This window comes from Streptomyces sp. NPDC102462, assembly GCF_044765425.1.
Lineage (GTDB): Bacteria > Actinomycetota > Actinomycetes > Streptomycetales > Streptomycetaceae > Streptomyces.
In genome coordinates this window covers 1-40,436 of sequence record NZ_JBIWKB010000075.1, presented here as the reverse complement: position 1 = coordinate 40,436, position 40,436 = coordinate 1, and the positions used below count along the sequence as shown (strand labels likewise).

Genomic DNA, 40,436 nt, shown 5'->3' with positions numbered 1-40,436 from the left:
CCCCGCGCACCGAGGACCTGGACGGCGTGTGGGCCTCCGCGGCCGGCTGCATGCGCAACTACCTCATCCTCAAGGACCGCTCCGCCGCCTTCCGCGCCGACCCCGAGGTCCAGGACGCCCTCAAGGCATCCCGCCTCGACCAGCTCGCCCGGCCCACCGCCGCCGACGGCCTCAGCGCCCTCCTCGAAGACCGCACCGCCTACGAGGACTTCGACGTCGAGGCCGCCGCCGCCCGCGGCATGGCCTTCGAACACCTCGACCAACTCGCCATGGACCACCTCCTCGGCGTCCGGGGCTGAACGCACGCGCGCGTGCCGATGACCGGCCGGTACCGCCGGGTGTTCCCCCGTGCGGGACGTCAGATGCCGCGCGGCAGCCGGACGTAGGTCACGGTCGTCTCGATGCCGCTGTCGACGAGCCGGCCCTGCGCGTCGAAGGCGCCCGGGCCGTCCGTCATCCCGAAGTCGTTGTCGTTGATGAGGGCGAGCGTGTCGTGGTCCACGCGCGCGATGCCCTCGATCTTGCCCGGCACCCCCTTCACCGTGCCGAGGTCGACCACGAGGCGCTTGGCGAGCACCGGCACGCCCGCGGCGGCCGGGTCGTCCAGCTGCTCGAGCGAGGGCGACGTCGTGTCGTCGTCCCAGGCGCCGCCGAGGATGTCGGCCTTGTGGCTCAGCTTCACCACCTGGAGGCGGGCCGCCTTGTCGGTGCGCTCCTCGACCAGCAGCCGGTCACCGCCGAGCGCCACCACCGAGGAGATCTTCAGCTCGGACGTGTCGTCCTCGCTCGGGTCGACCACGTCGACCGGGTCGAACCGGTAGGCGTACTCGGCGGTGACCGCGTGCTTCTTCGGCGAGAAGCGCAGCAGCCGGGTCGTGCGCGAGGCGTTCCCGGCGTCCGCGTCGGGCAGCGAGAGCGGGCTCTGCACGGCCATCACGAGGTCGCCGCCGGGCAGCAGGGCCAGCCCCTCGAAACCGCGGTTCCCCTTGCGGTGCAGCAGTACGGACGGCAGCGCCTCCACCACCGGGTAGTCGGCACCGGTCAGGTTCAGCCCCTCGGGCACGTACCGGGCGAGCACCCTGCCGCGCGCGGACACGTGGACCAGCGACGGCCCGTACTCGTCGACCAGCCAGAACGTCCCGTCCGCGGCCCGCACGATGCCCTCGGTGTCCAGGCCGTTCGGGTTGTACGCCAGCGGCGCCTTGGCGTCGTAGCCGTACGGGGCCTCGTCGCGCGACTTCTGGTTGGACAGCCCGGTGACGGCCTTCCCGGAGGACGTGGTCAGGGGGATCGCGTCGATCACCTTGACGCTGTCCGCGGACACCCGGATCTTCACGATCGCCGGGTCGAAGCCCGGTACGGGGAACGTGCGGCGCTTTTGGCCGTCCACTTTGATCTGGCCGTTCGGCCCACGGTCGGTCACCGTCCAGAACTCGTTCTTGCGGCCCGTGGGGTAGATGTCACTGCCGATGCCGCCGAGGTCCACCCCCCGGTCGTCGGCGACGCTGCCGGGCAGCAGGGCGTTGCTGAACGTGCCCAGCGGGATGTCCGCGAGCGTGGCCGTGCCAACGACATGGGCCTTCGCCGCACCGGACGGCGTCGCCGCGGCCGTGCCGGCCGCCACGAGTGCGGCCGCCAGGGCCAGCGGAAGCCCCGTGACGACGGAACGGTGGGCTCGGCGACGGCCGGTGGTGTGCGAGGACATCGGGCCTCCAGGAGTCAAGTTCTTCGGCAGTGGCCAGATTTGGGTCCCGGAGGGAAATCGGCGCTACCGCCGGGTGAACACAGGACGTCGTCCACTCGTCCAGTCGACGGGACTTCGGGCCCGGTCGGCGTTTCGTCAGCAGGACCCGGTCCGGGACGCTTCCTTCAGCGGCGCCCGGGGTACGGCCGAGGTGCCGACAGTCCGTCACTCCCGCCCGGGCGTGGGACCGTCGGGGCCCACGGACCGCTCTTCCTCAAGGGCGAGCCGGGCCGCCGCGAGAGCCGTCGCCGGGTCCCGTGCCGCATGCCCCGCGGGGATCCAGTGGCCGCCCAGCAGGTAGGGCCACCAGCGGCCGTCCCGCCCCAGCCGCACCTGCACGTCCGCGCCGTGGACGGTCCACCGGTTGCCGGTCCGCCGCAGCGCCGGTCGGTCGTCCTCGTCCCAGGCGGCGTCCAGCGCGGCACGCGCGCGTGCCAGGGCGCCGTCCTCCACCGCCCATTCCTCGTCGAGCACGGCCAGCGCCTCGGCACCGCCGTGGCGCCAGGCCCGCACCGCCGTCGCCAGCCCTTGCGCGTCGCGGCCCGATCCGTCGGCCAGCCGCGCGAGAGCCCCCGCCGGGGCGCCCGCGGCGAGCCGCACGGCGTCCTGTCCCACCCTCGACTCCGGTTCCTCTTCGGCCTGTCCCGGCTCGCCGTGGAGCGCCGCGGTCAGCAGCCGGTACGCCTCCTCGGCGGTGCGCGCGGCCAGGTGGGCGAGGGCCTGCGGGTCGATCCCGGGCGCGGGTGCCGCCTCGGCGTCGAGCAACGGCGGCCGGCCCGGCTCGTCCGGAAGCGGGGGCGGGGCGGGCAGGGGCGGCAGGATGTCGCCGGCCGCCCAGGCTTCGGCGGCGTCCACCGTGTCCGGCTCCTCGGCCGGGTCCTGGGGCGCCGCGGTGCGCGCCTGCAGGGCGTCCAGCAGGGCGCGCCTGCCCCGTCCCCGCAACAGCAGCAGCACGAACGGATCCTCGTCCAGCAGCCGCGCCACCTGGTGGCACAGTGCCGCCGTGTGCCCGCAGTGGTCCCAGGCGCCGCAGTCGCACTCCGGCTCCAGGTCGCCGAGGCCCGGCAGCAGTTCGATCCCCGCGACCGCCGCGTCCTCCACCAGATCGGGCGGCATCTCGCGGTCGAGCAGCGCCGCCATGTGCCCGGCCCGCTCGGCGACCAGGTCGAGCAGCCGGTCCCACTGTTCGTCCGGCAGCTCCGGCAGCAGCACGTCGGCCCGGTGTGCGGCGCGTCCGGGGTCCCGGACTACGGCCGTGACCCGGCCGGGCCGCACCGAGACCGCACCCACCGCGCCCGAGCGCGCGAGCCTGCGTCCCGCCTTCACCTGAGCCCCGTCCAGCGCGGTGTCCTCCAGGGCGCGCAGCCACGCCCGGCCCCACCACGTCTGTGCGAACCCCCGCCCGCGCGCGGGCGGCAGCGCGGGGAACGTGCGCCCCACCGTCTCGTCGTACCGGGTCATCGCGCCTCCCCGCGCAGTTGCACCAGTTCGGCCAGTTCCGTGTCCGTCAGTTCCGTGAGCGCCGTCTCGCCGGAGCCGAGCACGGCGTCGGCCAGGTCCCGTTTGCGGCTCAGCAGCTCCGCGATGCGGTCCTCGACGGTTCCCTCGGCGATCAGCCGGTGCACCTGCACGGGCCGGCTCTGGCCGATGCGGTACGCGCGGTCGGTGGCCTGTGCCTCCACCGCGGGATTCCACCAGCGGTCGTAGTGCACGACGTGCTCGGCCCTGGTCAGGTTCAGGCCCGTGCCGGCCGCCTTCAACGAGAGCAGGAACACGGGCACCTCGCCCTCCTGGAAGCGCTGCACCAGCGCCTCGCGCTCGGTCACGGGTGTGCCGCCGTGCAGCAGCTGCGCCGGCACACCACGGTCCGCCAGATGCCGTTCCAACAGGCGTGCCATCCGCACGTACTGGGTGAAGACGAGCACGCACGCCCCCTCGGAGAGGATCGTGTCGAGGAGTTCGTCCAGCGACTCCAGCTTCCCCGACCGTCCGGCGATCCGGGCGGCGTCCTCCTTGAGGAACTGCGCCGGGTGATTGCAGATCTGCTTCAGCCCCGTCAGCAGCCTGACGACCAGCCCCCGGCGCGCCATCCCGTCGGCCGCCGCGATCGCCTCCAGGGTCTCCCTGACCAGGGCCTCGTACAGACCCGCTTGTTCCCCGGTCAGCGGTACCGGGTGATCGGTCTCGGTCTTCGGCGGCAGCTCGGGCGCGATGCCCGGATCCGACTTGCGGCGCCGCAGCAGGAACGGTCCGACCAGCCGGGCGAGGCGCTGCGCGGCGGCGGGGTCCCGGCCGCCCTCGACGGCCTGCGCGTACCGGGCGCGGAAGGTGCCGTGGCCTCCCAGCAGCCCGGGTGTCGTCCAGTCGAGGATCGCCCACAGCTCCGACAGGTTGTTCTCCACCGGGGTGCCGGTGAGCGCCACGCGTGCGCGTGCCCCGACGGAGCGCAGCGCCCGCGCCGTCGCCGAGTACGGGTTCTTCACGTGCTGTGCCTCGTCGGCGACGACCATGCCCCAGGGGACCTCGCCGAGCCGCTCGGCGTGCGGGCGGAGCGTGCCGTACGTCGTGAGGACGAACTCGCCGTCGGTGAGCGCCTCCAGACTTCGCCGCGGGCCGTGGAAGCGGCGCACCGGTGTGCCGGGCGCGAACTTCTCGATCTCCCGCTGCCAGTTGCCCAGCAGGGACGCCGGACAGACCACGAGCGTGGGGCCGGCCGCGGCGGGGTCGGTCTGGCGGTGCAGATGCAGGGCGATCAGCGTGACGGTCTTGCCGAGGCCCATGTCGTCGGCCAGGCAGCAGCCGAGCCCCAGGGAGGTCATCCGGGCCAGCCAGGTGAAACCCCGCAGTTGGTAGTCCCGCAGCGTGGCGGCGAGCGCCGGTGGCGGACCGACCGGTTCCTGTCCCTCCGGGTTCGCGAGCCGCTCCCGCAGCTGTGCCGGCCACCCCGTGGGCCGCACGTCGACGCGGCGTCCGTCGACCTCCGTCGAGCCGGTCAGCACGGCGCCCAGCGCCTCGACGGGGGTGACCTCGCGGTCCTGCCGCGCACGGACGCGGCGCGCCTCCTGAGGGTCGATCAGCACCCACTGGTCGCGCAGCCGCACCAGAGGGCGGCCGGCCTCGGCCAGCCGGTCCAGTTCCGCACGGGACAGGTCCCGGCCGTCCAACGCGAACGACCAGGTGAACGCGAGCCGGGCGTCGGCCGACAGGAACGACGGCACCTGTGCCCCGGCGGTGCCCCGTGTGTTCCCGTCGGCCGGCGGGCCGATGTCCACCCGGGCGGACAGCTCGCGCGACAGCTCCTTGGGCCAGTGCACCTCGACGCCCGCCGCGGCCAGGGTGCGGGCGCCCGCTCCGAGCAGTTCGGTGATCTCGTCGTCGGCGAGTTCGACGCGGTCCGGCACGGTCGCCGAGAGCAGGGCCGTGAGCGGCGGCCAGGCACGGGCTGCGCGGCGCAGGGCCAGCAGGGTGTCCAGCCGCGCGCGGGGGCCGAAGGCCGAACCCGCAGCACCGGATCCGGACCACACCTCGGCCGCGTCCGCGACGGCCGCCGGGCCGCCGACGGTGTGCACCTGGAGGACGGCGGCGAACCGCTGCGGGGCGTCGTCGTGCAACGCGTCGTCGAGACCAGGCACCTCGATCCGCAGCGAGAGCCGTACCCCGGCGTCGTGCCCCGCGGCGATGTCGTCGGCCCAGGCCCGCTGCTCGGGCAGATGCCGCGGCTGCGCCGCCGCGTACGCCGGGCCGCCCGTGACCAGCGGGGCGGCGGGGGAGCGGGGGAGCGTGTCGGCGACCGCGTCCAGGAAGTCGCGCAGCAGTCGCTCCGGGGCGGGCAGCCGAGGCGGCTCTGCGTCGCCGACCGGGACGGCGTGGGCCTCCGGCGGCATGGTGGCGGCCAGTTCGCGCACGAGTTCCGTCTCCCGGGCGGTCAGGGGGCCGGCCCGCCAGGCGTCGTGTTCGCTCGCGGAGAGCCCGGGCAGCAGCAGGCCCCGGGCGAGGAAGTGCAGGGCCAGCACACCGGCCGAGCCCCAGAACGCGGTGGCCCGGTGGGCGAGCGGTTCGGCACGCGCGCGTGTGAGCAGCGGGAGGGCGGCGCGCACCGGCAACAGCACCGCGGGCACGCGCACCCGCTCGACCCCGTGCTCGCCGGGCACCGCCACGACCAGGTCGGCGACGGTTCCCGGGCCCGGAGGGGCGGGAGGGGTGCCGTCAGGCCGCCAGAAGGCGAAGCGGCCGGCACGCGCGGGGTCGGCCGGGACGAACACGGCGGGGCAGCGGGCCAGTTCGGACGGCTGGGAAGATGGCGCCGCGGTGATGCTGTGCACAGCTCTGCCCGACTCCTCAAATTTGATTACCAGGGCAAGGTCGCCGAGGGTACCCGACGTCCGCGGCCGACCCCGAACGGCTCAGCTGTGAGCTGAGTCACTTCACCTGGTGTTCGATGCGGGGCAGGGATGTCCGGTCTCGGGGTGCTTCAGGGTCGCGTATCAGGGACGTCTCAGGGTCGCGGTCCGGAACCGTGGGAAGCACGGGCCCGTTTTCACAGCAGAGAGCGGCAGCGGCCGCGAAGGAGGCGACGCACATGTCGAAGAACGCGAAGATCGCCACAGGGGGTGTGGCGGTCGGGCTCATCCTGCTGATATGGCTGCCCTGGTGGGTGGCGTTCCTGATCGTGGTGGGCGTTCCCGCCGCCGCGTATCTCACGCTGGACCCCTCGCAGCGGCGCAGGCTGCGCCGGGTGGCCCGCAAGGAACTCGGCCGCTGAGGCGGTGACTCCGCGGCGCGTCGGGCTCCGCGGGCAAGCAGGCCACGTCGCCGCCCGCGGACCGGCCGACGGCACGGTTCGGGGCGGCGCCGGCCCAGCTCGGCACGGCCGGGCGTCGGCTCCGGGCCACGCGCGGTGCTGCCGCGGGGCCGGTGCGTCGCATCCCGGCTGCTACGGCCCGGCTGCTGCCGCGCCCCGGCCTCCGTCCCACCGCCGCCGCACGACTGCTGCCGGCGGCTCAAGTGCCGCCGCCGGCTCACCTGCCCGCCGCCGGCTCAACTGGGGCGCACGGCCAGCTTGTCGAGCGCTTCCAGCAGCCCCGGCAGTTCCGGTCCACGGCCCACCGGCAGCACTTCGCCGGGCTCTTCGTCCAGCAGCACGAACGCGATGTCGTCGGTGCGGGCCACCATCGACCAGCCCGGCCCGTCGGCGCGCAGGGTCCGGGCGTCGCCGGGGGCGAACGACGAGCGGACCCGGCCGAGCGGCGGCGGCGTGTCCACGTAGGCGTGGGCCTCGGCCAGGACCCGCCGGATGCCGCGATGGCCCTTGGCCGGCCGCACCGTGCCCTCCGGGGCCGCCTCCGCGGCCCCGGAGGGCCCCGAGGTGGGCCCGGAGAAGTCCGCGTCGTCGATCTGTTCCCGCCACATCGCCCACTGCAGCGCGATCTCGTCGGCGCCCAGCCGCCGCTGGGCCGGGCCCCAGACGCTGGTGTCCGGCGGGGCCAGCGGCGGGCCGTCCGCCACGTCGGGTGCCGGATCGTGCGGCGCCGGCACGCCCGGTGCGGCGACGGCGACCGCGAGCGGCCAGCCCGGCAGGGCCGCCACCACCGTGCGCTCGTCCGGCGACAGGTCGTACTCCATACCGCAGTCCCAGGAGGCGATCGCGACGGCGACCAGCGAGACGTCGTCGATGGCGACCGTCCAGCGGGCGCCCTCGCCGTCCTGGCCGAGCACCAGGCCGTACCCGTCGGCCAGCGGCGCGAGTCCGAGCGCCGCGCAGGCCTGTGGGTAGTCGTCGCCCAGCACGCTCGGAAACTGCGCCGGCGTCAGCAGTACCGCCGTGAGCACGTACAGCGCGTCGTCCGCGGCGGCGACGACCTCCTCGTCCGTCCCGGCCATTCCAGCCTCCCCAGTGGTTCGTCCAACGGCGCGCACCCTAGTGCCGGCGCAAGCCGGTTGTCACGACTCCCCTTCCCACCCGGAGCTGCAGTTTTCCGCCTGGACAGGGGCGAAACGACCGTGCGGCGCCGGCCGGGCGCTCAGACCGCCGGCAGCCCCAGGAGGTCACGGGCCACCGCGCGCGGCGACGTGCCCCGCTCCTGGGCCAGCGCGACGACGGCCCGGCACGCGAGTTCGCTCACGCCGAACGACAGGGCCTCCGGCGACACCCAGGCCGCCGCCTCGTCGGTCCCGTCCTGGTCGTCCTCCGCGCGGGCCGACACATAGGCGGCCGCCGCTTCGAACAAGTTGTGAGAGCGGCGTTCACGAGTCCCGGCGTCCTGCGCGCGTGCGGAACCGCGGAATCCGGCGGCGTACGTGCGGATCCTGTCGAACATGCGGACCACCTTCCCTTGTGCCCTCTCACCGCGGGCCGTTCAACTGGTCCCGTCAACGTAGGGTCGCGAGCGCGGCGGCAGAAGGGGGCGGCCCGGTGGCGGAGGAGCACGCCTGTGCGGTCCGGGCCCGCACGGGGCGTGCGCGGCGCGGCGCTCAGCCCTCCCGGACGGCCAGGGCGAGGAAGCGGGCGTCCTCGTCGGCGTACGACGTCATCCGCCACCCCGAACCGGCCAGCAGCGGCCGGAGGTTGGCTTCGGCGCGCAGGTCGTCCGGGGTGATCCGGCGCCCCTGGCGGGCCGCCAGCGCCGCGCGGCCGATCGGATGGAACAGGGCCAGCGTGCCGCCCGGGCACACCACCCGTGCCAGCTCCCGCAGATTCTCGGCGGGGTCGGGGAGATGCGCGATCAGACCCGCCGCGAACGCGGCGTCGAAGACCCCCGGCCGCAGCGGCAGCGCGGCCACGTCGGCGAGCAGCAGCCGCCCGTCCGCGTTCCGGCCCGCGCGTACCGCCTCGGCGAGCATCGCCGGGGTCAGGTCGACGCCGACGACCAGCCCCGAGGGGCCCACGGCGGCGCGCAGCGGGGGCAGGGCGCGGCCGGTGCCGCAGCCCGCGTCGAGCACACGGTCACCGGGCCGCAGCCCGAGATCGGCGACGGCGGCCGCGTAGGCGGGACCGTCGTCCGGGAACCTCTTGTCCCAGTCGGCCGCGCGGGCGGTGAAGAACTCCTGCACATGTGTGTGGTCGTCGCTCATGCCTGGCATGATCCCGCAGGGCGCGAAGGAAGTCTCAGTGCGCACGTTCGAGCCTGACGCGATCGTTCCATCCCATCTCTGTGTCATATTCCAACAGCTTTCGAAATGCGCCCCCGTTGTGCGCCCCTGCTCCGGCTAGCGTCCCGGGGCCATGGGACACCTGGACCACGCCGCCTTCGGCTGGCTGACCCCCGTGCTGTCGTACACGATGGCCTGCATCGGATCCGCGCTCGGGCTGCGCTGCACCGTGCGCGCGCTCGCCGCCACCGGCCCCTCGCGCCGCAACTGGCTGGTCACCGCCGCCACCGCGATCGGCACCGGCATCTGGACCATGCACTTCGTGGCCATGCTCGGCTTCCGCGTCAGCGGCACCGACATCCGCTACGACGTGCCGCTGACCGTCCTCAGCCTCCTCGTCGCCATGCTCGTCGTCTGCGCCGGGGTGTTCGCCGTCGGCTACGGCCGCCACCGCGGCCGGGCCCTCGCCCTCGGCGGGCTCACCACCGGAGTCGGCGTCGCCAGCATGCACTATCTGGGCATGGCGGCGATGCGCCTGCACGGTGGCGTCGACTACGACCCGGTCCTCGTCGCGCTCTCCGTGCTGATCGCCGTGGTCGCGGCCACCGTGGCCCTGTGGGCGGGGCTGAACATCAAGTCGCCCGTCGCGGTCACCGTCGCCTCGCTCGTCATGGGGGCGGCCGTCAGCAGCATGCACTACACGGGCATGTTCGCGGTGAGCGTCCATGTCACCCCGTCCGACGCGGTCCTGCCCGGGGCCACGGCGATGCAGTTCATCTTCCCCCTCGCCGTCGGCCTCGGGTCCTATCTGTTCCTCACCTCGGCCTTCGTCGCCCTCTCGCCCACGGCAGGGGAGCGCGAGGCGTCCGCCTCGGCCCAGCGGCCCGTCGAGGGCGCCGCCGCCCGCTGACCGGACCCGGCACGAGCGCGCCCCGACCCACCACCGAACGAGGAGCCCATGCGCACACCCCGGAGGACCCCAGAGGGTGGCAACCCGGCGCCGTCCCCACCGCCCGTCCGCGGTCGCCGCGCGCACGCCGGACCACCAGCCGACGAAGGCACGGACGAGCACATGGGCACCGTGCCGGAACCCGCGCCCCGGCGCGCCGGGCGCTGGCGGACACGGCCGCGCACCGTGCGGGCCAAGGTCGTCTGCCTCCTGATGGTTCCCGTCGTCTCCCTGCTCGCGCTGTGGGCCTACGCCACCGTCAGCACCGCGCAGGACGTCTCCCGGCTGCGCCAGTCGCAGCACGTCGACGCCGCGTTGCGGGCCCCGGTCGCGGCAGCCGTGGCCGCCCTGCAGGCCGAGCGCGCTGCGGCGGTCCGGTACGCGAGCGACCCGCCGGCCGGGCGGGGCGGCGGCCTCAAGACACTCGGCGCGCGGACGGACCGGGCCGTGGCCGCACTCCGGCTCGGCGACGAGCACACCGTCGCCGACAGCGGAGAACTGCCCGCCGACGTCGCACGGCGCCTCGCGGCCTTCGTCACCGGAGCCGAGCGCCTGCGCACGCTGCGGCCGGCGGTCCTCGACGGCCGCGTCGACTGGGGCGAGGCGTACGGGCAGTACACCACGACCATCGCCACCGCCTTCGGCGTGGGCGGAGCCCTCGCCGGCATCCAGAGCGACGATGTCGGCGCCGACGCGCGCGTGCTGCTCGAATTCGCCCGCGCCGGCGAGGGCCTGGCACAGGAGAACGCACTGCTCGGCGCGCGTCAGACCGGACGGCTCGACGGCGAGCAACTGCGGCTGTTCGCCGCGGCGGTCGGCACCCGCCGCGCCTTCACCGAGACGGCCGTCGCGGACCTGCCCGGCGCACAGCACGCCGCCTGGCTCGGCCTCGCCGACAGCAGCGCCTACCGGACGGTCACGGCCGCCGAGGACCGGGTCCTGGCGAGCCGTCCGGGCGCCCGGACCGCAGAGGCGGCCCCCGACACCTGGGAAGCCGCGCACGCGCGCGTGCAAGACGGTATGCGGTCGATCGAGACGGACACGGGCCGGGCCGTCGCGGGCCGCGCCGACCCGTTCGCGCGCGGTGTGCTCACCCCGGCCGGCGCGGCGGTCCTCTTCGGCCTGCTCGCGGTCGCCGCCTCGCTCGTCATCTCCGTGCGCATCGGGCGGGGAATCGTCGTGGAACTGGTGAGCCTGCGCAACGACGCCCTGGAGATCGCCCGCCGCAAACTCCCCGAGGCCATGCGCAGGCTGCGCGCCGGGGAGGAGATCGACATCCGGGCCGAGGCGCCACCCGGTCCGCCCGCGCAGGACGAGACAGGACAGGTCGCCGAGGCGCTGGCCACCGTGCACCGGGCCGCCCTGAGCGCCGCCGTGGAGCGCGCCGAACTCGCCAGCGGCATCTCCGGTGTGTTCGTCAACCTCGCCCGCCGCAGCCAGATCCTGGTGCACCGCCAGCTGAGCCTGCTGGACAGCATGGAACGCCGGTCCGATGACCCGAACGAACTGGGCGACCTCTTCCAACTCGACCACCTCACCACCCGTATGCGGCGCCACGCGGAGAGCCTGATCATCCTGTCCGGGGCCGCTCCCGGACGCGCCTGGCGGATGCCGGTGTCCCTCACGAACGTGGTGCGGGCGGCCGTCTCCGAGATCGAGGACTACGCGCGCGTGGAGGTGCGCAGGCTCCCCGAGACGTCGGTCGTCGGCGCGGCCGTCGCCGACCTGACCCATCTGCTCGCCGAACTGATCGAGAACGCCGCCCAGTTCTCCCCGCCGCACACGCGCGTGCGCATCACCGGCGAGCCCGTCGGCAACGGCTACGCCGTCGAGATCGAGGACCGCGGCCTCGGCATGGGCAAGGACACCCGCGACGAGGCGAACCGGCGCATCGAGCAGTCCGAGGCGCTTGATCTGTTCGACAGCGACCGGCTCGGCCTCTTCGTCGTCAGCAGGCTCGCGGCACGCCAGGGCGTCAAAGTCCATCTGCGGCCCTCTCCCTATGGCGGCACCACCGCGGTGGTCCTGCTCCCGACCGGCCTCCTGCACAGCGGCCCGGCAGACGGCACCGCCGGCCTCACCGCACCGCCGCGGCACCCGGCGGAACACGCGTACGCGCGCGTGCCCGGTGCCGCCCCGCCCCAGGAAGCCGTCGCCGCCGCCGGGGACCGGCCCGCTCTCGTCGCCGCCGGCCGCACACAGCGCCGACCGGCACCCGAAGACCCGCCGCACAGAGCCGGACCGGCGCCCGAGGACGCGCCCCGCGGAGCCGGTTCCTCACACGAGAACGCGCCTCCCGGAGCCGGGCCGGCGCCCGACCTCACGCCCCCCGGAGTCACGGCCTTGCGACCGCACCGCACGACGGAAACCTCCGAACCCGCCGAAGACCTCCCGCGCCGGGTGCGGCAGGCCAGCCTCGTCCCGCAACTGCGCGGACAGCGGCCCGAGGAACCGGCCGGGGCATCCGGGCCCGCCGACGACGAGCGGCGCACCCCCGAACTCGTACGGGACCGCATGGCCGCCTACCGCTCCGGATGGGCGCGCGGCGGCGGTCGGCCACCCGGCCGCGGCACAGGACCGGCCCGAGGAGCCGGCCGAGACAGCAGCGAAGGAGATCCCGCATGATCCAGGACCCCGACACCGGGGCCGTCCGGCGCTCCGGCGCACTCGACTGGCTGCTGGACGACCTGGTGGCACGCGTCGGCGAGGTACGCCACGCCGTGGTGCTCTCGAACGACGGCCTCGCCATCGGCGCCTCGACAGGCCTGGCCCGGGAGGACGCCGAGCACCTGGCCGCCGTGGCATCGGGCTTCAACAGCCTCGCCAAGGGCGCGGGCCGGCACTTCGGTGCGGGCGGGGTGCGCCAGACCATGGTGGAGATGGACGACGCGTTCCTGTTCGTCGCCGCGGCCGGAGACGGCTCGTGCCTCGCCGTCCTCACCGCCGTGACCGCGGACATCGGACTGATCGCCTACGAGATGGCACGGCTCGTCAGGCGGGTCGGCGAGCACCTTTACACGCCGCCGCGCGCCGCCGGCCGGCCGCCGGCCGCCGGATGAGCGGGAAAGACGAGCCGGAGGGGCGAACGGCACAGATGAGCGAAGACACGACGGGCGCCGCGCCTGAGCCGGGCAGTCAGTGGTACGACGGCGAGGCCGGTCCGCTGGTCCGCCCGTACGCCATGACCGGCGGTCGCACCGAGCCCGGCCCCAGCGGAGTGCGGTTCGACCTGATCGCCCTCGTCACACTCGACCCCGGCGCGTCCGCGGCCGACGACGACACACTCGGCCCCGAGCACCGGGCACTGATCGACCTGTGCCGCACGGAGACGCAGTCGGTCGCCGAACTCGCCGCGGGCACCGACCTTCCCGTGGCGGTGGTACGGGTGCTGCTCGGCGACCTCCTGGAGCTGGGCCGGGTGTCGGTCAGCCGCCCGGTGCCGCCGGCCCAACTGCCCGACGAACGGATTCTGCGCGAGGTCATCGCCGGATTGCGAGCACTGTAGATGAAGCGGGACGGCGGGCACCGCAGATGAAGACGCGGAACCGGGCGTGAGCCGACCACGACGCTCGCCGTCATGTCTAAGACACCGGAACGGAGTTGTGGTCGTCATGACGCGCACCAGGCACACGGACGCCGGTCGTCATCGGCGCTCCGGAAGGAAGTGATCATGCTCTCCGAGCACTCCACCACGGTCGACGACGAGGCCGCGCTGGCGCTGAAGATACTCGTCGCCGGCGGATTCGGCGTCGGCAAGACGACGCTGGTCGGCGCGGTCAGCGAGATCCGGCCGCTGCGCACCGAGGAACTGCTGAGCGAAGCCGGCCAGTGGGTGGACGACACCGGCGGTGTGGACCACAAGGTCACCACGACCGTCGCCATGGACTTCGGACGCATCACCATCCGCTCCGGACTCTCCCTCTACCTCTTCGGCACACCGGGCCAGGACCGCTTCTGGTTTCTGTGGGACGAACTGGCGCAGGGCGCCCTCGGCGCCGTGGTCCTCGCGGACACCCGGCGGCTGCCCGACTGCTTCCCGGCGGTCGACTACTTCGAGCACCGGCGCATCCCGTTCGTGGTGGCCGTCAACTGCTTCGCCGGGGCGCGCGGCCACGCCGTCGAGGACGTGTCCCGCGCCCTCGACCTCGACTCGGGCACGCCGGTGGTGCTGTGCGACGCCCGGGACCGGGACTCCGGCAAGGAAGTGCTGATCCGCCTGGTCGAGTACGCCGGGCGGATGCACACCGCCCGGCTCCTCGACTCCACGGGCTGAAGAGCCGTCGGGCTGAAGGACCGCCGGGGGAAGGGCCCGGGTTGAAGGCCCGTCGGATTGAAGGGCGGACCGTCGGGCCGAGAGGTGTGCCGTCGGCTCGAAGGGCCGTCAGTCCGCCATGTCCCGGACCGCCACCACCTTGTCCACGGCCATGCGGACCAGCAGTTCGCCGGGGACCCCGTTGCGGGCGCCGAACTCCTCCGCCCGGTCCTCGCCCATGTACCTGGCCCCGATCCTGGTCGCCCACTGCCGGATCTCGTCCAGATCCTCCGACAGCCGGGCCCGTCCGCTCAGCACGACGAAGTGGAACGGCGGCCGGTCGTCGTCCACGCACAGGGCGACCCGCCCGTCACGGGCCAGATTGCGCCCCTTCACGGTCTCCTTCCCGGTGTTGAAGACCACCTCGTCCCCGTCCAGCACGAACCAGACCGGGGCCACATGCGGGCTCCCGTCGGCGCGTACCGTCGACAGCTTGCCGGTGCGGGTGCCGTACGAGACGAACGCCCGCCATTCCTCATCGGTCATCTTCTGTGCCATGCCCCCATCCTCCTTGCCGGGACGACGGTCGTGGGGAAGGCTGGCTGAGGGATCCTCCGGCCAGGGGGGAGACATCACACGGGGAGACCGGACATGGCGCAGAAGCAGGGACTCGGCTGGTTGCTCGACGACCTGACCGAGCGCGTGGAGCACGTACGACATGCACTGGTCCTGTCGAACGACGGGCTGGTGACGGGGGCGAGCACGGGACTGCGGCGCGAGGACGCGGAACACCTCGCGGCGATAGCCTCCGGGCTGCACAGCCTCGCCAAGGGATCGGGGCGCCACTTCGGCGCGGGCAACGTACGCCAGACCATGGTCGAATACGACGACGCGGTGCTCTTCGTCACCGCCGCGGGCTCCGGCAGCTGCCTGTGCGTGCTCAGCGGCGCCGAGACGGACATCGGGCAGATCGCCTACGAGATGACCCTGCTCGTCAACCGGGTCGGCGAGCACCTGGGCGTGGACGTCCGGCAGCCCGACCGCGCTCCGACATCAGAGCGCTGACCTGCGCGTTTCTCGTGCCCCGTGGAGTTATCCACAGGCTCGCCACGGCATCCGCCCAAGCGGCTAACGTCGTGGGTCACGGCGCACGCACCCAGCGTGAGCACTGACTCCACGGGGGAGTACCACCATGCCGGTCGGCACTGACGCACCATCTCACCACCTCACCGTTGCCCCGAGCCGCGCCGCACGCGAACTGGGCCTCAAACGGGGCGAGTTCCAGCTCGCCGTGCACCTCGGACGCATCCGGACCGTGCCGGACCCGGGCGGCGCGGGCCGACGCGTCCCACGAGCGGAGATCGACCGGCTGCGCGCGACGGAGGGCTTCCCCGAGGCCCTTCGCCAGAGCGTCGCGACCGTGGGCACCACGGCGGGCGCGGCCCTCGTCGACGTGCCGGCCGGCCGGTTCACCCGTCTCGCACGCCTGGGCCTGATGACGCCCGTGAAGTTCTACGTCAACCGCTATCGTGCGGTGGTCTGGCTCTATCTGGCCGACGAAGTACGGGAGTTCGCGGCAGACGGCAAGAGCGCGGCGCTGCTGACCGGCCGGATGCCCGAGGGGCTGCGCGACCAGCTCGCGGCGGGCCTTGACCTGCGGGCCCGCAACTGGCGCGGACGCCATCTGGGACACCTGCTGCGGCAGGCCGACGATCCGTGGGAGCGCGCCGGGGCCGTGGCCGCCTTCCTCGACCCCGCCCACCTCACAGACCTCGTCCCGGACCCCTACGAGCGCTCCCATCTGCACCGCTTCCGCCCCGGGCCGCCCGCCCACGGCACGCCGGAATCGCCCGCCGCCCACCTCGCGGAGAAGATCATGACGGCGGAACACCCCGACGAGATCGGTTGGCTGAGGAACGACCTGGCGCGCGCGGTGGCCGAGGCCCGCGCCCACCGGCCCGCACCCCGACCTGCGGCACCGCTCGTCCGGCACCCGCCCCGTCCCCTCGCTCCGACGGCCCGCCGCAGGGCCTCCGCTGTCCGCTGCGACCCGCCCGCCGCCCGGGCAGCCGAGCGGCCCCGTGGACTGCTGGGCCGGCTGCGCGGCAGAGGACCCCGGCCCGCGCGGGCGTGAGCGCTTTCGCCCGCCGCTGCTACAAGGCCCTGAACAGCCCCTCCTGGACGACCGACACGAGCAGTCGCCCCTCCAGGTCGTAGATGCGGCCGCGGGCGAGCCCCCGGCCACCGGTCGCGATCGGCGACTCCTGGTCGTACAGGAACCACTCGTCCGCGCGGAAGGGACGGTGGAACCACATGGCGTGGTCGAGGGAGGCCAGGTCGAACGCGCGCGGACCCCACAGCGGTTCGACGGGAATGCGGACCGCGTCGAGCAGGGTCATGTCGCTGGCGTAGGTGAGCGCGCAGGTGTGCACCAGCGGATCGTCGCCCAGCGGGCCCACCGCGCGCATCCACACCGCGCTGCGCGGCTCCGCGTCCTTGATCTCCTCGGCGTTCCAGCGCAGCCGGTCCACATAACGGATGTCGAAGGGCTGACGGCGCGCCATCCGCTCCAACTGATCCGGCAGGGCACCGAGATGCGCCCGGATCTCCTCGGCGACCGTCGGCAGCTCCTTGGGATCCGGCACCTTCCGGGCCGGTGGCAGCTGATGCTCGAACGGTCCTTCCTCAGGCTTGTGAAAGGAAGCGGTCAGATTGAAGATGGTGCGCCCCTCTTGCACCGCGGTGACCCGCCGGGTGGTGAACGACCGGCCGTCCCGGACGCGCTCCACCTGGTACACGATCGGCACGCCCGGCCTGCCCGGGCGCAGGAAGTACGCGTGCAGCGAGTGCACCGGGCGGTCACCGTCCGTGGTGCGCCCGGCGGCGACCAGTGCCTGGCCGGCGACCTGGCCGCCGAAGACCCGCTGCAAGGACTCCTGCGGGCTGCGGCCACGGAATATGTTGACCTCGATCTGCTCCAGGTCGAGCAGGTCGACGAGCCTTTCGGCCGGGTTCTTCATGGGTGCGGCTCTCCAGAGTTCACAGCTGGCCGACGGCGGTGACGCGGACGACCGCGCGGCCCTCGGCGTCGGAGGCGGTGAGATCGACCTCCGCGCTGATGCCCCAGTCGTGATCGCCGTTCGGGTCGTCGAAGATCTGACGGACGCGCCACAGGCCGTTGTCCGGCTCCTCCTGGATGACGAGCAGCTTGGGGCCGCGTGCGTCGGGGCCGGTGCCCAGGTCCTCGTACTCGTCCCAGTACTTGTCCATCGCCTCACCCCAGGCCTCGGCGTCCCAGCCGGCCTCCGCGTCCAACTCGCCCAGCTCGTCCACCTGGTCGAGGGCGGCGAGTTCCACGCGGCGGAACATCGCATTGCGGACCAGGACCCTGAAGGCGCGCGCGTTGGTGGTGACCGGCTTCACCTCGTCGGCCTTCTCCTGGGCCTCCTCGGCGGTCATCTCCGCCGGGTTGGCCAGCTGCTCCCACTCGTCCAGCAGGCTGGAGTCGACCTGGCGGACCATCTCGCCGAGCCAGGCGATCAGATCCTCCAGGTCCTCCGACTTCAGATCGTCCGGAACGGTGTGGTCCAGGGCCTTGTAGGCGCCCGCCAGGTAGCGCAGCACGATGCCCTCGGTGCGCGCCAGCTCGTAGAAGGACACCAACTCCGTGAAGGACATGGCCCGTTCGTACATGTCACGGACGACCGACTTCGGCGACAGGGGATGGTCGCCGACCCACGGATGGCTCTTGCGGTAGGTGTTGTACGCGTGGAAGAGCAGTTCCTCCAGGGGCTTGGGGTACGTGACGTCCTGGATGCGCTCCATGCGCTCCTCGTACTCGACGCCGTCCGCCTTCATCGCGGCGACCGCCTCGCCGCGCGCCTTGTTCTGCTGCGCGCCCAGGATCTGCCGCGGATCGTCCAGCGTGGACTCCACGACGGACACCATGTCCAGCGCGTACGACGGCGACTCGGGATCCAGCAGCTCGAACGCGGCGAGGGCGAACGTGGACAGCGGCTGGTTGAGCGCGAAGTCCTGCTGGAGATCGACCGTGAGCCGGACGATGCGGCCCTCGGCGTCCGGCGTGTCGAGCTTCTCGACGATGCCGCCGTCCAGCAGCGAGCGGTAGATGGCGATCGCCCGCCGGATGTGCCGCAACTGCTGCTTGCGCGGCTCGTGGTTGTCCTCCAGCAGATGACGCATCGCCTTGAACGCGTTGCCGGGCCGGGCGATCACCGACAGCAGCATCGTGTGTGTCACCCGGAAGCGGGAGGTGAGCGGTTCCGGCTCGGAGGCGATGAGCTTTTCGAAGGTGTTCTCCGTCCAGCCGACGAAACCCTCCGGCGCCTTCTTGCGGACCACCTTGCGGCGCTTCTTCGGATCGTCGCCCGCCTTGGCGAGGGCCTTCTCGTTCTCGATGACGTGCTCCGGCGCCTGCGCCACGACCAGACCGGCGGTGTCGAAGCCGGCCCGCCCGGCCCGGCCCGCGATCTGGTGGAACTCACGGGCGCGCAGGGTGCGGACGCGACTGCCGTCGTACTTGGTCAGCGCCGTGAACAGCACCGTCCGGATGGGCACGTTGACGCCCACGCCGAGCGTGTCCGTGCCGCAGATGACCTTCAGCAGACCGGCCTGGGCGAGCTTTTCCACCAGCCGCCGGTACTTGGGCAGCATGCCGGCGTGGTGCACGCCGATGCCGTGGCGGACGTAACGGGAGAGATTGCGGCCGAACTTGGTGGTGAAGCGGAAGTTGCCGATCAGCTCCGCGATCCGGTCCTTCTCCTCGCGCGAGCACATGTTGATGCTCATCAGCGCCTGCGCCCGCTCCACGGCCTGCGCCTGCGTGAAGTGGACGATGTAGACCGGCGCCTGCCTGGTCTCCAGAAGGTCGGTGAGGGTTTCCGTGAGCGGGGTCAGCCGGTACTCGTAGGACAGGGGCACGGGGCGGGTCGCCGAGCGGACCACGGCGGTGGGCCGGCCGGTGCGGCGGGTCAGGTCCTTCTCGAAGAAGGACACGTCACCGAGCGTGGCCGACATCAGGACGAACTGCGCCTGGGGCAGTTCGAGCAGCGGGATCTGCCAGGCCCAGCCGCGGTCGCCCTCCGCGTAGAAGTGGAACTCGTCCATGACGACCTGGCCGACGTCCGCGTTCCTGCCGTCACGCAGCGCGATGGACGCCAGCACCTCGGCGGTGCAGCAGATCACGGGGGCGTCGGCGTTGACAGAGGCGTCGCCGGTCAGCATCCCGACGTTCTCGGTGCCGAAGAGCTTGCACAGCTCGAAGAACTTCTCCGACACGAGGGCCTTGATCGGGGCCGTGTAGAAGGTGACCTCGTCCCGGGCGAGCGCGGCGAAGTGCGCGCCCGCGGCGATCATGCTCTTGCCGGACCCGGTGGGCGTCGACACGATCACGTTCGCGCCGGAGACCACCTCGATCAGCGCCTCCTCCTGATGGGGGTAGAGCGTGAGACCGCGATCCTGCGCCCACGACTCGAAGGCTTCGTAGAGGGCGTCGGGGTCGGCGGTCGGCGGCAGCTGATCGATGAGGGTCACGCACCCATCTTGCCTGGCCTGACGGCCGATGCGGGAATCGGCTGCGAAGACGAAGATCGCTACCGCTACGCTGAGTCGCCGACGGAACGTCAACGCACCCGGTCAACTGGACAGCGGCGCAAGAGGAATGGGGCGGGCAACGGCCATGATGGGACCAGCACACTCACTGTCGGGGGCCGCGGCCTGGCTCGGCGTCGGGGCGGCCGCCGCCGCGGCCGGGCAGGCGATGCCCTGGCCGGTCCTCCTCGTGGGCGCCCTGATCTGTGCCGGTGCCGCGCTCGCTCCGGACCTCGATCACAAGGCCGCCACCATCTCACGCGCCTTCGGACCGCTGTCGCGCTGGCTGTGCGAGATCGTGGACAAGCTCTCCTACGCCGTCTACAAGGCCACCAGGATGAAGGGCGACCCGCGTCGCTCCGGCGGGCACCGGACGCTGACGCACACCTGGCTGTGGGCCGTGCTGATCGGCGCGGGCACCTCGTTCCTGGCGATCAGCGGCGGCCGTTGGGCGGTGCTGGCGATCCTGTTCGTGCACATGGTGCTGGCGATCGAGGGGCTGCTGTGGCGTGCGGCCCGCGGGTCCAGCAGCGATGTCCTCGTGTGGCTGCTGGCCGCGACCAGTGCGTGGATCCTCGCGGGTGTCCTGGACGAACCGGGCAACGGCGCCGACTGGCTGTTCACCGAGCCAGGCCAGGAGTACCTGTGGCTGGGGCTGCCCATCGTGCTGGGGGCGCTGGTGCACGACATCGGGGACGCGCTGACCGTCTCCGGATGCCCGATACTGTGGCCGATCCCGGTGGGCCGCAAGCGCTGGTACCCCCTGGGCACGCCGAAGCCGCTGCGGTTCCGGGCGGGCAGCTGGGTGGAGCTGAAGGTGCTGATGCCGGTGTTCATGCTGCTCGGCGGGGTGGGCTGCGCGGCGGCGCTCAACGTGATCTGAGCGACTTCCGTGATCTGAGCGAGGACCGTGGGGCGGGTCTTGGTCCCGGCGGGCCTCCCAGCGCACCGGCGCAGCGGCCGGCGCTTCCGCCGGGGCCGTGGGCCGGCCGGTCCCGCGGGCGGGGATCAGGTCGCCGTGCCGCCGGCGGTGTCCCGGCCGGCGCCGCCGTAGCGGCGCTCGAAGCGGGCCACCCGGCCCTCCGAGTCGACCGTGCGCGCCTTGCCCGTGTAGAAGGGGTGACTCTCCGAGGAGATCTCCACGTCCACCACCGGGTAGGTCTCGCCGTCGTCCCAGTCGATGGTCTGGTCGCTGGTGGCGGTGGACCGGGTCAGGAAGGCGTAGCCGGCGGAGCGGTCGCGGAAGACCACGGGGTGGTAGTCGGGGTGCTTGTCCTGCTGCATGGCGGCTCCTCGCACGGGGCGGTCGGCGGATGGGGGCGGGCGGTTTCAGGTGGGCAGGGAGTCCTCGTCCACGACGTGCACCGCGGCCTCCTCGGCCGAGGCGCCCGCGCCGTCGATGCCCACGTCGGTGGCGACGAGGGCGCTCTCCTCGTCCTCGTGGGCTCCCTCGTCGGGCGCGACGAGACGACCGGAGCGAAGATCGCCGACCTCGTTGTCGAGCGGTTCGCCGTCGGTGCCCTGGCAGTCGCCGATGCCGTCGCCGTCGGGTATGTCGAGATCGGGCAGTTCCTCGGCGAGGCGCTGGTCCAGCGACTCCCCCTGTTGGCCCTCGGCCGCCGTCACACCGGTGTGCTCCACCGCCCAGGGCCGCTCCGGGGGCGACCAGCCCCGGTCGAGCGGATCTTCGACACCGTCGTTGACCAGCGTGTCCTCCGCGTCGAGCAGCCCCGAGTCCTCCTGGATCTCGGATCCGTCCGGCTGGTAGACGTCGTCCCCCCATCCGTCGGAGCTGTTCACGGGTACCTCCAGGTGGTGGGCGTGGCCCCGTCCCACCGCGGTCGGCGGCGGTCCGCCGGCCCGCGGGGCACAGGTCTCACCCGGCTCGAACCCGATGGTTCCCGGGCATCCCCCGAACCGGTGCCGCTCTCCAGACTTCCACTCCGCTTCGGGACCGCGCAACGCCACGGCCCCGGCCCCGTGGCTCCGTGCGACGACCGGCCTGCCGCGGCCCGGGTCGCCGCCGGGACGCCGCGGCCGGCCGCCGAGGGCGACGGCCACGCCCCGGTGCGGCTCGCTCCGTCACCCGAGCCCACGCACCGCTCAGCCGGGCCGACGGTCACGGTGCTCGGCTCAGCCGGCTCGTCGTCGATCGCGGCGCCCCGCGCATCCGTGCCGCTCGTGCCCGCCGTGCCGCTCGTGCCTGCCGTGCCGCCCGGGCCCGCCGTGCCGGTCGTGTCACCCGTGCCAGGATCGCCACAGTGCCGCGTACGCCCCGTCGGCGGCGACCAGGTCGTCGTGGCTGCCCAGCTCGCTGATGCGGCCGTTCTCCACGACGGCGATGACATCGGCGTCGTGGGCGGTGTGCAGTCGGTGGGCGATGGCGACCACGGTGCGGCCGTCCAGGACCCGGGCCAGGGAACGTTCGAGGTGGCGGGCCGCACGGGGGTCGAGGAGCGAGGTCGCCTCGTCGAGGACCAGGGTGTGCGGATCGGCCAGCACCAACCGGGCCAGAGCGATCTGCTGGGCCTGGGCGGGGGTGAGCGCCAGCCCGCCCGAGCCGACCTCGGCGTCCAGCCCGTCGTCCAGGGCCCGTGCCCAGCCGTCCGCGTCGACCGCGCACAGCGCCGCCCACAGCTGCGCGTCCTCGGCGTCGGCGTCGGCGAGCAGCAGGTTGTCGCGCAGCGTGCCCACGAAGACGTGGTGCTCCTGGTTGACGAGGGCGACGTGCGAGCGGACCCGCTCGGCGGTCATCCGGGACAGCTCGGCACCGCCCAGGGTGATCCGGCCGTCGCGGGGCGCGTAGATGCCGGCGAGCAGCCTGCCCAGCGTGGACTTGCCCGCGCCCGACGGGCCGACCAGGGCGAGCCGGGTGCCCGGCGCGACCGAGAGGGACACCTTGCGCAGGACGTCGACGCCCTCGCGGTAGCCGAAGTGCACGCGGTCCGCGTGCACGTTCCGTCCGTCGGGGGCGAGCGCGGCGTCCCCGGCGTCCGGCTCGATGTCCCGCACCCCGACCAGCCGCGCCAGGGACACCTGGGCGACCTGCACCTCGTCGTACCAGCGCAGGATCAGATTGACCGGGTCGACGAGCATCTGCGCGACGAGCGCGCCCGTCGTCAGCTGGCCCACGCCGATCCAGCCCTGCAGCACGAAGACTCCGCCCGCCATCAGGACCGAGCCGAGGACCACCACATGGGTGAGGCTGACGACCGGGAAGAGCACGGAGCGCAGCCAGAGGGTGTAGCGCTCCCAGGCCGTCCACTCCCTGATCCGGCGTTCCGACAGGGCGATGCGCCGGTCGCCGAGGCGATGGGCCTCGACGGTGCGGCCGGCGTCCACGGTCTCGGCGAGCGCGGCGGCCACGGCGGCGTAACCGGCGGCCTCCGAACGGTAGCCGGAGGGGGCGCGCCTGAAGTACCAGCGGCAGCCGATCACCAGCAGCGGCACGGCGAGCAGCACGGCCGCGGCCAGCGGCGGCGCCGTGACGACCAGGCCGCCGAGCAGCAGCACCACCCAGACGGCGCCGATCGTCAGCTGCGGCACGGCCTCGCGCATGGCGTTGGACAGCCGGTCGATGTCCGTGGTGATACGGGACAGCAGGTCGCCCGTGCCGGCGCGTTCCAGGACGCCCGGCGGCAGCCCGACCGACCGGACGAGGAAGTCCTCGCGCAGGTCGGCCAGCATCCGTTCGCCGAGCATCGCGCCGCGCAGCCGCACCTCGCGCACGAACACGGCCTGCACGGCGAGCGCGAGCACGAACAGCCCGGCGGTCAGGCCCAGATGCAGCTCCCGGGCCCCGTCGGAGACCCGTTCCACGAGGCCGCCGAGGAGGTAGGGGCCCGCCATGGAGGAGACCACGGCCATCGTGTTGACGGCCATGAGGACGAGGAAGGCACGGCGGTGCCGCCGGAACAGCTCGGCCACGTAGGCGCGCACGGTCGCGATGGCACCGACGGGCAGGGTGGTGGCCGTCGTCGGGGCCGCCGGGTCGTACGCCGGTGGCGCAACGCCGATCATGCGCTCTCCTCGATCTGTTCCAGCGGGCCGTGCGGTCCGGCCTCGTCGTCCAGTGGGCCGCGCAGGGCGGCCCGGTCGTGCCGGGGGCCGGGTGCGGCCGTCTCGTCCTCGGGCGCACGGGTCACGACGGCCCGGTACCGGGGCTCGGTGCGCACCAGTTCGCGGTGCACGCCGACCGCCACCACCTCGTCGGCGTGCACCAGCACGACCCGGTCCGCGCGGTCCAGGAGGAGCGGTGACGAGGTGAACACCACCGTCGTGCGCCCCGTCCGCAGCTCACGCACGCCCTGTGCGATCCGCGCCTCGGTGTGCGAGTCGACTGCGGAGGTCGGCTCGTCCAGCACCAGCACCTCGGGGTCGGTGATCAGCGAACGGGCCAGGGCGAGCCGCTGGCGCTGGCCGCCCGACAGTGACCGTCCCCGTTCCGTGATCCGGGCGTCCATGGGATCCGCGGCGTCCAGGGACCCCTCGACGAGCGCTTCCAGCACGTCCCCGCACTGCGCCGCCGCGAGCGCCGCCTCGGCGCGGACACCCGCTGAGGCCGGCACGTCGAGGAGGTCGCGGAGCGTGCCGGACAGCAGGACCGGGTCCTTGTCCTGGACGAGGACGGCGGTGCGGGCGGTGTCCAGGGGGAGTTCGTCGAGCGGTACGCCGCCGAGCAGCACCGACGGGCCCGGCTCGGCCGGATGCCCGCCCAGCCGTTCGGCGAGCCGCCCGGCCGCGTCCGGGTCCCCGCACACCACGGCGGTCAGCAGGCCCGCGGGCGCGAGCAGACCGGTGGCCGGGTCGTACAGATCACCGCTCGGCACGTCGGCCGCGCGCGAGCCGCCGGCGTCCGTGGTCCGCTCCAGGGACAGCACGCGGGCCGCGCGCTGGGCCGAGGGGCGCGAGAAGGAGTACGCCATGGCGATCTCCTCGAAGTGCCGCAGCGGATAGGTGAGGATCATCACCGCGCTGTAGACGGTGACCAGTTCGCCGACCTCGATCCGGCCCTGCCGGGCGAGATGGACGCCGTGCCAGACGACCGCGATCATCAGCAGGCCCGGCAGCAGCACCTGGATCGCCGCGATCAGGGCCCACATCCGGGCGCTGCGCACGGCGGCGTGCCGCACTTCCTGGGAGGCGCGGCGGTAGCGGTCGAGGAACAGTTCCTCGCCGCCGATGCCGCGCAGCACGCGCAGCCCGGCGACGGTGTCGGAGGCCAGCTCCGTGGCCCGGCCGGCCTTGGTGCGCTGGACGTCGGCGCGCCGGGTCGCCCGGGGCAGCAGCGGCAGCACGGCGAGGGCGAGCACGGGCAGGCCGACCGCCACGACGACGCCGAGAGCCGGCTGGTAGACGAGCAGGCCCACGCAGACCACGACGACGGTCAGGGCGGCGGCGGTGAAGCGGGAGACGGCCTCGACGAACCAGCCGATCTTCTCGACGTCGCCGGTCGAGACGGCCACCACCTCACCGGCCGCGACCCGCCGGGTCAGCCCCGAACCGAGCTGCGCGGCCTTACGGGCCAGCAGTTGCTGGACGCGGGCGGCGGCGGTGATCCAGTTGGTGACGGCCGCGCGGTGCAGGAAGGTGTCGCCGACCGCGATGCCGATGCCGCAGATCACCATCAGTACGCCGGTCAGGGCGAGCCGGCTGCCCGAGCGGTCCACGACGGCCTGGACGGCGAGCCCGACACAGAACGGAAGCGAGGAGACGGACACGAAGTGCAGCAGGCCCCAGGCGAGCGCCTTGAGTTGGCCGCCCAGTTGGTTGCGCCCCAGCCACCACAGGGATCGGGGACCCGAACGCGCGTCCGGCACGCCCGGGTCGGGATACGGAAGGTCTTGAATCTGCATGACGTCCCAGTGGCTCGTGTCAGGGAGGAAGCGGACGGGGGTGACGGCGTAGAAGCGGTAGCAAACCGTGCAAGGTTCGCGTCGGAGGGTGGTGAAAATCAATGGGTTTTCCAGGGCGGTACGCAATCGCCGGGTTCGCGGCGCCGGGCGGGATTGCCGGGACGGCCGACTGGTCGCAGAGCAGCGGTCATGAGAAGACCACGCCGCGCGACAGCGAGCGCATCGTCGCCGAGGTGTACGCCACCGGATCCGGCCGCTGCTGAACGGGGCCCCTGAGCCCTGCGCCGCGACGCCCCACGCCGGACCTCGCGCCGCGGCATTCCACGCAGGGCTCCGCGCCGCGGTACCTCACGCCGGGCTCTGTGCCGCGGTACCTCACTCCGGGCTCCGTGCCGCGGTACCTCACCCCGGCCGTCCTGCTGCGGCGCCCGCTCCGGCGTCACGGGGTCGGGGCCCGCGCAGGTCGCGGGGCGCTCAGCAGCGTTCGTTGAGCGCCCCGTCGATCAGGGTGTCCAGCAACCCGCCGAGCAGTTCGCGCTGCTCGGCGGAGAGCGGAGCCAGGATCTCCGCGGCCGCCGCGCGTCGCGCGTCGCGCAGTTCAGCGAGCGTCGCGCGCCCGTCGTCGGTCAGCTCGATCCGGGTCACCCGGCGGTTCGTCGGATCCGGCACCCGGCGCACCTTGCCGTTCGACTCCAGACCGTCGACCAGTGTGGTCACCGCGCGCGGCACCACTTCCAGGCGCGCGGCGAGGTCGGCCATGCGCGGCGGCGAGCCGTAGTGTGCGAGGGTGCGCAGCAGCCGGGACTGGGCCGGGGTGACGCCCAGGTCCCGGCGCTCCAGATGGCGCTTCTGGATGCGGTGGACCCGGCGGGTGAGGCGCAGCAGCTGCTCGGCGAGCAGGCCCTCGGGGTCGGGGGTGGTCATGGCGGGAACAATATCAGGACGCCATTCATTGTGAGTGAAGGTAACAATGAGCTATGATCCTCCAGTCGCCGTCGGCCGCACCGCGTGCCGACGCCCGCTCACCTCCGTAGGAGCCCATGCATCCCGAACACAACCCCACCTGGACGCCGACTGCCGGCGCGGAAAAACAGCCCCGGCAGGTGCGCCGCATCCTGGCCCTCTTCCGCCCCTACCGCGGGCGGCTCGCGATCGTCGGCGTGCTGGTCGGCGCCTCGTCGCTGGTGTCCGTCGCCACGCCGTTCCTGCTGAAGGAGACCCTGGACGTCGCCATCCCGCAGGGCCGCACCGGCCTGTTGAGCCTGCTCGCGCTCGGCATGATCCTCAGCGCCGTCCTCAACAGCGTCTTCGGCGTGCTGCAGACCCTGATCTCGACGACCGTCGGCCAGCGCGTCATGCACGACCTGCGCACCGCCGTCTACGGCCGCCTCCAGCGCATGTCGCTCGCCTTCTTCACCCGCACCCGCACCGGCGAGGTGCAGTCCCGCATCGCCAACGACATCGGCGGCATGCAGGCCACCGTCACCTCCACCGCGACCTCCCTGGTCTCCAACCTGACCGGCGTGGTCGCCACGATCGTCGCGATGATCGCCCTCGACTGGCGGCTGACCGTGGTCTCCCTGGTCCTGCTGCCGGTGTTCGTGTGGATCGGCCGCCGCGTCGGCAACGAACGCAAGCGGATCACCACCCAGCGCCAGAAGCAGATGGCCGCCATGGCCGCCACCGTCACCGAGTCCCTGTCCGTCAGCGGCATCCTGCTGGGCCGCACGATGGGCCGCGCCGACTCGCTCACGCGGTCCTTCGCCGAGGAGTCCGAGCAACTGGTCGACCTGGAGGTCCGGTCCAACATGGCCGGCCGCTGGCGCATGGCCGTGATCACCATCGTCATGGCCGCGATGCCGGCCGTCATCTACTGGGCCGCGGGGATGACGCTCCAACTGGGCGGCCCCCAGGCGTCCATCGGCACCATCGTCGCCTTCGTCTCGCTCCAGCAGGGCCTGTTCCGCCCGGCCGTGAGCCTGCTGGCGACCGGTGTGCAGATCCAGACCTCGCTCGCCCTCTTCCAGCGCATCTTCGAGTACCTCGACCTGCCGATCGACATCACCGAGCGCGCCGAGCCCGTCCGTCTGGACCGGGTCAAGGGCGAGGTCCGGTTCGAGGACGTCGAGTTCCGCTACGACGCCGAGGGCGCCCCCGTGCTGGCCGGCATCGACATCACCGTCCCCGCGGGCGGCAGCCTGGCGATCGTCGGCCCGACCGGCGCGGGCAAGTCCACGCTCGGCTACCTGGTGCCCCGGCTGTACGACGTCACCGGGGGCCGGGTCACCCTGGACGGCGTCGACGTGCGCGACCTCGACTTCGACACCCTCGCCCGGACGGTCGGCGTCGTCTCGCAGGAGACGTACCTCTTCCACGCCTCGGTCGCCGACAACCTCCGCTTCGCCAAGCCGGACGCCACCGAGGAGGAACTGCACGCCGCGGCGAAGGCCGCCCAGATCCACGACCACATCGCGGCGCTGCCCGACGGCTACGACACGGTCGTCGGCGAGCGCGGCCACCGCTTCTCCGGCGGGGAGAAGCAGCGGCTGGCCATCGCCCGCACCATCCTGCGCGATCCTCCGGTCCTGATCCTCGACGAGGCGACCAGCGCCCTGGACACCCGCACCGAGCACGCCGTTCAGGAGGCCATCGACGCCCTGTCCGCCAACCGGACGACGCTCACCATCGCGCACCGCCTCTCCACCGTCCGCGGGGCCGACCAGATCGTGGTCCTCGATGCCGGACGGGTGGCCGAACGGGGCACGCACGAGGAGCTGTTGGGGCTGGGCGGCCGGTATGCGGCCCTGGTCCGCCGGGACGCGCAACTGGAACCGACAAGCTGAAGATATGCCAGGTTTGCGGAGGTATGCGGGTTAACGTGCCCGCATGCAGATGAACACTCCGCCACGGAGCACGATGCGACTCACGCGCCGGGGCAAGCTCGTCCTCCTTGTGACCGGCGTCGTCGTGGCCGGCACCGCCGTGGCGGTGCCGCTGCTGACCCTGGGCGAGGAACGGCGCGCCGGCAGCCTGGTCATCCCGGAGGGCTGGCGCGCGAGTCAGGTCTACGAGGCCGTCGACAAGGCGCTCGCCCTGCCCGCGGGCAGCACCGCGAAGTCCATCGACAAGGCCGGCCTCAAACTGCCCCATGACGCCGACGGCAACCCGGAGGGCTACCTCTTCCCGGCCACGTACCGCGTCGACAAGGACAGCACGCCCCAGACACTGCTGCAACAAATGATCGACACCGCGAACGACAAGTTCGACGTCGCCCCCGTGGCCGCCGGCGCCCAGCGCAACGCGATGAACGTCTACCAGGCGGTCACCATCGCGAGCATCGTCCAGGCCGAGGCCGCCTCCAGGACCGACATGGGAAAGGTCGCCCGGGTCGTCCTCAACCGGCTGCAGCGCGGCATGCCGTTGCAGATGGACTCCACCCTCAACTACGCGCTGCGCCGGCATTCCGTACGCACCAGCCTGGACGACACCCGGATCGACAGCCCCTACAACTCCTACCAGCGCATGGGTCTGCCACCGACACCGATCGACAACCCGGGCGAGGACGCGATGCGCGCCACGCTCAACCCGACACCGGGCGACTGGCTGTACTTCGTCACGGTCAAGCCGGGCGACACCCGCTTCACCGCCGACTACGCCGAACACCAGCGCAACGTCGCGGAGTTCAACGCGCTCCACCAGAAGAGGAGCGAGACGCCGCACAGTCCGAGCGCGACGGCATCCCGGTCCGGAGCCACATAGCCCCCGGACCGGGGCCGCGCGAGGTCACGCGGCGAGAGGCTGCGCGGCCAGCAGTCGTCTGATGTCCCGCACGGCGGCGCGCCCCGCCCGGTTGGCGCCGATGGTGCTCGCCGACGGGCCGTAACCGACCAGGTGGATCCGCGGATCGGCGGCCACGCGGGTCCCCTCGACCTGGATACCGCCACCCGGGGCGCGCAGCCGCAGCGGTGCCAGATGGTCGAGGGCGGCCCGGAACCCGGTCGCCCACAGGATCACATCGGCCTCGACGTGCCGCTCCCCGCCCAGCCCGGGGGATCCCAGCCACTGGACCCCGTCCGGGGTGATCCGGTCGAACATCGGCCGCCGGTCCAGGACGCCGTCCCGCAGCCCCTGCCGGATCGCGTCGTTGAGCGGCAGTCCGGTGACCGAGACCACACTCCGGGGCGGCAGCCCCTGCCGCACCCGCTCCTCGACCAGGGCCACCGCGGACCGGCCCGCACCCTCGTCGAACGGACCCTCCCGGAAGACCGGCGGCCGCCGGGTGACCCAGGTGGTGGCCGCCGCGTACGGCGCGATCTCCAGGAGGTGCTGAGTGCCGGACGCGCCGCCGCCCACCACGACCACCCGCTGCCCGGCGAACTCCTCGGGCCCCGCGTACTGGGCGGTGTGCAACTGCCGTCCCCGGAAGGTCTCCTGTCCCGGGTAGCGCGGCCAGAACGGCCGGTCCCAGGTGCCGGTGGCGTTGATCAGGGCGCGTGTGGACCAGGTGCCGTCCGAGGTCTCCACGAGCAGCCGCCCGTCGGTGCCCTCACGCACCGCGCGGACGTCCACCGGCCGCCGCACCCGCAGGTCGAACGCCCGCTCGTAGGCGTCGAAGTAGGCGCCGATGACCTCCGCCGACGGCCGCGCCGGATCGGCGTCGGTCAGCTCCATGCCCGGCAGCGAGTGCATCCCGTGCACCTTGCCGTACGTCAGCGACGGCCAGCGGAACTGCCAGGCGCCGCCCGGCGCGGGGGAGTGGTCGAGGACCACGAAGTCGCGGTCCGGCGCGAAACCGGTGCGCCGCAGGTGATAGGCGCTGGACAGACCGGCCTGTCCAGCGCCCGTGACGACAACCTCGACCTCGCGCTCGTTGTTCACGTTCCTGCCAACAGCACCGTGGCCGGGGATCTTCCCGCGCGCCGGACAGCGGGAACCGGTGCGGCCCTACGGTCAGGTCCGCCAGGAGCGCGGCGGCGGCACGGGGAATCCGGGGCGCGGCAGCGGGGGCGCGGGGCGGGTCCGGGTCGTTGCGCGGAGGTCAGCCGGCTTCGGTGGCGGTGCTGACGGCGAGTCGCTTCAGCAGGCCGGCGCACAACTCCGCGAACCGGGGATCGGAGGTGTCACGCGGCCGGCCGAGATCGATCCGCCGCTCGTGCGCGATGACGCCGCCGTCCATGACGAGGACGCGATCGGCGAGCAGCACGGCCTCCTCGACGTCATGGGTGACCAGCAGCACGGTGCGGCCGCGGCGCCGCCACACCTCCTCGACCAGCCGCTGGGCCGCGATACGGGTGAGCGCGTCCAGCGCGCCGAACGGCTCGTCGAGCAGCAGCAGATCCGGATCGCGCACCAGCGCGCGGGCCAGCGAGGCGGGCCGGGACTGGCCACCGGACCGCGTCTTCGGCCGGGCGGCGGCCCGGTGGCCAGGCCCGACCTCGTCCGACGCCCGCCCTGCGACCGGCCGTCCGCCCCTGCCCGCAAGCCCGAGCAGGACAGTGCGCCACACCCGCTTCCACGGCATCGGCCCGGCCGCCTGGAACGCGATCGCCCGGCGCCGCGGCACCAGGACGGTGCCCTCGATGTCCCGGTCGAATCCGGCGAGGACGCGCAGCAGCGTGGACTTGCCGCTGCCGCTGCGCCCGAGCAGCGCGACGAACTCGCCCGGCCGGACGTCGAGGTACAGATCGTCGAGCACGGCACGGCCGTCGAAGCGGCGGGTGAGTCCGGCGACATGGACCGCCTGGCCGGTCACCGGTCGGTGAACGTCGGTCGCCGTCGCAGCGGCGGCCTTTCGCAGCCGGGCGAGGCCGAGGCGGTGGCGCAGCCCGGTGAGCACGCCGGGCAGTGCGCCCGGCCGTACGACGTGCCGCACGCGTCCCCACCGGGACAGGCCCAGGGACTCCCCGGCCTCGATCACCTGGGCGTCCTCGGGGCGGCCGGGCGGGGCCTGGCCGAGGGTCATGGGTGCTCCACGGGCAGAAGGGGAGTGGGGTGTGCCTCGGCGTCGCCGTGTCAGGACCGGGCGGAACGCAACGGCAGGAGTGCGGCGCGCAGATGAACGCGCGGGAGCGAGGGCGTCAGCGGCCGCGGCGACACGCGGCGGAGGCCACCCGCAGCAGGTCGATGTGACCGCGCGTGGTGAGCAGGGCTGAACGCTGCATGCGGGCGACCGTAGCCAGTCGGCGCCGCGGCGGTCAACGGCGCCTCGGAGAGCGGACCCGCGTACCAGCGGCCGGGCGACGGCCGGAACCCTGCCGCATGCGCGAGGATGGTGGCATGTCAGATGCCTTCACCACGCGCGTGCTGAACGTCGCCACCGGCTCCCGGGAGCGGGTCGTCGACCTCACCGGTGACTGCGAGGCCTTCCTGCGGGAGACGGCGGCCGGCCGCGACGGCCTCCTCAACATCTTCGTGCCGCACGCCACCGCGGGGATCGCCGTCATCGAGACCGGCGCCGGCAGCGACGAGGACCTGCTCGCTGCCCTGCACACCCTGCTGCCCGCGGACGACCGCTGGCAGCACCGGCACGGCAGCCCCGGCCACGGCCGCGACCACGTCCTCCCCGCGATCGTCCCCCCGCACTCCACGCTGCCCGTGCTGCACGGCCGCCTGGAACTGGGAACATGGCAGTCCGTGTGCCTGGTGGACACCAACCGGGACAACCCGAACCGGCAGGTCCGGCTGAGTTTTCTGGCGGGATGACCCGGGCCGTACGGCGCCGGGTGCCGGGGCTACGGGGCCGGGTCTGACAGCGATGCCCGGTCCCGGGCCGTGCGTACCGCCAGTGACAGTGAGGCGACGTCGTACGCGCCGTGGTGCCGCCGGCCGTTGACGAAGAACGTCGGCGTGCCCGAGACCCCGCTCAGATCGGCCGACTCCACGTCCTCGGCCACCCGTTCCGCGCCGGCCCGCGCCCGCAGGTCGCGGCGGAACGCCGTCATGTCGAGCCCGATCCGCTCGGCGTGCTCCAGGAGGTCCTTCACCTGGAGGCTCCCCTGGTGGCTGATCAGGACGTCGTGCAGCTCCCAGTAGCGGCCCTGCGACGCCGCCGCCTCCACGGCCTCGGCGGCGAGCTGCGCGTCGGGATGGACGTCCGTGAGGGGCAGATGCCGCCAGACGTAGCGCAGGTCGTCGCCGAACTCGGCCAGCAACGCGCGTACCACCGGCTCCGCCCGTCCGCAGTACGGGCATTCGTAGTCGCCGTACTCGACCAGGGTCACCGGAGCGTCGAGCGGGCCGCGCACATGGTCGCGCGCCGCGTCGACGGGATCGCTCAGATCGACGATCGGCTGCCCCTCGCCCAGCAGCGCCCGGGTCCGCCGGCGCGCGGGCAGCAGGGCGATGGCCCGCGTCAGGACCCACGAGATCAGACAGGACAGCACGACGGCCGCCAGAATGCCGGCCTTCGCCTGTTCCAGCCGCTGCCCGTGGAAGGCGAGCGTGGCGATCAGCAGCGCCACCGTGAAGCCCACACCGGCGAGGCTGCCGCCCACGGCGACCGCGCCCCAGCCCACCGCCGGGCGCAGCCGGCCCCGGCTCACCCGCGCCGCCAGCCAGGTGGCGCCCAGGATGCCGGCCGGTTTGCCCAGGACGTAGCCGCAGACGATGCCCAGCGTGACGGGTGAGGTGAACGCCGCCGCGATCCGGTCGGCGCTGATCGTCAGGCCCGCGTTGGCCAGCGCGAACAGCGGCACGATGACATGGCTCGTCCACGGGTGGATCATCCGCTGCAGCCGCTCGTTGGGCGAGAGGGCGGAGGCCAGACCGCGGCGCAGGGTGCGTTCCAGTTCCGGCGTCGGCTGTTCCCGAAACCCCCGGAACAGCCGGGTGACCCGCTCCAGGGCGTGCCGCTCGGCCGGATGCGCGTACGTCAGCAGCCCCATGACCAGGCCGCTGACCACCGGGTCCACCCCCGACCGCAGCAGCGCGCCCCACAGGGCCACCCCCAGGACCGCGTACACGCCGGTGATCCGGACCCCGGCCGCGCGCAGTGCGAGAAGCAGGGCGAGGACGCCGAGCGCGACGCCCAGCGCGGTGAGGCTGACCGTGCCGCTGTAGGCGAGGGCGATGACGACCAGCGCCACGAGGTCGTCGGTGACCGCGACGGTGAGCAGGAAGACCCGCAGACCGCCCGGCAGCCGGGAACCGAGCACGGCGAGCATGCCCAGGGCGAAGGCCGTGTCGGTGGACATGGCGGCGCCCCAGCCCTGCGCCGAGTCCAGTCCGGCGTTGAAGCCGAGGTAGATCGCGACCGGGACGAGCATGCCGCTGACCCCGGCGACCACGGACAGCACGACGCGGCGCCGCTCGCGCAGTTCCCCCACGTCGACCTCGCGGCGGGCCTCCAGACCCACGACGAAGAAGAACAGCGTCATCAGGCCGCTGTTCACCCACTCGCGCAGCTCCAGGGAGAGATCGGCCGAACCGATCGTGAGCGACATGTCCGTCCGCCACCACGACGCATAGCCGCCGGGGGAGACGTTGGCCCAGACGAGGGCCACGATCACCGCGCCGAGCAGCACGGCGGCGCTGCCGGTCTCGGTCCGCAGGAAGGTGCGCAGCGGGCTGCGCGGACCCGCGCCGCACGCGGTCTGTCCGGTCATGGACACGGCCCCGGACGGTGCGGGACCGGTCGGCTCTGGCGGCACGTCGTGCACCCGCATCCCGATCAGTCGACGAAGACCCCGGCCGGGTCGATGGGCGGGAGCCGGCCGGGCGGGGACGGCCGTCCTCCTGGACGGGTACGCGGCACCGGAGCCGAGGGCGGAGCCGGATGCCGTCGCGTGCGTGACAGTTTAGTGAGGGGGCCGGCGCGGGGCCTGGAATCGACGGCGGGCCTGCTCCCCGCGGGTGAGCAGAATTTGCGTCGCTGTGCAACTATGGAGGGGTGCCGGAAGCCCGGAGGACCGGGTGCACGCCGACCGAGGAGGAGGTGAGCGACATGGATCGCAGCAGCAGTAGTCCGGGCCGCGCGAGGCCCCGCATCCCCATGTCCCCCCGCTCCTCGGGCACCCGGTAGCCCCCCGCCCCGCACGGCGGCTGCCATGCCCTCGACCTGCCCCGCCGCGACGGGGAAGGGGAGGTACCCATGGCGAACCCGACCACCTTCGGCCCCGCCCTCTGCCGCGCCGCCGGTGCCGCCTCCTGCGTGGTGCCGGGCAGCGGCTTGTCCGGCGCCGCGGGTGCCCGTGGCCTCGACACGACCGCCCCACCGCGGTGTTGGGCCGCCGGCAGTCGGGGTCTGTGGCGCGATCTGACGCTGCCGCGTGGACTGCCGATGTCCCGTGGGCTGTCGGCGGCGCGCGACGGCGCCGTGCCCGCCCGTGTCTGCCGCAGCGGTGACCCTGTCCGTCGCCTGGAACGGCTCATCGCGCGGCTCGTCCCGGAGCCCGGAGTGCGGGATGCGTACCGGCATCCGGACCACGGCCCGCTCGGCACGGCACGGGAGGCGGCGGCATGAACGACCTCGAAACCCAGAGCGCACGCCGCACCGTCCGCCGCGCCGCCCGGCGCCTGGCGGAGGACGCACCCAAGCTCGTCGTCGGCTCCGCGGACGCCTACCGGACCGGCCTCGCCACCCGCGCCGCCGACCTGCGCCGGGCCGTGCTCGCCGCCTGGCTCACCGGCGTGCCCGAGCACGTCATAGCCGCCGACGGCGGACTGTCCCCGGCCGTCGTGCACGAGTGGATCTGCGCCGGGACCCCGCCCGTGGACCCGGAGGACGGACCGGGGTGAGGCACGACGTCCCACCCGGGCCGGAGCGCCGGGTGTCAGCAGGCGGCCCGGCACACCGATGCCGGCATGGCCGACGTGGCGGACGCGGGCGCTCGGCCCGGGGACGGGGCCGGGTCCTGGCGGCCGGGCGATCTTGGTAGCCTGGCCGGGCCAGTCGTGCCACATCCGAGGCCAGGGAATCCGGTGCGAATCCGGAACTGACGCGCAGCGGTGAGGGGGACGGGCAGGGCACACCAAGCCACTGGGAGGGGTTCGGGCCGGCCGCGAGGCCGGTGCGGGGCCGTACCGGGAAGGCGCCCCGTCCGGACGAACCCGAGTCCGAAGACCTGCTGGCACCTCCGCGCCCCGTGCGCGGAGGACGTCCGTAGGCCAGGCTCCGCGTACGAGCCCCGACACCCGAGGCAGGCCCGTGTTCCGTTCCCCGTGCCGTCCCGCCCTGCTGTTGCTCACCCCGGCGCTGCTGCTGACCGCGTGCGGCGGCCCCGGCGGATCCGCCCCCGACTCCGGCCGTTCCGCCGCCGGTTACCCCCGCACGATCGACAACTGCGGCCATCCGGTCACCCTGGCGTCGGCCCCCGAACACGCCGTCTCCCTCAACCAGGGCAGTACCGAGATCCTGCTCTCCCTCGGTCTCGGGGACCGTCTCGCCGGCACCGCCACCTGGACCGACCCGGTGATGAAGGGCCTGGAGAAGGCCAACGCGTCCGTGCCCCGGCTCGCCGAGAACAACCCCTCCTTCGAGAAGGTGCTCGACGCCGAACCCGACTTCGTCACCGCGTCTTTCGTCTCCACCCTCGGCCAGGGCGGCGTCGCCACCCGCGAGCAGTTCGAGAAGCTGGGCGTGCCCACGTACGTCTCCCCGTCCGACTGCGCCGCCGGAAAGGACAACGACAGCGGCGGCGACGGCTCCCGCAGCGCCCCGCTCACCCTCGACACCGTGTACGGCGAGATACGCGACCTGGCCCGCGCGTTCGGCGTCGACGAACGCGGAGACCGGCTCGTCGCACGTCTGAAGGAGCGGGTGCGGGCGGCCACCGACGGCCTCGACGCCTCCGGCGTCTCGCTCATGTACTGGTTCGCCAACTCCCAGTCGCCCTACCTGGCCGGCTGCTGCGGCGCCCCCGGCGCCATCACCCGGGCCGTCGGCGCGTCGAACGTGTTCTCCGGCACCCACGAAGAGTGGCCCCAGATCAACTGGGAGACCGTCGCCGACCGCGACCCGGACGTCATCGTCCTCGGCGATCTGACCCGCAGGTCCCAGACGGCCGAGAGCGCCAAGGCCAAGATCCGCTTCCTGGAGAGCGACCCCGCCACCCGCAATCTCACCGCCGTCAGGAAGAAGCGGTACATCCTGCTCAGCGGGCAGGCCATGAACCCGTCCATCCGCACGGTCGAGGGAATCGAACCGGTCGCCGCCGGACTGCGTGACCTCGGGCTCGTCAAGTGAACCTCCGCGCCCCGCTGTTGACCGCAGGCGGGCTGCTGGCGGTGACCGCGTCGGTGGCGTTCGCCGTGACCATAGGCCCCGCCGACATCTCCACCGCCGACGTCTGGGCCTGCGTCGCCGCCCACCTCGGCTTCGGGGACAGCCAGTTGGCGCCGCTGCGGGACGGCATCGTATGGAACCTGCGCATGCCCCGCACCCTGCTGGCCGCCCTCTGCGGCGCGGGCCTCGCGGTGTGCGGGGCGGTGATGCAGTCCCTGCTGCGCAATCCGCTCGCCGACCCGTTCGTGCTCGGGGTGTCCTCCGGGGCGTCCACCGGCGCGGTCGCCGTGGTCGTGCTCGGGGTCGGCGGGGGAGCGGTGTCGCTGTCGGCGGGCGCGTTCGCCGGTGCCCTGCTCTCCTTCGGGCTCGTCCTCGTGCTCGGTCACACCCTGGGCGGCGCCCCCGACCGGGTGGTGCTCTCCGGCGTGGCGGCCATGCAACTGTTCTCCGCGCTCACCTCGTTCACCGTCCTGACGTCGGCGGACGCGGAGACCACGCGAGGCGTGCTGTTCTGGCTGCTCGGCTCGCTGACCGGCGCCGGCTGGGGCGAGGTGCTGCTGTGCGCCGTCGTGCTCGCCGCCGTGCTCGTGGTCTGCCTCGGGTACGCCCGCACCCTGGACGCGTTCGCGTTCGGCGAGGACGCGGCGGCGGCGCTCGGTGTGCGTGTCGCCCGCACCCGGCTGGTCCTGCTGTGCGCGACCGCGCTGCTGACCGCGACACTCGTCAGCTGCACCGGGGCGATCGGCTTCGTCGGCCTGGTGCTGCCGCATGCGGCCCGCGCGCTCACCGGTTCCGGCCACGCCCGGCTGCTGCCGGTCACGGCACTGGCCGGAGCCGTCTTCCTGGTGTGGGCGGACACCGTCGCCCGTACCGTCATCGATCCCCAGGAGGTGCCGGTGGGCGTGGTGACGTCGCTGATCGGCGTACCGGCGTTCGTGGCCGTCCTGTACCGCGGACGGAGGCGGACATGACCGGCCCGGACCCCACGTCCGACCGGGTCCCCACGTCCGACCGGGACGCCCCGCCCGGTCTGCGCGCGGAGCGCGTCACGCGCCGCATCGACGGCCGGATCATCGTCGACGGCGTCACCCTCGCCCCCCGGCCCGGGCAGACGATCGGCCTGCTCGGCCCCAACGGCAGCGGCAAGTCGACCCTGCTCAGGCTGCTCGCCGGAGTGCTCGCGCCCACCGCGGGAGTCGTCACCCTGGACGGCCGCCCGCTGGCCCGGGTCGGCCGCCGGGCCACCGCGCGGCGCATCGCCACCGTCGAACAGCACGCGCACACCCAGACCGAGCTGACCGTCCGGGACGTCGTCGCGCTGGGCCGCATCCCGCACCGGCGGGCCTGGGCCGCGGCCGGTGCCGACGACGCGCGCGGTCGCCGACGCACTGGCCCGCACCGGGCTGACCGAGCGGGCCGGCCAGTTCTGGCACACGCTGTCCGGCGGCGAGCGCCAGCGCGCGCAGATCGCCCGCGCCCTCGCCCAGCAACCCCGCGAACTGCTGCTGGACGAACCCACCAACCACCTCGACATCCAGCACCAGTTGGACCTGCTGGACCTCGTCGCCGACCTGCCGGTCACCACCGTGATCGCGCTGCACGACCTGAACCTCGCCGCGATGTACTGCGACCGGCTGCTCGTCCTGCGAGACGGCCGGGCGGTCGCGGAAGGCACCCCCTCCACGGTCCTGACGCCCGCCCTCATCGAGCGGGTCTACGGCGTCCGTGCCGAGGTCACCCAGCACCCCGGCCACCCGGTGATCCGCTTCCTGCGCCGGCCGACCCGCGCTGCGGACGGGCCCGCCTGACCGGATACGGCACCGACGGTGGTGTGGTCTGGATCACATGGGGTGAGTTGAGTGTGTGACGGGGACAGGATCCGTACCCAGGAGTGACGACCGATGCCCTGACCCGAGGATGAGGCGCCATGACCGCAGGGTGGTGTTCTCGCACGGTACGGGCCGCGCTGTTCGCGGCCGTCTGTGTGCTGCTCGCCGCCCTGGGCCACGTTCTGATGTCCGGTCGCCATGTGCCCGCAGGGGCGCTGGCCGCCGGGGGCGTCGCGACCGGTGTGGTGGGCTGGTGCCTGGCGGGCCGTGAGCGGGGGCCGGCGCTGATCGTGACGGTGGTGGTCGCCGCCCAGACGGCGCTCCACTCGGCGTTCACCCTCGCCCAGCGGGCATCCGGGGACCCGGGGACCTTGGGCGTGCACTCCATGGGCGTGAACCCCATAGGCGTGCAGCCCATGGGCCTCACCACCATGGGTGCGGGCTCTATGGGCCCGGACGCCATGGGCACGGCGTCCGTGGGCAGGGGCCCCATGGATATGGGCTCCATGGATATGGGCGAAGCCCCCATGGTGCCCCACATGGGGTTCGGACACATGGACGTGCTCCACATGGCCGCCGGGCACATGGGCCTGGGCCCCATGGATCACCTGGATCACCTGGGCCATCCCGCCGGCACCTCAGCGTTCGGCATGCTCCTCGCGCATCTGCTGGCCGCCGTGCTGTGCGGCCTGTGGCTGGCCCATGGCGAGCGGGCCGCCTTCCGCGTCCTGCGGGCGGTGGCCGCCAGGCTCGCCGCTCCGCTGCGCCTCCTGCTCACCCCGCCCGGCACCCCGGACGGCCCGCGTGTCCGTGTGCGCCGCCTCCGCTCCGTCCGGGCGCCGCGGCTCCTGCTTCTCGTGCATGCGATCACCACGCGGGGTCCGCCCACGGGAACCGCTGTCGTCTGACGACAGCCGGTTCCCCGGGGCTGCCCCTGCGCTCCCCGGGTCCCGGCCGTAGGCCCGCGTGCGCCGTGGCGCCCCGGGACGCGGCCGTCTCCCCGCACACCGGAACATGCCGGTCCGCCCGTGCTCCCGCGCGTGTGTGGCCGGATCCGGACGATCCGAGAAGGACACCAGGTGATTGCTTCCGCCCTGCCCGCCTCGCGCGACGCGAGCGCCGCCCCACCGCACGGTGACGAGTCGATCACCGCCCGGGCGCTGGCCGCCCGCGGCGGCGATCCCCGGGCCGTCGAGGACTTCGTGCACGCCCTGCACCGGGACGTACGGCGCTTCGTCGCCCACCTGTGCGGCGATCCGCAGGCCGTCGACGACCTGGCGCAGGACACCTTCCTGCGCGCGCTCGGCAGTCTGCACCGGTTCAAGGGGCGCTCGTCGGCCCGGACCTGGCTGCTGGCCATCGCCCGGCGCGCGGTGATCGACAGCCACCGGCACGCCGCCGCCCGGCCGCGCCTCGCCGACGTACCGGACTGGCCGCTGGCCGTGGAGCGGGCGCAGCCCCGGCATCTGCCCGGTTTCGACGACGGTGTCGTCCTGCTGGATCTGCTGGCGGCGCTGCCCGACGAACGCCGGGAGGCGTTCGTCCTCACCCAGGTGTATGGGCTGGCGTACGCGGAGGCGGCCGAGGTGAGCGACTGTCCCGTGGGCACGGTCCGCTCGCGGGTGGCCCGGGCCCGGGCCACGCTCGTGGACCTGCTGACCGATGACGACGCCTCCGCCGCGGCGGCGACCTGACCCCGGCCGGCGCCGTGTGCCCTCCCCCTGGGTCCTGCCGTCAAACTCCCGTCGTTCGCCCGGAGGGCGGGCGGGGGTTTGACGACAGGGCCTAGGCTCAATGCCGGTGACTTAGGTGGTGTTCGGTCTGGAGATCGTGAGGACTGCCGTGGTTGGTGGTGGCGCATCGCGGTGCTCGGCTCGCTTGAGGGGC

37 protein-coding genes, 2 pseudogenes and 1 riboswitch are annotated in these 40,436 nt (G+C 73.4%); of the genes and pseudogenes, 21 read left to right on the top strand and 18 right to left on the bottom strand.

Features of this window, described 5'->3' with window-relative positions:
• Positions 1 to 299 (top strand): annotated as a pseudogene (locus ACIRFL_RS38630) (xylose isomerase); the annotation flags it as partial.
• Between the two features lie 59 nt (positions 300 to 358).
• On the opposite strand, the gene ACIRFL_RS38625 reads toward ACIRFL_RS38630, so the two are convergent.
• The 3 genes from ACIRFL_RS38625 to ACIRFL_RS38615 all read right to left on the bottom strand — a co-directional run bounded on the left by ACIRFL_RS38625 (position 359) and on the right by ACIRFL_RS38615 (position 6,066).
• Positions 359 to 1,705 (bottom strand): esterase-like activity of phytase family protein, encoded by a 1,347-nt coding sequence (locus ACIRFL_RS38625; protein WP_404038748.1) that lies wholly within the window; start codon positions 1,703 to 1,705, stop codon positions 359 to 361.
• Between the two features lie 204 nt (positions 1,706 to 1,909).
• Entirely contained in the window at positions 1,910 to 3,205 is a 1,296-nt protein-coding gene (locus ACIRFL_RS38620) for an SWF or SNF family helicase (protein WP_404038745.1), read from the bottom strand.
• Complete coding sequence (locus tag ACIRFL_RS38615) at positions 3,202 to 6,066, bottom strand: DEAD/DEAH box helicase (protein ID WP_404038742.1); 2,865 nt, start codon at positions 6,064 to 6,066, stop codon at positions 3,202 to 3,204. Before ACIRFL_RS38615 ends, ACIRFL_RS38620 begins: the two co-directional genes overlap by 4 nt.
• 257 nt (positions 6,067 to 6,323) lie before the next feature.
• Here ACIRFL_RS38615 and ACIRFL_RS38610 point away from each other — a divergent pair, with 257 nt between their 5' ends.
• Entirely contained in the window at positions 6,324 to 6,506 is a 183-nt protein-coding gene (locus ACIRFL_RS38610) for a hypothetical protein (RefSeq protein WP_404038740.1), read from the top strand.
• A gap of 275 nt (positions 6,507 to 6,781) precedes the next feature.
• On the opposite strand, the gene ACIRFL_RS38605 is transcribed toward ACIRFL_RS38610, so the two are convergent.
• From ACIRFL_RS38605 to ACIRFL_RS38595, 3 genes are all read right to left on the bottom strand, one after another.
• Positions 6,782 to 7,624 carry a hypothetical protein gene (locus ACIRFL_RS38605; RefSeq protein ID WP_404038737.1) on the bottom strand — a complete coding sequence of 281 codons (843 nt, stop codon included), beginning with the start codon at positions 7,622 to 7,624 and terminating at the stop codon, positions 6,782 to 6,784.
• A 140-nt stretch (positions 7,625 to 7,764) separates the two neighbouring features.
• Entirely contained in the window at positions 7,765 to 8,061 is a 297-nt protein-coding gene (locus tag ACIRFL_RS38600; RefSeq protein WP_404038734.1) for a hypothetical protein, read from the bottom strand.
• 154 nt (positions 8,062 to 8,215) lie between these two features.
• Complete coding sequence (locus ACIRFL_RS38595; RefSeq protein ID WP_404038731.1) at positions 8,216 to 8,815, bottom strand: class I SAM-dependent methyltransferase; 600 nt, start codon at positions 8,813 to 8,815, stop codon at positions 8,216 to 8,218.
• Between the two features lie 151 nt (positions 8,816 to 8,966).
• On the opposite strand from ACIRFL_RS38595, the gene ACIRFL_RS38590 reads away from it, so the two are divergent.
• The 5 genes from ACIRFL_RS38590 to ACIRFL_RS38570 all read left to right on the top strand — a co-directional run bounded on the left by ACIRFL_RS38590 (position 8,967) and on the right by ACIRFL_RS38570 (position 14,055).
• Positions 8,967 to 9,743, top strand: coding sequence for an MHYT domain-containing protein (locus ACIRFL_RS38590; protein WP_404038728.1), 777 nt, complete (start codon positions 8,967 to 8,969; stop codon positions 9,741 to 9,743).
• Between the two features lie 48 nt (positions 9,744 to 9,791).
• Positions 9,792 to 12,407 (top strand): nitrate- and nitrite sensing domain-containing protein, encoded by a 2,616-nt coding sequence (locus ACIRFL_RS38585; RefSeq protein WP_404038725.1) that lies wholly within the window; start codon positions 9,792 to 9,794, stop codon positions 12,405 to 12,407.
• Complete coding sequence (locus ACIRFL_RS38580; protein ID WP_404038722.1) at positions 12,404 to 12,841, top strand: roadblock/LC7 domain-containing protein; 438 nt, start codon at positions 12,404 to 12,406, stop codon at positions 12,839 to 12,841. Before ACIRFL_RS38585 ends, ACIRFL_RS38580 begins: the two co-directional genes overlap by 4 nt.
• A gap of 35 nt (positions 12,842 to 12,876) precedes the next feature.
• Positions 12,877 to 13,287, top strand: coding sequence for a DUF742 domain-containing protein (locus ACIRFL_RS38575; protein WP_404038719.1), 411 nt, complete (start codon positions 12,877 to 12,879; stop codon positions 13,285 to 13,287).
• A 165-nt stretch (positions 13,288 to 13,452) separates the two neighbouring features.
• On the top strand, positions 13,453 to 14,055 hold the full coding sequence (locus tag ACIRFL_RS38570; RefSeq protein ID WP_404038717.1) for a GTP-binding protein: 603 nt from the start codon (positions 13,453 to 13,455) through the stop codon (positions 14,053 to 14,055).
• A 108-nt stretch (positions 14,056 to 14,163) separates the two neighbouring features.
• On the opposite strand, the gene ACIRFL_RS38565 is transcribed toward ACIRFL_RS38570, so the two are convergent.
• Positions 14,164 to 14,592: a PPOX class F420-dependent oxidoreductase gene (locus tag ACIRFL_RS38565; protein ID WP_404038714.1), complete on the bottom strand. Its 429-nt coding sequence runs from the start codon at positions 14,590 to 14,592 to the stop codon at positions 14,164 to 14,166.
• A gap of 93 nt (positions 14,593 to 14,685) precedes the next feature.
• On the opposite strand from ACIRFL_RS38565, the gene ACIRFL_RS38560 reads away from it, so the two are divergent.
• Together ACIRFL_RS38560 and ACIRFL_RS38555 are read left to right on the top strand one after the other, a co-directional pair.
• The gene (locus tag ACIRFL_RS38560) at positions 14,686 to 15,099 is read left to right on the top strand and encodes a roadblock/LC7 domain-containing protein (protein ID WP_404038711.1); all 414 of its coding nucleotides are present in this window, start codon (positions 14,686 to 14,688) and stop codon (positions 15,097 to 15,099) included.
• A 127-nt stretch (positions 15,100 to 15,226) separates the two neighbouring features.
• A complete protein-coding gene (locus ACIRFL_RS38555; protein ID WP_404038708.1) occupies positions 15,227 to 16,168 on the top strand; it encodes a DUF6397 family protein in 942 nt (313 codons plus the stop codon).
• Between the two features lie 19 nt (positions 16,169 to 16,187).
• Here ACIRFL_RS38555 and ACIRFL_RS38550 read toward each other — a convergent pair whose 3' ends face one another.
• Both ACIRFL_RS38550 and ACIRFL_RS38545 read right to left on the bottom strand, forming a co-directional pair.
• Positions 16,188 to 17,054 (bottom strand): acyl-CoA thioesterase, encoded by an 867-nt coding sequence (locus ACIRFL_RS38550; RefSeq protein WP_404038705.1) that lies wholly within the window; start codon positions 17,052 to 17,054, stop codon positions 16,188 to 16,190.
• 19 nt (positions 17,055 to 17,073) lie between these two features.
• Positions 17,074 to 19,587: a DEAD/DEAH box helicase gene (locus ACIRFL_RS38545; protein ID WP_404038702.1), complete on the bottom strand. Its 2,514-nt coding sequence runs from the start codon at positions 19,585 to 19,587 to the stop codon at positions 17,074 to 17,076.
• A 145-nt stretch (positions 19,588 to 19,732) separates the two neighbouring features.
• Here ACIRFL_RS38545 and ACIRFL_RS38540 point away from each other — a divergent pair, with 145 nt between their 5' ends.
• Positions 19,733 to 20,527: a metal-dependent hydrolase gene (locus tag ACIRFL_RS38540; RefSeq protein ID WP_404038699.1), complete on the top strand. Its 795-nt coding sequence runs from the start codon at positions 19,733 to 19,735 to the stop codon at positions 20,525 to 20,527.
• Positions 20,528 to 20,652: 125 nt separating this feature from the next.
• Here ACIRFL_RS38540 and ACIRFL_RS38535 read toward each other — a convergent pair whose 3' ends face one another.
• From ACIRFL_RS38535 to ACIRFL_RS38520, 4 genes are all read right to left on the bottom strand, one after another.
• On the bottom strand, positions 20,653 to 20,928 hold the full coding sequence (locus ACIRFL_RS38535; RefSeq protein ID WP_404038696.1) for a type B 50S ribosomal protein L31: 276 nt from the start codon (positions 20,926 to 20,928) through the stop codon (positions 20,653 to 20,655).
• Between the two features lie 45 nt (positions 20,929 to 20,973).
• Positions 20,974 to 21,444, bottom strand: a complete 471-nt coding sequence (locus tag ACIRFL_RS38530; RefSeq protein WP_404038693.1) for a DUF5709 domain-containing protein — start codon at positions 21,442 to 21,444, stop codon at positions 20,974 to 20,976.
• Positions 21,445 to 21,882: 438 nt separating this feature from the next.
• Complete coding sequence (locus tag ACIRFL_RS38525) at positions 21,883 to 23,664, bottom strand: ABC transporter ATP-binding protein (RefSeq protein ID WP_404038690.1); 1,782 nt, start codon at positions 23,662 to 23,664, stop codon at positions 21,883 to 21,885.
• Positions 23,661 to 25,499, bottom strand: a complete 1,839-nt coding sequence (locus ACIRFL_RS38520) for an ABC transporter transmembrane domain-containing protein (protein ID WP_404038688.1) — start codon at positions 25,497 to 25,499, stop codon at positions 23,661 to 23,663. The genes ACIRFL_RS38525 and ACIRFL_RS38520 overlap by 4 nt, the downstream gene beginning before the upstream one ends.
• 101 nt (positions 25,500 to 25,600) lie before the next feature.
• Between ACIRFL_RS38520 and ACIRFL_RS38515 the strand changes: the two genes are divergently transcribed.
• Positions 25,601 to 25,762 (top strand): hypothetical protein, encoded by a 162-nt coding sequence (locus tag ACIRFL_RS38515; RefSeq protein WP_404038686.1) that lies wholly within the window; start codon positions 25,601 to 25,603, stop codon positions 25,760 to 25,762.
• Positions 25,763 to 25,973: 211 nt separating this feature from the next.
• Here the strand turns inward: ACIRFL_RS38515 and ACIRFL_RS38510 are convergent, their stop codons facing one another.
• The gene (locus ACIRFL_RS38510) at positions 25,974 to 26,423 is read right to left on the bottom strand and encodes a MarR family winged helix-turn-helix transcriptional regulator (RefSeq protein WP_404038684.1); all 450 of its coding nucleotides are present in this window, start codon (positions 26,421 to 26,423) and stop codon (positions 25,974 to 25,976) included.
• A gap of 116 nt (positions 26,424 to 26,539) precedes the next feature.
• On the opposite strand from ACIRFL_RS38510, the gene ACIRFL_RS38505 reads away from it, so the two are divergent.
• Together ACIRFL_RS38505 and mltG are read left to right on the top strand one after the other, a co-directional pair.
• On the top strand, positions 26,540 to 28,342 hold the full coding sequence (locus ACIRFL_RS38505; RefSeq protein WP_404038681.1) for an ABC transporter ATP-binding protein: 1,803 nt from the start codon (positions 26,540 to 26,542) through the stop codon (positions 28,340 to 28,342).
• A 43-nt stretch (positions 28,343 to 28,385) separates the two neighbouring features.
• The gene (gene mltG, locus ACIRFL_RS38500; protein WP_404038679.1) at positions 28,386 to 29,258 is read left to right on the top strand and encodes an endolytic transglycosylase MltG; all 873 of its coding nucleotides are present in this window, start codon (positions 28,386 to 28,388) and stop codon (positions 29,256 to 29,258) included.
• 24 nt (positions 29,259 to 29,282) lie between these two features.
• On the opposite strand, the gene ACIRFL_RS38495 is transcribed toward mltG, so the two are convergent.
• From ACIRFL_RS38495 to ACIRFL_RS38485, 3 genes are all read right to left on the bottom strand, one after another.
• Complete coding sequence (locus ACIRFL_RS38495; RefSeq protein WP_404038676.1) at positions 29,283 to 30,377, bottom strand: NAD(P)-binding domain-containing protein; 1,095 nt, start codon at positions 30,375 to 30,377, stop codon at positions 29,283 to 29,285.
• 160 nt (positions 30,378 to 30,537) lie between these two features.
• Entirely contained in the window at positions 30,538 to 31,296 is a 759-nt protein-coding gene (locus ACIRFL_RS38490; protein WP_404038750.1) for an ABC transporter ATP-binding protein, read from the bottom strand.
• A gap of 280 nt (positions 31,297 to 31,576) precedes the next feature.
• A complete protein-coding gene (locus ACIRFL_RS38485) occupies positions 31,577 to 31,660 on the bottom strand; it encodes a putative leader peptide (RefSeq protein WP_351734638.1) in 84 nt (27 codons plus the stop codon).
• Positions 31,661 to 31,775: 115 nt separating this feature from the next.
• Here ACIRFL_RS38485 and ACIRFL_RS38480 point away from each other — a divergent pair, with 115 nt between their 5' ends.
• Positions 31,776 to 32,201 carry a secondary thiamine-phosphate synthase enzyme YjbQ gene (locus ACIRFL_RS38480; protein ID WP_404038674.1) on the top strand — a complete coding sequence of 142 codons (426 nt, stop codon included), beginning with the start codon at positions 31,776 to 31,778 and terminating at the stop codon, positions 32,199 to 32,201.
• 29 nt (positions 32,202 to 32,230) lie between these two features.
• On the opposite strand, the gene nhaA is transcribed toward ACIRFL_RS38480, so the two are convergent.
• On the bottom strand, positions 32,231 to 34,102 hold the full coding sequence (gene nhaA / locus ACIRFL_RS38475) for a Na+/H+ antiporter NhaA (protein ID WP_404038671.1): 1,872 nt from the start codon (positions 34,100 to 34,102) through the stop codon (positions 32,231 to 32,233).
• Between the two features lie 485 nt (positions 34,103 to 34,587).
• Between nhaA and ACIRFL_RS38470 the strand changes: the two genes are divergently transcribed.
• From ACIRFL_RS38470 to ACIRFL_RS38440, 7 genes and pseudogenes are all read left to right on the top strand, one after another.
• On the top strand, positions 34,588 to 34,959 hold the full coding sequence (locus ACIRFL_RS38470) for a hypothetical protein (protein WP_404038668.1): 372 nt from the start codon (positions 34,588 to 34,590) through the stop codon (positions 34,957 to 34,959).
• Positions 34,956 to 35,234 carry a hypothetical protein gene (locus tag ACIRFL_RS38465; RefSeq protein WP_404038665.1) on the top strand — a complete coding sequence of 93 codons (279 nt, stop codon included), beginning with the start codon at positions 34,956 to 34,958 and terminating at the stop codon, positions 35,232 to 35,234. Before ACIRFL_RS38470 ends, ACIRFL_RS38465 begins: the two co-directional genes overlap by 4 nt.
• Positions 35,235 to 35,368: 134 nt before the next feature.
• A riboswitch (cobalamin riboswitch) is annotated at positions 35,369 to 35,583 on the top strand.
• Between the two features lie 60 nt (positions 35,584 to 35,643).
• Positions 35,644 to 36,681, top strand: coding sequence for an ABC transporter substrate-binding protein (locus tag ACIRFL_RS38460; RefSeq protein ID WP_404038662.1), 1,038 nt, complete (start codon positions 35,644 to 35,646; stop codon positions 36,679 to 36,681).
• Positions 36,678 to 37,691, top strand: coding sequence for a FecCD family ABC transporter permease (locus tag ACIRFL_RS38455; RefSeq protein WP_404038659.1), 1,014 nt, complete (start codon positions 36,678 to 36,680; stop codon positions 37,689 to 37,691). Before ACIRFL_RS38460 ends, ACIRFL_RS38455 begins: the two co-directional genes overlap by 4 nt.
• Positions 37,688 to 38,528 (top strand): annotated as a pseudogene (locus tag ACIRFL_RS38450) (ABC transporter ATP-binding protein). The gene ACIRFL_RS38455 and the pseudogene ACIRFL_RS38450 overlap by 4 nt, the downstream one beginning before the upstream one ends.
• Positions 38,529 to 38,647: 119 nt before the next feature.
• Entirely contained in the window at positions 38,648 to 39,457 is an 810-nt protein-coding gene (locus ACIRFL_RS38445; protein ID WP_404038656.1) for a hypothetical protein, read from the top strand.
• 171 nt (positions 39,458 to 39,628) lie between these two features.
• Complete coding sequence (locus tag ACIRFL_RS38440; protein WP_404038654.1) at positions 39,629 to 40,243, top strand: sigma-70 family RNA polymerase sigma factor; 615 nt, start codon at positions 39,629 to 39,631, stop codon at positions 40,241 to 40,243.
• Positions 40,244 to 40,436 lie beyond the last annotated feature (193 nt).

Bases quoted from the DNA above. Each gene is read 5' to 3' on its own strand.
- ACIRFL_RS38565 (WP_404038714.1), bottom strand. From the start codon at position 14,592: ATGGCACAGAAGATGACCGATGAGGAATGGCGGGCGTTCGTCTCGTAC.
- ACIRFL_RS38595 (WP_404038731.1), bottom strand. From the start codon at position 8,815: ATGAGCGACGACCACACACATGTGCAGGAGTTCTTCACCGCCCGCGCG.
- ACIRFL_RS38560 (WP_404038711.1), top strand. From the start codon at position 14,686: ATGGCGCAGAAGCAGGGACTCGGCTGGTTGCTCGACGACCTGACCGAG.
- ACIRFL_RS38520 (WP_404038688.1), bottom strand. From the start codon at position 25,499: ATGCAGATTCAAGACCTTCCGTATCCCGACCCGGGCGTGCCGGACGCG.
- ACIRFL_RS38610 (WP_404038740.1), top strand. From the start codon at position 6,324: ATGTCGAAGAACGCGAAGATCGCCACAGGGGGTGTGGCGGTCGGGCTC.
- ACIRFL_RS38535 (WP_404038696.1), bottom strand. From the start codon at position 20,928: ATGCAGCAGGACAAGCACCCCGACTACCACCCCGTGGTCTTCCGCGAC.
- ACIRFL_RS38445 (WP_404038656.1), top strand. From the start codon at position 38,648: ATGACCGCAGGGTGGTGTTCTCGCACGGTACGGGCCGCGCTGTTCGCG.
- ACIRFL_RS38625 (WP_404038748.1), bottom strand. From the start codon at position 1,705: ATGTCCTCGCACACCACCGGCCGTCGCCGAGCCCACCGTTCCGTCGTC.
- ACIRFL_RS38505 (WP_404038681.1), top strand. From the start codon at position 26,540: ATGCATCCCGAACACAACCCCACCTGGACGCCGACTGCCGGCGCGGAA.
- ACIRFL_RS38575 (WP_404038719.1), top strand. From the start codon at position 12,877: ATGAGCGAAGACACGACGGGCGCCGCGCCTGAGCCGGGCAGTCAGTGG.
- ACIRFL_RS38570 (WP_404038717.1), top strand. From the start codon at position 13,453: ATGCTCTCCGAGCACTCCACCACGGTCGACGACGAGGCCGCGCTGGCG.
- ACIRFL_RS38485 (WP_351734638.1), bottom strand. From the start codon at position 31,660: ATGCAGCGTTCAGCCCTGCTCACCACGCGCGGTCACATCGACCTGCTG.
- ACIRFL_RS38510 (WP_404038684.1), bottom strand. From the start codon at position 26,423: ATGACCACCCCCGACCCCGAGGGCCTGCTCGCCGAGCAGCTGCTGCGC.
- ACIRFL_RS38600 (WP_404038734.1), bottom strand. From the start codon at position 8,061: ATGTTCGACAGGATCCGCACGTACGCCGCCGGATTCCGCGGTTCCGCA.
- ACIRFL_RS38580 (WP_404038722.1), top strand. From the start codon at position 12,404: ATGATCCAGGACCCCGACACCGGGGCCGTCCGGCGCTCCGGCGCACTC.
- ACIRFL_RS38540 (WP_404038699.1), top strand. From the start codon at position 19,733: ATGATGGGACCAGCACACTCACTGTCGGGGGCCGCGGCCTGGCTCGGC.
- ACIRFL_RS38470 (WP_404038668.1), top strand. From the start codon at position 34,588: ATGGCGAACCCGACCACCTTCGGCCCCGCCCTCTGCCGCGCCGCCGGT.
- nhaA (WP_404038671.1), bottom strand. From the start codon at position 34,102: ATGACCGGACAGACCGCGTGCGGCGCGGGTCCGCGCAGCCCGCTGCGC.
- ACIRFL_RS38550 (WP_404038705.1), bottom strand. From the start codon at position 17,054: ATGAAGAACCCGGCCGAAAGGCTCGTCGACCTGCTCGACCTGGAGCAG.
- ACIRFL_RS38525 (WP_404038690.1), bottom strand. From the start codon at position 23,664: ATGATCGGCGTTGCGCCACCGGCGTACGACCCGGCGGCCCCGACGACG.
- ACIRFL_RS38465 (WP_404038665.1), top strand. From the start codon at position 34,956: ATGAACGACCTCGAAACCCAGAGCGCACGCCGCACCGTCCGCCGCGCC.
- ACIRFL_RS38620 (WP_404038745.1), bottom strand. From the start codon at position 3,205: ATGACCCGGTACGACGAGACGGTGGGGCGCACGTTCCCCGCGCTGCCG.
- ACIRFL_RS38585 (WP_404038725.1), top strand. From the start codon at position 9,792: ATGCGCACACCCCGGAGGACCCCAGAGGGTGGCAACCCGGCGCCGTCC.
- ACIRFL_RS38590 (WP_404038728.1), top strand. From the start codon at position 8,967: ATGGGACACCTGGACCACGCCGCCTTCGGCTGGCTGACCCCCGTGCTG.
- ACIRFL_RS38480 (WP_404038674.1), top strand. From the start codon at position 31,776: ATGTCAGATGCCTTCACCACGCGCGTGCTGAACGTCGCCACCGGCTCC.
- ACIRFL_RS38515 (WP_404038686.1), top strand. From the start codon at position 25,601: ATGGGTTTTCCAGGGCGGTACGCAATCGCCGGGTTCGCGGCGCCGGGC.
- mltG (WP_404038679.1), top strand. From the start codon at position 28,386: ATGCAGATGAACACTCCGCCACGGAGCACGATGCGACTCACGCGCCGG.
- ACIRFL_RS38605 (WP_404038737.1), bottom strand. From the start codon at position 7,624: ATGGCCGGGACGGACGAGGAGGTCGTCGCCGCCGCGGACGACGCGCTG.
- ACIRFL_RS38555 (WP_404038708.1), top strand. From the start codon at position 15,227: ATGCCGGTCGGCACTGACGCACCATCTCACCACCTCACCGTTGCCCCG.